The 57671-nt window shown below is 64.5% G+C and carries 45 protein-coding genes (1 of these 45 running past the window's edge); 23 read left to right on the forward strand and 22 right to left on the reverse strand.

Going from position 1 to position 57671, the window contains the following annotated elements; genetic code table 11:
• The first annotated feature begins 279 nt into the window (after window positions 1-279).
• From DFR51_RS17900 to DFR51_RS17920, 5 genes are all read left to right on the forward strand, one after another.
• Window positions 280-768 (forward strand): hypothetical protein, encoded by a 489-nt coding sequence (locus DFR51_RS17900; protein ID WP_147423404.1) that lies wholly within the window; start codon window positions 280-282, stop codon window positions 766-768.
• Between the two features lie 45 nt (window positions 769-813).
• Window positions 814-1392 (forward strand): helix-turn-helix domain-containing protein, encoded by a 579-nt coding sequence (locus DFR51_RS19455; RefSeq protein WP_121053624.1) that lies wholly within the window; start codon window positions 814-816, stop codon window positions 1390-1392.
• A gap of 186 nt (window positions 1393-1578) precedes the next feature.
• Window positions 1579-2463, forward strand: a complete 885-nt coding sequence (locus tag DFR51_RS17910) for a TonB-dependent receptor plug domain-containing protein (RefSeq protein ID WP_170151810.1) — start codon at window positions 1579-1581, stop codon at window positions 2461-2463.
• 26 nt (window positions 2464-2489) lie between these two features.
• Entirely contained in the window at window positions 2490-3764 is a 1275-nt protein-coding gene (locus DFR51_RS17915; RefSeq protein ID WP_170151811.1) for a TonB-dependent receptor, read from the forward strand.
• 12 nt (window positions 3765-3776) lie between these two features.
• Window positions 3777-4874, forward strand: coding sequence for an aminotransferase class I/II-fold pyridoxal phosphate-dependent enzyme (locus DFR51_RS17920; RefSeq protein ID WP_121053630.1), 1098 nt, complete (start codon window positions 3777-3779; stop codon window positions 4872-4874).
• Window positions 4875-4892: 18 nt separating this feature from the next.
• On the opposite strand, the gene DFR51_RS17925 is transcribed toward DFR51_RS17920, so the two are convergent.
• From DFR51_RS17925 to DFR51_RS17935, 3 genes are all read right to left on the reverse strand, one after another.
• Complete coding sequence (locus DFR51_RS17925) at window positions 4893-6452, reverse strand: amidohydrolase family protein (protein WP_121053632.1); 1560 nt, start codon at window positions 6450-6452, stop codon at window positions 4893-4895.
• A gap of 33 nt (window positions 6453-6485) precedes the next feature.
• On the reverse strand, window positions 6486-7781 hold the full coding sequence (locus tag DFR51_RS17930) for an amidohydrolase family protein (protein WP_170151812.1): 1296 nt from the start codon (window positions 7779-7781) through the stop codon (window positions 6486-6488).
• Between the two features lie 61 nt (window positions 7782-7842).
• The gene (locus tag DFR51_RS17935) at window positions 7843-9177 is read right to left on the reverse strand and encodes an acyl-CoA thioesterase/bile acid-CoA:amino acid N-acyltransferase family protein (protein WP_121053635.1); all 1335 of its coding nucleotides are present in this window, start codon (window positions 9175-9177) and stop codon (window positions 7843-7845) included.
• Window positions 9178-9506: 329 nt separating this feature from the next.
• Here DFR51_RS17935 and DFR51_RS17940 point away from each other — a divergent pair, with 329 nt between their 5' ends.
• The gene (locus DFR51_RS17940) at window positions 9507-10412 is read left to right on the forward strand and encodes a VOC family protein (RefSeq protein ID WP_121053637.1); all 906 of its coding nucleotides are present in this window, start codon (window positions 9507-9509) and stop codon (window positions 10410-10412) included.
• Between the two features lie 13 nt (window positions 10413-10425).
• Here DFR51_RS17940 and DFR51_RS17945 read toward each other — a convergent pair whose 3' ends face one another.
• Together DFR51_RS17945 and DFR51_RS19535 are read right to left on the reverse strand one after the other, a co-directional pair.
• Entirely contained in the window at window positions 10426-11712 is a 1287-nt protein-coding gene (locus tag DFR51_RS17945; RefSeq protein WP_121053639.1) for a cystathionine gamma-synthase family protein, read from the reverse strand.
• Window positions 11712-12086 (reverse strand): PaaI family thioesterase, encoded by a 375-nt coding sequence (locus DFR51_RS19535; protein WP_121053641.1) that lies wholly within the window; start codon window positions 12084-12086, stop codon window positions 11712-11714. The genes DFR51_RS17945 and DFR51_RS19535 overlap by 1 nt, the downstream gene beginning before the upstream one ends.
• Between DFR51_RS19535 and DFR51_RS17955 the strand changes: the two genes are divergently transcribed.
• Both DFR51_RS17955 and DFR51_RS17960 read left to right on the forward strand, forming a co-directional pair.
• Complete coding sequence (locus tag DFR51_RS17955; RefSeq protein WP_121053643.1) at window positions 12085-13149, forward strand: Glu/Leu/Phe/Val family dehydrogenase; 1065 nt, start codon at window positions 12085-12087, stop codon at window positions 13147-13149. The two genes, DFR51_RS19535 and DFR51_RS17955, sit on opposite strands and share 2 nt — an antisense overlap.
• A complete protein-coding gene (locus tag DFR51_RS17960; protein WP_121053645.1) occupies window positions 13146-13400 on the forward strand; it encodes a hypothetical protein in 255 nt (84 codons plus the stop codon). The genes DFR51_RS17955 and DFR51_RS17960 overlap by 4 nt, the downstream gene beginning before the upstream one ends.
• Before the next feature lie 26 nt (window positions 13401-13426).
• On the opposite strand, the gene DFR51_RS17965 is transcribed toward DFR51_RS17960, so the two are convergent.
• From DFR51_RS17965 to hutI, 6 genes are all read right to left on the reverse strand, one after another.
• Window positions 13427-14713, reverse strand: a complete 1287-nt coding sequence (locus DFR51_RS17965) for an MFS transporter (RefSeq protein WP_170151813.1) — start codon at window positions 14711-14713, stop codon at window positions 13427-13429.
• A gap of 429 nt (window positions 14714-15142) precedes the next feature.
• Entirely contained in the window at window positions 15143-16132 is a 990-nt protein-coding gene (locus DFR51_RS17970) for an isopenicillin N synthase family dioxygenase (protein ID WP_121053649.1), read from the reverse strand.
• A gap of 132 nt (window positions 16133-16264) precedes the next feature.
• Window positions 16265-17935 (reverse strand): urocanate hydratase, encoded by a 1671-nt coding sequence (gene hutU, locus DFR51_RS17975; protein ID WP_121053651.1) that lies wholly within the window; start codon window positions 17933-17935, stop codon window positions 16265-16267.
• Window positions 17932-18720, reverse strand: a complete 789-nt coding sequence (gene hutG, locus DFR51_RS17980; RefSeq protein ID WP_121053653.1) for an N-formylglutamate deformylase — start codon at window positions 18718-18720, stop codon at window positions 17932-17934. Before hutG ends, hutU begins: the two co-directional genes overlap by 4 nt.
• Window positions 18717-20234 (reverse strand): histidine ammonia-lyase, encoded by a 1518-nt coding sequence (gene hutH / locus DFR51_RS17985; RefSeq protein ID WP_207790693.1) that lies wholly within the window; start codon window positions 20232-20234, stop codon window positions 18717-18719. Before hutH ends, hutG begins: the two co-directional genes overlap by 4 nt.
• Window positions 20231-21448 carry an imidazolonepropionase gene (gene hutI, locus DFR51_RS17990; RefSeq protein ID WP_121053656.1) on the reverse strand — a complete coding sequence of 406 codons (1218 nt, stop codon included), beginning with the start codon at window positions 21446-21448 and terminating at the stop codon, window positions 20231-20233. Before hutI ends, hutH begins: the two co-directional genes overlap by 4 nt.
• 64 nt (window positions 21449-21512) lie before the next feature.
• On the opposite strand from hutI, the gene DFR51_RS17995 reads away from it, so the two are divergent.
• Together DFR51_RS17995 and DFR51_RS18000 are read left to right on the forward strand one after the other, a co-directional pair.
• Window positions 21513-22871 carry a formimidoylglutamate deiminase gene (locus DFR51_RS17995; RefSeq protein WP_121053658.1) on the forward strand — a complete coding sequence of 453 codons (1359 nt, stop codon included), beginning with the start codon at window positions 21513-21515 and terminating at the stop codon, window positions 22869-22871.
• 144 nt (window positions 22872-23015) lie between these two features.
• The gene (locus tag DFR51_RS18000; protein WP_121053659.1) at window positions 23016-23732 is read left to right on the forward strand and encodes a UTRA domain-containing protein; all 717 of its coding nucleotides are present in this window, start codon (window positions 23016-23018) and stop codon (window positions 23730-23732) included.
• Between the two features lie 490 nt (window positions 23733-24222).
• Here the strand turns inward: DFR51_RS18000 and DFR51_RS18005 are convergent, their stop codons facing one another.
• The 3 genes from DFR51_RS18005 to DFR51_RS18015 form a co-directional block, all read right to left on the reverse strand.
• Window positions 24223-24612 (reverse strand): PIN domain-containing protein, encoded by a 390-nt coding sequence (locus DFR51_RS18005; RefSeq protein WP_121053661.1) that lies wholly within the window; start codon window positions 24610-24612, stop codon window positions 24223-24225.
• Window positions 24609-24830, reverse strand: a complete 222-nt coding sequence (locus DFR51_RS18010; RefSeq protein WP_243446584.1) for an AbrB/MazE/SpoVT family DNA-binding domain-containing protein — start codon at window positions 24828-24830, stop codon at window positions 24609-24611. The genes DFR51_RS18005 and DFR51_RS18010 overlap by 4 nt, the downstream gene beginning before the upstream one ends.
• A gap of 446 nt (window positions 24831-25276) precedes the next feature.
• The gene (locus tag DFR51_RS18015) at window positions 25277-26512 is read right to left on the reverse strand and encodes a phage integrase (RefSeq protein ID WP_147423406.1); all 1236 of its coding nucleotides are present in this window, start codon (window positions 26510-26512) and stop codon (window positions 25277-25279) included.
• 433 nt (window positions 26513-26945) lie between these two features.
• Between DFR51_RS18015 and DFR51_RS18020 the strand changes: the two genes are divergently transcribed.
• Entirely contained in the window at window positions 26946-28178 is a 1233-nt protein-coding gene (locus DFR51_RS18020; RefSeq protein ID WP_121053667.1) for an FAD-dependent oxidoreductase, read from the forward strand.
• A 36-nt stretch (window positions 28179-28214) separates the two neighbouring features.
• Window positions 28215-29894, forward strand: a complete 1680-nt coding sequence (locus DFR51_RS18025; RefSeq protein WP_121053669.1) for a saccharopine dehydrogenase family protein — start codon at window positions 28215-28217, stop codon at window positions 29892-29894.
• Here the strand turns inward: DFR51_RS18025 and DFR51_RS18030 are convergent.
• On the reverse strand, window positions 29869-33261 hold the full coding sequence (locus DFR51_RS18030) for an acyl-[ACP]--phospholipid O-acyltransferase (protein WP_121053671.1): 3393 nt from the start codon (window positions 33259-33261) through the stop codon (window positions 29869-29871). The genes DFR51_RS18025 and DFR51_RS18030 overlap by 26 nt on opposite strands.
• Window positions 33262-33314: 53 nt before the next feature.
• Window positions 33315-36257 carry a DUF2339 domain-containing protein gene (locus DFR51_RS18035; RefSeq protein WP_121053673.1) on the reverse strand — a complete coding sequence of 981 codons (2943 nt, stop codon included), beginning with the start codon at window positions 36255-36257 and terminating at the stop codon, window positions 33315-33317.
• A 109-nt stretch (window positions 36258-36366) separates the two neighbouring features.
• Here DFR51_RS18035 and DFR51_RS18040 point away from each other — a divergent pair, with 109 nt between their 5' ends.
• From DFR51_RS18040 to DFR51_RS18070, 7 genes are all read left to right on the forward strand, one after another.
• Window positions 36367-36981: a TetR/AcrR family transcriptional regulator gene (locus tag DFR51_RS18040; RefSeq protein ID WP_121053675.1), complete on the forward strand. Its 615-nt coding sequence runs from the start codon at window positions 36367-36369 to the stop codon at window positions 36979-36981.
• A 26-nt stretch (window positions 36982-37007) separates the two neighbouring features.
• On the forward strand, window positions 37008-38168 hold the full coding sequence (locus DFR51_RS18045) for a sterol desaturase family protein (protein WP_121053677.1): 1161 nt from the start codon (window positions 37008-37010) through the stop codon (window positions 38166-38168).
• Window positions 38169-38186: 18 nt separating this feature from the next.
• Window positions 38187-38864, forward strand: coding sequence for an esterase/lipase family protein (locus DFR51_RS18050; RefSeq protein ID WP_160119070.1), 678 nt, complete (start codon window positions 38187-38189; stop codon window positions 38862-38864).
• A gap of 151 nt (window positions 38865-39015) precedes the next feature.
• The gene (locus tag DFR51_RS18055; protein ID WP_121053681.1) at window positions 39016-40572 is read left to right on the forward strand and encodes a DUF4153 domain-containing protein; all 1557 of its coding nucleotides are present in this window, start codon (window positions 39016-39018) and stop codon (window positions 40570-40572) included.
• A 10-nt stretch (window positions 40573-40582) separates the two neighbouring features.
• Window positions 40583-41284: a response regulator transcription factor gene (locus tag DFR51_RS18060; protein WP_121053683.1), complete on the forward strand. Its 702-nt coding sequence runs from the start codon at window positions 40583-40585 to the stop codon at window positions 41282-41284.
• 260 nt (window positions 41285-41544) lie between these two features.
• Window positions 41545-42852 carry a sensor histidine kinase gene (locus tag DFR51_RS18065; RefSeq protein ID WP_243446585.1) on the forward strand — a complete coding sequence of 436 codons (1308 nt, stop codon included), beginning with the start codon at window positions 41545-41547 and terminating at the stop codon, window positions 42850-42852.
• A 102-nt stretch (window positions 42853-42954) separates the two neighbouring features.
• Window positions 42955-43509, forward strand: a complete 555-nt coding sequence (locus DFR51_RS18070; protein ID WP_121053686.1) for a GNAT family N-acetyltransferase — start codon at window positions 42955-42957, stop codon at window positions 43507-43509.
• Between the two features lie 77 nt (window positions 43510-43586).
• On the opposite strand, the gene DFR51_RS18075 is transcribed toward DFR51_RS18070, so the two are convergent.
• Both DFR51_RS18075 and DFR51_RS18080 read right to left on the reverse strand, forming a co-directional pair.
• Window positions 43587-44267 (reverse strand): GNAT family N-acetyltransferase, encoded by a 681-nt coding sequence (locus DFR51_RS18075; RefSeq protein ID WP_121053688.1) that lies wholly within the window; start codon window positions 44265-44267, stop codon window positions 43587-43589.
• Window positions 44267-44764 carry a MarR family winged helix-turn-helix transcriptional regulator gene (locus DFR51_RS18080; protein WP_121053689.1) on the reverse strand — a complete coding sequence of 166 codons (498 nt, stop codon included), beginning with the start codon at window positions 44762-44764 and terminating at the stop codon, window positions 44267-44269. The genes DFR51_RS18075 and DFR51_RS18080 overlap by 1 nt, the downstream gene beginning before the upstream one ends.
• A gap of 243 nt (window positions 44765-45007) precedes the next feature.
• On the opposite strand from DFR51_RS18080, the gene DFR51_RS18085 reads away from it, so the two are divergent.
• The 3 genes from DFR51_RS18085 (at window position 45008) to DFR51_RS18095 (ending at window position 48435) form a co-directional block, all read left to right on the forward strand.
• Complete coding sequence (locus tag DFR51_RS18085; RefSeq protein ID WP_121053692.1) at window positions 45008-46387, forward strand: L-serine ammonia-lyase; 1380 nt, start codon at window positions 45008-45010, stop codon at window positions 46385-46387.
• A gap of 13 nt (window positions 46388-46400) precedes the next feature.
• Complete coding sequence (locus DFR51_RS18090) at window positions 46401-47567, forward strand: serine hydrolase domain-containing protein (RefSeq protein WP_121053694.1); 1167 nt, start codon at window positions 46401-46403, stop codon at window positions 47565-47567.
• An 82-nt stretch (window positions 47568-47649) separates the two neighbouring features.
• A complete protein-coding gene (locus DFR51_RS18095; protein WP_121053696.1) occupies window positions 47650-48435 on the forward strand; it encodes a GNAT family N-acetyltransferase in 786 nt (261 codons plus the stop codon).
• A 3-nt stretch (window positions 48436-48438) separates the two neighbouring features.
• Here the strand turns inward: DFR51_RS18095 and DFR51_RS18100 are convergent, their stop codons facing one another.
• The 3 genes from DFR51_RS18100 to DFR51_RS18110 are packed head-to-tail and all read right to left on the reverse strand — an operon-like array spanning window position 48439 to window position 53787.
• On the reverse strand, window positions 48439-51621 hold the full coding sequence (locus DFR51_RS18100; protein WP_121053698.1) for an error-prone DNA polymerase: 3183 nt from the start codon (window positions 51619-51621) through the stop codon (window positions 48439-48441).
• Complete coding sequence (locus DFR51_RS18105; protein WP_243445523.1) at window positions 51618-53126, reverse strand: Y-family DNA polymerase; 1509 nt, start codon at window positions 53124-53126, stop codon at window positions 51618-51620. The genes DFR51_RS18100 and DFR51_RS18105 overlap by 4 nt, the downstream gene beginning before the upstream one ends.
• Window positions 53026-53787, reverse strand: a complete 762-nt coding sequence (locus DFR51_RS18110) for an ImuA family protein (RefSeq protein ID WP_121053728.1) — start codon at window positions 53785-53787, stop codon at window positions 53026-53028. Before DFR51_RS18110 ends, DFR51_RS18105 begins: the two co-directional genes overlap by 101 nt.
• A 152-nt stretch (window positions 53788-53939) precedes the next feature.
• Here DFR51_RS18110 and DFR51_RS18115 point away from each other — a divergent pair, with 152 nt between their 5' ends.
• Window positions 53940-57152, forward strand: coding sequence for an autotransporter outer membrane beta-barrel domain-containing protein (locus tag DFR51_RS18115; RefSeq protein WP_121053700.1), 3213 nt, complete (start codon window positions 53940-53942; stop codon window positions 57150-57152).
• A 56-nt stretch (window positions 57153-57208) separates the two neighbouring features.
• Here the strand turns inward: DFR51_RS18115 and DFR51_RS18120 are convergent, their stop codons facing one another.
• On the reverse strand, window positions 57209-57671 hold the 3' portion of the coding sequence (locus DFR51_RS18120) for an SdpI family protein (protein WP_121053702.1). It continues 194 nt past the right edge of the window; only the last 463 of its 657 coding nucleotides appear in the window; the start codon falls outside the window, past its right edge; its stop codon occupies window positions 57209-57211.

Here is a 57671-nt window from a genome sequence, read left to right on the forward strand (position 1 = left end):
GAGCCGGATGCGGTGAAAGCCGCACGTCCGGTTCGGCGAGAGGGATGGTAAAACCAGCCTCTGCGAGGGGGTATGGCGTGCCATCCCTACTCTCCTTGTATAGCCCCGGTTCGCCGCAGTGGACGAAGACACGGTTTTTGGCCTTCGGTGCCGGTCTTGCATCATCTTGCGCTTTGCCCGACACTTGGCGCGCCCGATGCGGATTTCTATTGGGACCCGATTTCGAAAGGACGCAACAATTCGCAGCGTACGATTCCGATTGAAACAGTTTGCCTTCCGATGGGCGATGTTTTCGATGCGCTGCAAACAAGCGGTGCGCTGATGCCACGATCGCAACCTCAGATCGAAACCGATGGCTCGGGCGCGGAATGGCTGCTTTTGCCCTACGAGGCGCTGGACGGGTCGATGGCTGCGATGTCGTCCCAGTTCGATCTGGTCGATAAACTTGCGCTGTCCGGACGCCCATTACTCGGCGTGAGAATCCACATCCCCGGCGATGTAGGTGAAGGTTCATGGCAGATTACGCGCACTTCGCCGTTCATGTGCATCATGACGGCAAGTGGCCGCTACAAGGACACACGGGTCATGCGCGTTGCAGAGGACCGGCTGGCCAAGGCACGCATTCTTCTGAGTGGCCGATTGCACCAGCTCTCCGCGCAGATCACACTGGAGGGAACCGGAGCGTTCCTGGAATCTTACCCGGAAAACGTCAGCAGCGATTATGAGCTGGCAGGCGGCATACCATTCCGACTAGTGGTGCTGAATTGAGATCCGCGTTTCTTTACTGAACAGCTCGCCATCCCGCCTGAACGCGTGCCGCCGCCGGTCGATCACGTTTTTCGGGAAGCGGCATCGCGAACTAGGGGCAGCGTTACGACGCTCGGCCCGGATATCCTGCGCGGTGCGAACGATATTCTCAACGCCGGAAACAGATTCTCACGTGAGTTATACAGCGCCTATCTGGATAGCAAAGGGCGCGAGATCGCTTGCACCATCCTTGCCGATCTTGCGCTCCAGAAAAACAGCCCGATGCTGACGATGAAATCATCGGTACGCGATCTGCGGCGCATCGACGAAGCGCGCGACATCTTGATCGAGAACTATCGCAGTCCGCCTGCAATCCCTGCGCTCGCACGCCGTGTCGGGGTCAACCAGACCAAGCTGAAGGCGCTTTTCAAGACCGTTTATGGGATGACGGTCCACGAATTCACCAAGCGGCTGCGAATGGAAAGAGCGAGCGAATTGCTGGCCAAGGGCGACCTCACCATTGCCGAGATCGCCTATGCAGTGGGTTACGAGTTTCCAGCCAGCTTTACTCATGCTTTCCGCAAGTTCTATGGCCATTCTCCCAGGCAAGGACGCCGCGCCGCCGCTGCCAAGGGCGAGGATTGAGGGCATAAGGGCGAGCCGGTGTCGCCACAGGACGCCTGAATTGTGGAAAGCGACCGATCTGAGCCCGCCTGCTTTGTATTGTGACGCCTGCGTGAAATGCTTCGTGATCAGGGGAAAGTCGCTGGTTTGGCCATGGGAATGTGGCCATCGCCGGTGTCAGTCCGATCACGGCCAAAGGGGTTCACCATGCGAAACTACGCCCGCACGACGTCCACCGCGATCATCGCGATTGTTGCCAGCATCGGCGCACCGGCCTTGGCCGGAACCGAGGCGATCGCGGCAGAGGCCAGCGCCGCGATGCAACGTGATGAACAGCCTGATGGTCCGAACCAATCCGAAACGCCGCGCGGCAATGAAATCATCGTGACGGCGACCAAGCGGGCAGAAACCATTCTTGAAGTCCCCATTGCCGTGACCGTGATCGGGGCGGACGAACTCGCCCGTACCAACGCTGCCGGCTTCGGCGACTATTTGCCCGGCATTCCCGGTGTACAATTCAACCCCGCGGGCAACGTCTTCGGCAATTCGATCTCGATCCGGGGGGTGACCGATGGCACCAGCAGCTTCCTGACCCAGCAGCCGGTCGCGCTGATGCTCGACGACACGCTGCTCACGCTGTCACAGGGCGCGATCAACCTCGATTATTCTGTGTTCGGCGTCGAACAGATCAACGTGATCAAGGGGCCGAACAGCACGCTTTACGGCGCATCTTCGCTGGGCGGGACGATCAAGATTCAGACCCGCCGTCCCTCGCTCACCGAAACACGGGTGAGTGGCCGCTTCTCCGCCGCCGCGATCGAGAACGGAGGCATCAACTATCTCGCCAGCGCCTCGATTTCGACACCGCTGGTGGAGGATGTACTGGGTATGGAAGCAACCGGCTATTACAAGCGCGCCGGCGGCTATATCGATGATCCCTCGACCGGCGAGACAAACATCAACAGCGGCGATACCTATGGCGGGCGCCTCGCGTTCCGTTTCCGCCCGACCGACGCACTCACCATCGACCTTACGGGTTACTATCAGAAGCTGACTGCGGATGGGTTCGACACCTTTGCCCGACGACCGTAGGTGATCTGAAGACCCGCCCACTCGTCGTGGGCGGCGCGCAAAGTGACGAATTCCTGCTTGGCGCGCTGGTCATCGATTATGATTTCGGCGGCGCTAATCTGGTGAGTTCCACGTCCTATTTTGATCGCGAGACGTTCACCTCGCAGGACATCACCACCAGCTTCTTCAACCTTTCGGGGCCGCCGAACCCACTGACGTCCAACACCTTGGCCCCAGCCAAGGTCTTCGCTCAGGAGTTGCGCCTTGTCTCGAGCGGTAACGGGCCGTTCAAATGGCTGATAGGCGGATACTACTCCAAAGAAGACTATGCCGAGACCTTCGCGCTCGACGATGCCAATTTTGGCCCGCTGTTCAACGGCACATTGTCATACGAATACGAGACTTATGCCGTTTTTGGCGAGGTCGGCTATGATCTCACTGCCGATCTGAACCTGACTGTGGGCGGGCGCTACACCGACTACACCACCAATATCGATTTCAACACTTTCGGTTTCTTCACTAATCCTGCGACTAGCATCCTTGTCGTCGAAGCGCAGGAGGACGACTTCAGCCCGCGCGTCGCGCTCAATTACGAATACGGTGATGGCTCGGTTTATGTGCAGGCCAGTCGCGGTTTTCGGCTTGGCCAGGTCAATGTCCCGATCGTGACCACCCCGGCTGACATCGTGCCAGTGTTCTTCGGCTCGGACAACCTGTGGAACTACGAGATCGGCGCCAAGACGAGCTGGGCCGATGGCCGCTTCATCCTGAACGCCGCCGCCTATTATATCGACTGGTCGGACATCCAGCTGACACGAACCGCGAGCACGGGTTTCACTTTCATCGACAATGCCGGCGACGCCCGGATCATGGGTCTGGAACTCGAATCCACCGCCTACCTTACGCCGGACACGATCTTCCGCGCGAATTTCGGCTATATCAACGGCGAGCTCACCCGGAGCAATGCGGCGGTCGCTCCGGTCGGCACAAGGCTTCCCGGTTCGCCCGAATTCACCGTGAGCACCAGCCTCCAGCAAAACTTCACCATCGGCGACAATGACGGCTTCGTCAGCGTCGACTACCTTTACTATGGCCCATATGACGATCAGCTGGTGCCGTTTGGTGGCCAGCCGCTTGAGAACGGCGATTACAGCAAGCTCGACCTGCGCGCGGGGATCACGCTGGGCGCGGTGGATCTGGGCATATTCGCGACCAACCTGCTCGATGAACGCCCGATTCTGACCCGGGCGTTTTTTGCCGGGGAGGAAGTGACAACGATCCAGCCGCGCACCTTCGGCGTATCGGTCGCATTCTCTTACTGACCGGCGCGGTAAATGACCGCGCCGCATCGACTGGAGTCCCCCAGTGCCGCCCGGATGGTTATCGACGGGCGGCCGATCCTGAACTTCGGCGGGTCGTGCTATCTCGGCCTGTCGGCGCAGCCAGAACTGGTGACGGCGGGCGTCCGGGCGATCGAACAGATGGGTTCGACCGGGCAATTGCCGCGCCACTACAATTTCGTGCTCGCGGCGAACCTCGCAGCAGAGGACGCCGCCCGCGAATTCTTCGGCACTGAGGGCGCGATCTATTACGCCACCGGCTACCTGTTCGGTCCGATGGCGATGACCGCGCTGGCCGATGATTATGACGTCGCGGTGATCGACGAGAGCGGGCATTACAACCTCGTGGAGGGCGCGCGCATGGCGCAGCGCCCGATCGCCACCTTCGCCCACCGTGACGCTCAGGACCTCGCGCGGGTGCTGGACAGGCTCACGGCAGAAGGCAAGCGCCCGCTGGTCGCGACCGACGGGATGTTCGCCACCTTCGGCACCTCCCCGCCGCTTGCAGAATACCAGCGCCTGATCGATCCCCACGGCGGCTGGCTGCTGGTGGACGAGTCCCATTCATTCGGCGCACTCGGACCGACGGGGCAAGGCGCTTGCGAAGTGGCGGGCTTGTCGGGAGACAGGGTGCTCAGAGGCGGCTCGATGGCCAAGGCATTCTGCGCCTATGGCGGGATGACGGTGGGATCGGCCGCCGCGATCGCCCGCTTGTGGCAAACGCCGATCGCGCGCGGTGCGGTCTCGGGCATGTCGGCAGGGGCCGCGATGACGGCGGCCAGCCTCGCCTATGTCCGCGCCAATCCAGAAGTCCTGGAGCGGCTGCGTGCGAACAGTAATTGCTTGAGGGGCATGCTGCGATCATGCGGCCTCGCGGTCGAGGAGAACTCTTCGCCCGTCGCGGCCTTTGTTCACGGCGATGCCGCCGGGATGCGCGCGATCCAGCAGGCACTCTGGGCACAAGGGATCTTCGTGATCTATTCGACCTATGTCGGCGCCGGCGCGGAAGGTGCCCTGCGGATCGCGGCCTTCGCCGACCACGAGGCGGAGGATTTCGAGCGCCTGAAAGCGGCGCTCGAACCGCTGGTGTGATGTCCGGCTTGTGCTCTCTCAGTCGGGAACGGGCATGGCGTCATAGGTCGCCTTGAGCCGCGCCAGGCCTTTCTCGCGCGATTGCCGGTCGAGGATCGCATCGCCCAGAATGACGGTGTCGATGCTGCGGGTCGCGCCGATATCGTCGAGCGGATTTGTGTCGAGCAGCAGGAGATCGGCGCGCTTAGCCGCCTCGATAGTCCCCGCCACATCCGCTTCGCCCTGATAGCGCGCAGAATCGATCGTTGCGGCCCGCAACGTATCGAGCCGGGTCATCCCGACCTGTTCGACAAACATCCGCAGTTCATGATGGATCGAGTGCTCCCCGGTGATGCTGGACGGAACACAATCCGTCCCCGGCAGGATCGGCACTCCGACCGCCACTAGTTCCTGACAAGTCGCAACCGACAGGGCCAATGCGTCCCTGCCGCTCGGCTGGAGGAAGGGATCGCTGCGGAACCACTGGATGAAGGGCGAATCCTCGCGCATCACCTTGCGGATCAGGGGATCGTACATCTCGTCGAAGGACACCCCTTCGGTGTTCCAGCCGGTGTCGTATTCAAGCATCCGGGCCGCCACCAGAGTGGTCTGCACGCTCACGCCGTGCTCGGCGCTCGCACGGACGCGGCGGCCCCGGACCTGCGCGCTGCTGCGGTCAGGATCGCTTTCGTTCCAGAAATATTCGAACACATGGGCAACCCCGGTCTGGCCCATGGCAAAGGCATCGTCCGGGCCCACGGCCCGCGGGATATGCCCCATGATCTCCATCCCAAGCGCAAGGCCTTCCTCCACCAGCCCGGTGTAGGCTTCGCGGTTGAGGATCGTGTAGGGCTTGATGAAATCGTACCCGCTCTCGAAGATGTGGCGCGCGGCCATGCGGCCCCCTTCGCGGTCATTGATGATCAGGCTGAAGATCGGCGACTGCATCGGCGGCGATCCGTCGACCAGCATGCCCACGCGCATCGAAGGCCCGCGATAGCGGCCCGCCCGGATCGCCTGCCTCATCGCCAGTTCCTCGACCGTGCCGGCCATGACCTGAATGCGGGTGATGCCTGAGGCAAGATACTGGAACATCGCCAGATCATAGGGGAGCGTGAATTCATCCGGGTCACCACCGGGCGCCACGGCTCCGGCCAGATGCAGCATGATCGGTGCGACAGGCGGGTGCTGGTGGATGTCGGTCAGGCCGGGCATGAGATACTGGCCCGCCGCATCGATTGTGACGGCGCCTTCGGGCAAGGCCTGCCCTTTGGGCTGCACCGAGCGGATCACGCCGTCGACGATGATTACGTCATGATCGGGAAGGATTTCGGTGCCGGTCATCGGCAGGACGCTCGCGCCCGAGATAACCAGCGCCCGGCCGGCTTCCACCGTGCGGAACAGGTCACGCGTGCGGCTGTCATCGCCATCGGCATAGCGGCTCGGCTCGGTCGCGGTTTCGTTCGAATAGCTCGGCGGCGGAACGTTGGGGTCGGGCGCGGCCTGCTGGCCCGCCATCATCATGCCCAGGCGCAAGAAGGCGTGGGTCGGGCAAGGACAGGCGAGCGCCGGTGCCGGATGGTCGTGGTTGCAGCTCATGTCGTGTCTCCCCGCGATTTCATGAATGGTCGATCAGCTGGACAGCAGCCTTCGTTCGATTTCGCCCGAGGCGATCCATTGGCCGTTCGCGATGACGCCGGCCTGCCTGTGCAGCGCCGCGATGTCATCGAACGGGTTCCCATCGAGCAGCAGCATGTCTGCCCTGCACCCAGCCTTGATCTGGCCGGCGCCCGGCTCGCCGAGGAAGGTGGCCGCGTTGATCGTAGCCGTCCGCAAGGCGCGCCACGGGGACAGCCCCGCTTCCACCATCAACTCCAGCTCCCGGATCAGCGATCGACCGGGAACGAGGCGGCAGCCGGGGCAATCGGTGCCTGCCAGAAGGCCTGCGCCGACGCGGTCCAGCGCGGCAACCATCGCGCCGCGGGCCGCCCGACCCTCCGCCAGAACGGCACGCTGGACGGACGAGAACAGGCTTTCCAGCACACTCGCCTCCAACTCGGCCGCAAGCCAGTGCGGAAGTGCCGCAGGCAAGGGTTCGATCGGTTGTGCCACCTCCTCATCGGTCCGGATGCCGCGCTCGACCGCCATGGTCGGCGCGTTCCAGACACCGGCTGCGGCGGTCCTTTCGGCCAGTTCCTCGATGCGCCGGGGCGTCGTATGCAGCCAGCCGACGAAGCGGGCGCCATCGATCTCGCTCGGCGGCCGGGTGTCGGCGGCGAAGTCATACGAGCGCAGGTGTTCGATCGAAGCCTGCCGTGCTGCGAGCGCCCCTTCGAGCCCCTTTTGATAGGCGACATGGCCAACCACGGGAATGCCGACCTCGCGCGCGGCGGCGATGATCTCGTCATAGATGGCGGCGTCAATATCGTTGTAGACCTTGATGAAATCGAAGCCCGCACGCTTTTGTTCGGTCACCGCCCGGCGCGCGTCCTCGGGTGTTGTCACCAGCACCCCGAACTCCGCCATTTCGGGAAAGGTGAAGCGCGTCTCGAGAATCGGCCCGCAGGTCAGGATGCGTGGGCCTATCGTCCTGCCCTCAGCCACTTCCCGCCGCAGCGTCAGATGCAGGGGCGTGCCGGCCATGTTGCGGATCGTCGTCACGCCGCTCGCAAGAAACACCAGCACATATTCGCGCGCGCGCCGCATCGCTTCGGCTTCGTCGAAGTCGTGACCTGCCGCGTGCGGAGCGATGTGGACATGCATGTCGCACAGGCCCGGGATCACCGTGCGACCCGCTCCCTGAACGATCTGGGCACCCGGAGGCACGGACACCTCGTCAGCCGGGCCGACCGCGACAATCCGGTCGCCGCGAACAATCACGGTGCGGTTAGGCAAGGTCTCTCCGGTCTCGACATCGGCGATTCCCACGCCGACGAAGGCGACAGGCGCGATGTGCCGGTTCATGATGATCGGGCCCTCAGCATCGCCATCACCCCCCGAAAACGCGCTCGTAATGAGCCTGCATCGCGTTCCACATAATGAGTGCGCTGCGCCCGGCGCCTTCCGCTGTGCCGCCACAGGCGAGAAATACCTCAGCCAGCGTGTGGTAAAGCGCAGGCGCAAAGGTTGTGACCACGTTGGGCAGCGGCGTGATGTGCCCCGTTTCGCGCAGGGCGAGATGTTCGTAGTGATGCGCGTAGCCCTTGGCGCGGAGGCGGTTGACAATCAGATCCGACCCCCACGCACACGGCCACATCGCGTCATCCAGCCCTGAAATCATCAGCAACGGCCCGGCGGCGTTCTCGATCGGGATCGCGCAATCCCGGCGGACATAGTCCTGCTCCATGTCAATCTTATAGCCGGGGGCGGCCGGAAAGCCGTTTGGCAATTCCTCACCAATACGCTTCATCTCCTCCATCGACATGGTATCGAGCGTCTTGCCGTAGGGGATCTCGGCCCCCTTGTAGGTCCAACTCGGCCCGGTCTCGCCGGTCTTGTGGTTCCACCCGGCAGAAGCAGCATACATCGGCACGATCGGGATCGCACCGGATACATAGTGCGGCAAATAGGCGGCAAGGACGACGCTGAGTTCACCCCCGCGCGAGGCGCCCTGCACAGCCATCCTGGTGGCGCCGAATTCGCGCTTCATCCATTCGAAGCCTTCCTCGAAATATTCGAGCGGGATGGCGTAGAGAAATTCACTGAGGTCCTCATAGGCGAAATAGGCGAGGCTGAAGACATCGTAACCGATCGAAGCGAGCGCCGGGGCGTAGCCCATCTCGACCCCGCCGCCCGATCCCGTCAGGCTCATGATCGCGCCGCGCGATTTCGACCGGTCCTTCTGGCGGAAGGCCTTGCCGCGCAGGCGCCCGTCGCGGACTTCGATGACCTCGATGCCCTCGGCAAGCTTGTTGAGGGTCAGGCTGGCTTCGGCTACCGCATCGCCTTCAAGGCAGGCGCGCAAGGTGAAGGTCTGCGGGGCCAGCGGGTCGAACAAAGGCTGGCCGAGCATGTGATTTTTGTTGTCGGCGTCGATCATGAAGCGCCGGTCGGTCCCGCTTTCGGGTTGCAGCGACCAGAACAGGCCGGCCGGATTGATTCCCGTGAAGGTCCCCTCCTCCGAAGGCGCAGTGGCCAGATCGATCATGCCGTTCGCATCGGCCACGAAGTCGCCGTATGCGACCCATTTCACGCCCGCATCATCGACTAGTTCCGATGACAGGCGCACCGTCGCCCCGGGCGCGAAGCCGCCCGCGATGACGGCGATTGCATCGGTGAATTGCGCCTCGGCAGGGGTCGCCTTGATGAAGGTTGTGTTGGTCATGGTTGCTGCTCTCCAAGGGTGCGCACTGCATGCCGCAGCCGCGCCGCGCTCGTGCTTGCACGTTCTATCGATCAAGCTGCCTGTGGTCGGGAGGTGCTGTCCAGAGAAGCTAGCCCGTCCCACAGCCAATCCTTCGGAATCCGATAGTCAGGCTTCTGCTTCCCAAGCCACGGCCAGTTCAGCGACGATTTTCTGCTGAATGCCCGCGCCAATTTGGTCGCATTGCGCTTGTCCGGCGTCGGATCGCGAATGGTTTTCTCAGGAAAGGATGAAAGATTGCAGAGGGAACGCGCCCGCTACCGAGGCGCGCGCAGGATCGAGGACCATACATGACCGTCGACAGCCAACAGGCAGCAGCCGATGCCGGAAGCGCCCTCACCCGGCGCTCGCTCGATCATTTCGTCAGCGTGGTCGGCGATATCGAAACCGGCGCGGCAATGTACCAACGGCTGGGCTTCCGGGTGATGCCGACGATGGAGCATGTCGAGATCGGCACTTCGAACGCCATAGTCCAGTTCCAGCACACGTATCTCGAATTGATCGGTGACATCGCGTTCAGCCGCACCGAACAGATCAGCACGATGATGGGCCCATGGCAGGCGATTGGCGAGTACGTCTATTGGCAAACCTCGTTCACCTCCGCCCGGCTGGAGGATGATCGCGAGCGTCTGATCAAAATGGGCATGGCACCGGAGCAGATCCTCAACGCGTACCGCAAGGTGCGCCAGATCGGCGGCGGCTGGGACCAGACCGCCAGCCGCTCGATGTACTGCTTCAACCACGCGCATCTGACGGGGTCGCTATTCATTTCGGATCACGCCCGGCCCGAAACCATCTGGATGCCGGGCTATACCTGCCATCCCAATACCGCGCAGCGGGTGATCGGCATGAGTTACGTTGCGCAAGATCCGCAGGCCGATATCGCCTATTATGCGGCGATGCTGGGGGGAGAGCCCGCGCTGTCCTCGCCCGAGCGCGTCGCCTTCCACACCCCGCGCGGCGAGTTCTTCGAGCTGCTGTCTCCCGCCGCCGCTGCTGAAAAACTGCCCGGCGCGCAACCGCTGCAAGACGGCTGCAACGTGCGCGGGGCTGCCTACACAATCACCGTGGAATCGCAGGAGCGCTGCCGCCTCGCGCTACGCGATGGCGGTGTGCCGAGCACGCGTGCGGGCGAAACGATCCATGTCGCTGCGCCCTTCGCCGGTGGCATGGCGATCACCTTCGTGCCCGCCTGACCCCGGCGCGGTCTCACACCTGATCGAGCGCCTGGAGGCAATCGGCGATCAGGTCCTCGGGTTCCTCGACCCCGATCGAAAGCCGCACGAGATTGTCGGCGATACCATAGGCCTTCTGCATTTCGGGCGCGACGTCGACATGGGTCATGCCAGCCGGATAGGAGGCAAGGCTCTCCGTCCCGCCAAGGCTGACGGCCAGCTTGATCAGCTTCAAGGAATCGAGGAATCGGAACGCCTCGGCCTCGCCGCCGCACAGGATCACCGAGAAGGTCGAGCCTGCACCGGTGCATTGACGGGCGTAGATCCGGCCCTGTTCGCTGTCCGGATCGACAAAGCCGAGGAAGCCCACCTGCTCGACTTTCGGATGGTGGCGCAGTGCTTCTGCCACCTTCCACGCGCTTGCTTCGGACTGGCGCATCCGCAGCGACAGGGTTTCGAGACTGCGCATCAGCAGCCATGCGGTGTGCGGATCGGTCATGGTGCCAAGGATTGTGCGGAAGCCCGAAATGGCGGCGAGATCGGCGTCGCTGCCGACACACGACCCGGCGATCAGATCGCTATGGCCACCGACATATTTGGTCAGCGAATAGATCGCGATATCCGCGCCGTGCGCCAGCGGCTTCTGCCACAAGGGGCCGAGCATGGTGTTGTCCACCACCAGCCGCGGCCGCCCGCCGGGTTGAGCCTCCATCCCGCGTGCCAGGTCGGCCAGCATGGCGAGGTCGATCAGCCGGTTGGTCGGATTGGCAGGCGTCTCGGCATAGATCGCTGCGAGCCTGCCGTTCGTGCCAAGCCCTGCGCGCGCCGCCTCGACCGAGGCCTGCATGCTCGCCGCCGACAAATCGCCCGACACCGGGTAGCAGCGGATGCCGAACTGCGGCAGCAGCTTTTCGAACAGGAAATCGGTGCCGCCATAGACCGGCGCAGTGTAGACGATGGCGTCGCCGGGCCGCGCCATGCTGAGGATGGTGGTGGAGATCGCCGCCATGCCGCTGGCGAACACCAGCGCGCGTTCCGCACTATCCCACAGCGCCAGCCGATCTTCGAGGATTTCCAGCGCAGGATTGTTGATCCGCGAATAGATCAGCCCGGGATCCTCGGCGACACCGCGTTCGCGTAGGCCATAGGCGAGTTGCATCACGCTCTTGCCCGACGCCGCGCTTTCAAAGACGAAGGTCGAGCTCTGGAACACGGGACATTTGATCGCGCCTTCGGAAAGCTTGGGATCAAATCCGTAGCTCATCATCAGCGATGAAGGCGACAGGGCATGATCGCCGATATGGGTGATGGTGCGGCGCATCAATTATTCTCCTGAGCAGGCGTGGCGAGATCGGCTCGCCCTATGGCGACAAGCTTGCCCCCTGCAATAACATCGACATCGACTACACTAACCGTTCGCCCGGCGCGGCGGACGATCGCAGTCGCCATCATTTCCTCGCCGCCTGCCGGCCTCAGGTAATCGACCCGCAAGTTGATGGTCGGCACTGCCCTGCCCTGCATGATGCAGCAGGCATAAGTCGCGGTGGAATCGATCAGTGACATGGTTTGACCTCGATGACGTCTATATCCGGTCAATCTTGCCGACAAATGCGCAATCCTGACCCAAGTTAGGCAAGCACTTCCTCGTGGTTCGTGAGAAACATCCTCGCACCATACACCGGATACCACCCTCATGAACTTTTCGACTTCACCAGCCACACCCCAATCCGTCCATCGCCTTCATGACGAGGCCAGCGGGCTCGACGGTGTAATCGTGTTGCATTCGACCCGGCTTGGCCCGGCAGCGGGTGGCTGCCGGTTATGGCGCTATGATGAGGTTAGCGCGGCCACCCGCGACGCGATGCGCTTGGCTGAAGGCATGGCATACAAGAATGCCTTGGCTGACCTGCCGCTGGGCGGGGGCAAGGCGGTTTTGCGCCTCCCCGAAGGACAGTTCGACCGCCAGCGGCTCTTCGCGGCCTTCGGGCGCGCGGTCGCGAAGCTCGGCGGTGATTACGTGACGGCGGAAGATGTCGGCACGACGGTGGCCGACATGCACACGGTGAGCGAGCATTGCCCCTTTGTGGCGGGGCTGGAGCCGAAAGTTGGCATGCCGGGCGGTGATCCCTCACCATGGACGGCGCTCGGCACACTTCTGTCGATGCGCGAGGCAGCGCGGCGCCACGGATGCTCGTCGCTCAAAGGGTTGACGGTCGCCGTCCAAGGCCTTGGCAATGTCGGCTCGCACCTGTGCGCGCTGCTGCACGAAGAGGGCGCGCGGCTCGTTGTAGCCGATATGCGCGCGAATTTCGCCGATCATGTTGCCGCACGGTTCGGCGCCGCAGTGGTCGCCCCTGATGAAATCATCTCGGCCCGGTGCGACATTTTTGCGCCTTGCGCCCTTGGGGGGGTAATCGACGCGAAATCCGTAAAGCTTCTGCGCGCCCGGATCGTGTGCGGCGCTGCAAACAATATTCTGGCAACCGATGAGGACGGCGACCGGCTGGCTGATTGCGGCGTGCTCTATGCACCCGATTATGTCGTGAATGCTGGCGGCATCATCAATGTGGCTGCTGAATATCTCGGCTGGAGCGCACAGGAAGCGGAAAGCCGCGTACGCCAGACGGGCGCGAGGCTGGGAGAGGTGCTCGATCTCGCATGTGCGCTAGCCGTGCCTCCGCACCGGGCAGCGAATGCGCTTGCCCGCGAACGCATTGCCGGGCTCGCTACACTTCCACAGGCTGCAGGTGCCGCGTGACCGATACGACATGGCTTGTGGTCAATGGCGAGGCAAGCTCGGGCCTGCTGTGCCGCATTCTGGGCCTGTTGGCGCAGCTTGATCTCCCGGCTCCTCAGATGACCGTCACAATCCATCAGGAAACCATGGCAGTAGAAATGTGGATTGACCGCTTTGGGGATCATCCGGCGCAGATACTTGCAAACAAGGCGGCCCGGCTGATCGGCATCGAGCACGTCTGCCTGAACGGCCTGACAATCCCGGCAAGCTGATAAATGGTCCGAGGGTTCGGGGCGGATCAATCCGCGTTCTGCTGCGCGAGCCTCGAATAGCGTCCTGACAACAACGTCAGGATCACGACGCTCGCACCGAAGGACACGATCATCAGCACTGCAAGGATCGTCAGGAGCACATCGCCAGTTTCCCCGAAATAGGTCGACAGCCACCCGACCAGTGCGGGCTGGGCGATCCGCATCAGGCCAGCAAAAAGGGGGAACAGAGCGATTGTCCGGCTGCGGAACCGGTCGGGCGCGCAGGACTGCATGAGCCCGGGAGCGAGCATCATCGCAACGCTCATCCCGAATGCAATGGCCGAGGCCGCGATCAGAAACTGAGCGGCGGAAGTCACGACCAGAAACCCGAACGCCGGCACCAGCGCGATCATGCATCCGACAATCACCATGATCAGCGGGGCCGAATGGGTCCACCGGGCGGTAAACCGCGGGAGAACCGCAAATGTCAGTGCAATCGCTGCAATGCTGGCGAGGGTCAGATAAAGTCCCAGCGCGGAACTCGCCTCGCTCGCCGGCATGCCGAAGGCGCGTTCCAGCACCGCCGGCGCCCAGAACATGAAGACCGTGAAGGCGGTGAAGTACAATGAACTTCCCGCCATCAGCAGGAACAGAAACCCGCCGTTGCACCGGAGATAGGCAAGGAAGGTCTCAGCGTCGGCGACAGGCGCGCTCGTGCCGGGCGGAGGCGGCAATGGCGCGCGCCGGTCCGGCACCCATAGCAGCAGCGCAGCCGCAAGCGGGCCCGCCACCGCCACCGTCAGGCAGGTGAGCCTCCACGGCGCGAGTCCGAACAGCGGGTTGCGCGCGAAGAATTCCAGCATGCCTCCGCCCATGGCGTAGACCCCGAAGGAGCCCACCAGCAGCAGCGACACGAGCATGGCGTTCGCCGTATCGCGCTGCTTGCCATGATAGGTGGTGGCCAGAATGCCGTAGATCAGCGGCAAGAGGGCGGCATCCCCCAGGTTGAAGCCGACCGCACCGATCGCGAAGGTGAGGACCGATCCCGAAAACGCCATGACCCCCACGAAGACCGACCAGGTCAGGATCGACAGCGCCAGCACGCGCCGGCGCCCGAACCGGTCGGCCGCCCAGCCGATCGGAAAGGCGGCAACCGCAGCAACGATCGTGATGGCCAGCCCGTTGATCAGTCCGATCTCGGTATCGGTCATACCGAGATCGGCCTTGGTTGGCTGCAACAGGATGGAGGGAAGACTATACCCGATGGCGGCCAGGATCGCGATGGCGCCGAGGATCACGACGACGGTGAGGCGCGCTTGATCGCCGCCTCCCATCGTCTGTGCAGGTGAAGCTATCCGGTCGATCGCGCTACATCCTTGTCCGCTGCAAGACACACAGCGTCGCAGACGGACCCCCCAACGCAAAAGCGGCGATGCGACGCGATGATATTGCAATCGGTTGGCATTTCTAGCGACAGGCCAAGTGGGTCCGGGGGATAGCATTCCAAGCCTCCCGACAGTGCCCTTTGCCCGGAGGGAATGTCATTGCAAAACGCCATCGGCAGAGAGTGAAGCCACTTGCCTGTCGCGCCGCCGCGCTTTGCGCCGTAGCTGACCGCGCTGTTCTTTGGGGTCCTCGAACCTGTTCGGATCAGTCCTGTGGGACGGTGCTGCTTGGCGAACCGATTGGCATCATGATCGCCTTCGATCGGTCCAGAAGGCTTCGATCTCAAGCCAGCTCAAAATTGCAAGGCACACGGGCTGTCACACGTTCAGTTCCTGGCGATAGTCGAACGACTCGGCAATCCGCCCGAGAATGTGGCCGCCCGACGTCGTGGGCGCGTACTTGGGCACGAATGCGGGTTCGGTGAACAGATCGCGAGCGTCGATCGCGGCCTTGAAGTCCGGATCGAAGAACGTCGCGATCGACAAACGCTCGCCGTGATTGCGACTGATGACGCGATGCCAGGTCGAGCGGAACACGTCGTTGGTCCAGCGTTGAAGGAGATCGCCGACATTGATGACGAAGGTGCCCGGAATGGCCGGAACCCTGATCCAGTCGCCATCGAAAGTCTGGACTTCGAGGCCGCCGGTCGTGTCCTCCCCGGGGCGCAAGGGCTGCTGATACAGAAAGGTCAGGCAGCCGTAGTCCGTGTGCGGCGCAAGGCCGAATTCGTCCGCCGGGCCCCCGTCGCGCCGTTTGGGGTAGTAAAGCCCCTGTGTGCGCTGCAGCGGCTTCGTGTAGCGCGGCGCGAAGAAATCGCGGGGCAGATCGAACGCGAGCGCGACAGCCCCCAGCAACTGCCGGCCGCACGCGCCCACGGCGTCGAAGTACGCCGACATCGCCCGGCGAAAATCGGCAGGCTGGTCGGGCCACTGGTTGGGACCGCGCAAGGCTTCGCCTGCCAGAACGTCCGGATCGTCTTCGGCCAGCTCGAGCCCGATTTGGAAGAACTCCTTGTAATCGGCATGAGCCGCCCCCGGCATCACCGCGCCGCCGATGGCGTGGAACCCGCGATGGTTCCGATTCACCGCGTAACGCCGCTTGCAATCAAGCGGTTGGTGAAAGAATTCCGACATGACATCAAGCGCATCGTCGATGATGACCTGATCGATCCCATGACCCTTGACGTAGAAGAAGCCGACTTCGACGCAGGCACGATAGACCGCCTCGGCCACCGCCATGGCCTCTGCCGAGCGGCCGGGCACCTGAAGGCCAGACATGTCAATGATCGGTAGCGATTCTTTTGCCATTTCCGATATCCTCTCGATTGTACTGAAACGCCCAACGCTTAATTGATTATCATTCCGCCAACCACAGAACACGACGTTTGATCTCAACGAGGTCACGGAGCAAGGCGGACATAAGTCAGCCTCTGAACAACATCACAGCGGAAGTATGGCAGGCAGATCGAGCCCCTTTTCCCGTGCGCAGGCCAGCGCGATGTCATAGCCCGCGTCGGCATGGCGCATGACGCCGCTGGCGGGATCGTTCCACAGCACACGCGCCAGCCGCCGGGCCGCGGCCTCGGTGCCGTCCGCGACGATCACCATGCCCGCGTGCTGGGAGAAGCCCATGCCGACCCCGCCGCCATGGTGGAGCGACACCCAGGTCGCGCCCGAGGCGGTGTTAAGCAGGGCGTTGAGCAGTGGCCAGTCCGACACCGCGTCTGAGCCGTCGCGCATCGCCTCGGTCTCCCGGTTCGGGCTGGCGACCGAACCCGAATCCAGATGGTCGCGGCCGATGACGACAGGCGCCTTCAGTTCGCCGCTCCCCACCATCGCGTTGAAGGCGAGACCCAACCGGTGGCGGTCGCCCAGACCCACCCAGCAGATCCTCGAAGGCAGGCCCTGAAACCGGATGCGTTCGCGCGCCATATCGAGCCAGTTGTGGAGATGCTTGTCATCAGGCAGCAGCTCCTTCACCCTGGCGTCGGTCCGGTAGATGTCCTCCGGATCGCCGGAAAGCGCCGCCCAGCGGAACGGACCGATGCCGCGACAGAACAGCGGTCGAATGTAGGCAGGCACGAATCCGGGAAAGTCGAAGGCATCCGCCACGCCCTCGTCTTTCGCCACCTGGCGGATGTTGTTGCCATAATCGAGGGTCGGCACGCCCCTGCGCCACAGGGCGAGCATGGCGCGGACATGGCGCGCCATCGAAGCTCGCGCGGCAGCCTCGACCGCCTTGGGGTCGCTGGCCTTCTTCGCTTCCCATTGCTCCAGCGTCCAGCCGGAAGGAAGATAGCCGTTGACTGGATCGTGCGCGCTAGTCTGATCGGTGACGATGTCGGGGCGAATGTCCCGGACGACGATCTCCTCGTAGACATCGACGGCATTGCCGAGGAGCCCGACGGACAGGGCCTTCCCCTGCGCATGGGCGGCATCAATCATCGCCAGAGCTTCATCGAGGCTGCTGGCCTGCGCATCGACGTAACCGGTCTTGAGCCGCATCTCGATCCGGCTGGGCTGGCACTCGACGGCAAGGCACGATGCGCCCGCCATGGTCGCCGCGAGCGGCTGCGCACCGCCCATGCCACCAAGCCCGGCGGTGAGGATCCATCGGCCCCTGAGGCTGCCGCCATAGTGCTGGCGCCCTGCCTCGACGAAGGTTTCGTAGGTGCCCTGCACGATGCCCTGGCTACCGATGTAGATCCAGCTGCCGGCCGTCATCTGGCCATACATCATCAGGCCCGCCCTATCGAGCGCGTTGAAGTGGTCCCAAGTCGCCCAGCGCGGCACCAGATTCGAATTGGCGATCAGCACGCGCGGCGCATCGGCATGGGTGCGGAACACGCCCACCGGCTTGCCCGACTGGACGAGCAGTGTCTGGTCCTCCTCCAGCTTGCGGAGTGTCTCGACGATGCGGTCGAAACTGTTCCAGTCGCGCGCGGCCTTGCCGATACCCCCATAGACGACGAGATCTCCCGGCCTTTCGGCAACGCCCGGATCGAGATTGTTCATCAGCATCCGCATGGCGGCTTCGGTCGTCCAGTGCTTGGCGGTCATCTCGGTGCCGGTCGGCGCGCGGACGATGCGGTTGTTGGGAAGATCGGTCATGCTTGCTCCTGTGCCCAAGCGATCATCGCGGCGAGTAGTTGGTCGAGGGTTCGGGTGAGGGGCGCGGCGCGGACCGGATCGTAGGGCCCGCCGGGTTCGGCCATGTAGGCGCGCTGGGCGAGTTCCAGTTGCACGGCATGAACGCCGCTTTCCGGCCGTCCGTAGTGCCGCGTGATCCAGCCGCCCTTGAAGCGGCCATTGACGACATGGCTCAGCCCGGATGCGGCGCACAGCGCGGCGAGCCGCCGCTCGAGTTCGCGCGCGCAGCTGCGCCCATTATGGGTGCCGAGGTTGAGGATCGGCAGTTCGCCCTCGAACAGGCGCGGCACGTGGCTGCGGATCGAATGGCAATCGAGCAGCACGATGCGCTCGTGCATCCCGCGCAGCCGGGCGATCTCGGCCGCGAGCGCATCGTGGTAGGGCTTGTGCACCTCCCGCAGCCGGTCGCCGATCGAAGCGGGGCCGGGCTCCGCGCCGGGATGGTACAGCGGTACCCCGTCGAAGCTCTCGAGCGGCACCAGCCCGGTCGTCGCCTGCCCCGGGTAGAGCGAGGCACCGTCGGGCGGGCGGTTGAGGTCGATCACCACCCGCGGCAGCGCGGCCCTGACGATGGTGACGCCGAGCGACCGGGCGAAGGCATAGGCCTCGTCGATCCAGTAGTCGGCATCCGCTGTCGCGGCGGCCGGATCGATCAGCCCCGCCCGCCACCGCTCCGGCAGAGCAAGGCCTACATGCGGCATCGACAGGATCAGCGGCGCCTTGCCGGGAGTCAGGGCGAAGCTCATGCCGCGATCGCGGGGAGATCGACCCCGCTTGCCTGCACCAGCGCCCCGCTGCGCACGAGAGCGCAGGCTTCGGCGATGTCGGGGGCCATCAACCGGTCCTCGCCGAGCTTAGGTACTTTCCCGCGCAGCATCGCCTTCGCCCGCTCGAGCGCGACGCTCGAGGGCAGCGGGGCGTGGAAATCGCACGCCTGCGCGGCGGCCAGCAGCTCGATTGCCACGACGTTCATGGCGTTCTCGATCATCGGCAGCAGGCGCCGGGCGCCGTGTGCAGCCATCGAGACGTGGTCCTCCTGATTGGCCGAGGTCGGGATCGAGTCGACGCTGGCCGGATGGGCGCGCTGCTTGTTCTCGGATACCAGCGCGGCCGCCGTCACCTGCGGGATCATGAAGCCCGAATTCAGACCCGGCGCAGGCGTGAGGAAGGCGGGGAGGCCCGAAAGCGCGGGATCGACCAGCATCGCGATGCGGCGTTCGGACAGGCTGCCGACCTCGCAGACGGCCAGCGCGATCATGTCGGCAGCAAAAGCGACCGGCTCGGCATGGAAATTCCCGCCCGACAGCGCTTCGAGTGTGTCGGCGAAGACCAGCGGATTGTCCGAAACGCCGTTGGCCTCGACCAGCAGCGTGGTTGCCGCCTGCCGCAGAATATCGAGCACCGCACCCATCACCTGCGGCTGGCACCTCAGGCAATAGGGATCCTGGACCCGTGCATCGCCAAGCCGATGCGATTCGCGGATGGCGCTACCGCCGAGCAGCCGGCGCAAGTTGGCCGCAACCTCGATCTGGCCGCGGTGGCCCCGCACCGTGTGGATGCGCGGATCGAAGGGCGCGTCGGTGCCCTTGGCGCCATCGGTCGCAAGGGCACCGGTGACGATCGCCGCCTGGAACAGCCGCTCGGCCGCGAACAGTCCGGCCAGCGCGCAGGCGTTCGAGAACTGGGTGCCGTTGAGCAGTGCCAGACCCTCCTTCGGCCCGAGCACGAGCGGGGTCAGCCCTGCCTCGGCGAGGGCTTGGGCTGCGCATTTCCCGCCGTGGACCTCGCCCACCCCGATCATCGCGCAGGCCATGTGCGCCAGCGGCGCCAGATCGCCCGAGGCGCCGACCGATCCCTTGGCAGGCACGACCGGCACGATGTCATGCGCGAGCATCGCCTCGATCATCGCGATCGTGTCCAGGCGGACGCCCGACACGCCATGGCCGAGGCTGGCGAGCTTCAGCGCCATCATCAGCCGCGTGATATCCTTTGGTAGCGCCGCGCCGACGCCCGCCGCATGGCTGACCACGATCTTGAATTGCAAGGCGGCGAGTTCGTCCGGGGCGATGCCGATGCTGGCGAGTTTGCCGAAGCCGGTGTTAATCCCGTAAACCGGCTCGCCCCGCGCGAGAATGGCCGCGACCGCATCGGCAGACGCCTTGACTGGGCCTCTCGCGCTGTCGTCGAGCCTGGCTGCGGCCCCTTCATAAATAGCCCGCCAATCGGCAAAGCCGGTCTTGCCGGGTGACAATACGATCATGTGTCCTGACCTCTCCATATGCGTGCATGGAGCGGGTTGCCGCTCATGGCGTAGACCAGCTCCGCCGGACGCTCGACGTCCCAGATCGCAAGGTCGCACCACTTGCCCGGCTCGAGCGTGCCGATCCTGTCCAGCATTCCGAGCGCGCGGGCGGCTTCACGAGTGACCCCCGCAAGACATTCCGCCACGGTCAGCCGGAACAGGGTCGCGGCCATATTCATGGCCAGCAACAGCGAGGTGAGCGGCGAGGTGCCAGGATTGCAATCGGTGGCGATCGCCATCGGCACGCCCGCACGGCGCAAGGCGGCGATCGGCGGGACCTGCGTCTCGCGGGTGAAGTAGAACGCGCCCGGAAGCAGCACCGCGACCGTTTCCGCCGCCGCCATAGCGGCGATCCCAGCAGCGTCGAGGTATTCGAGATGATCGGCCGAAAGCGCGCCCTGCCGGGCGGCAAGGGCTGCGCCGTGGCTGTTGCTCAACTGTTCGGCGTGAAGCTTGACGGGCAGGCCAAGCCGCCGCGCGGCAGCGAAGACCCGCTCGATCTGCGCCGGGGAAAAGGCGATCGTATCGCAGAAGCCGTCGACCGCATCGACCAGACCTTCCTGCGCCAGAACGGGCAGCATGGTGTCGCAAAGATGGTCGATATAGGCGTCCTTGTCGGCATGCTCGGGCGGCAGGGCGTGCGCGCCGAGGAAGGTCCGGGTCACGCTTACGGCCCGCTGGACGCCCAGAGCGGTCGCCGTGCGCAGCAGCTTGCGCTCGGTCCCGAGGTCGAGCCCGTAGCCCGACTTGATCTCGACCGTGGTCACGCCCTCGGCAAGAAGCGCATCGAGTCGGACGAGCGCCTGCGCCTCGAGCTCGACCTCGCTCGCGGCGCGGGTTGCCGCGACCGTCGAAGCGATGCCGCCGCCCGCCCGCGCGATCTCCTCGTAAGAAGCACCCGCCAGCCGCGCCTCGAATTCGTGCGCACGATTGCCGCAGTGAACGAGATGGGTGTGGCAATCGATCAATCCCGGCGTGATCCACCGACCGCCGCAGTCCACGAATCGGGCAGAGCCGAGATCGGGCGCGGCATCGGCAGGACCAGCATAGACGATCCGGCCTTGATGACAGGCGATCATCCCATCGGCGATGACGGCCCCGTGCCCGGCGCCCTGCATCATCGTCAGAAGGCGCGCGTTCATCCAGATCGTGTCAACGTTCCTGCCCCTCATGGCATGTTTGTTGCGCAGCTCACCAATAATGTCTAGACATAAAAATGATTGAGGGAGACATGAGATGCGGCTTTGGTTCGAGACGGCGCTCTTGCCGGGTGGCTGGGCGGATCATGTCGCGATCCGGCTCGCGCCTGACGGAACGATCGCTGCGATCGACATCGGCGCGCCGCCCGCGGGCTCGGCAAACCTGGGTGCCGCCATCCCCGGCCTTGCCAACGTGCACAGTCATGCATTCCAGCGCGGGATGGCAGGCCTTGCCGAATTTCGCGGCAATCCGGATGACGATTTCTGGAGCTGGCGGGAGATCATGTACCGGTTTCTCGACCGGCTTGACCCCAACGATGTCGAGGCCATCGCGGCGCTAGCCTATATCGAGATGCTGGAGAGCGGCTTCACCCGGGTGGGCGAGTTCCACTATCTCCATCACCAGCCCGATGGCACGCCCTATGCGAACCTTGCCGAACTCGCCGAAAGGATCGCGGCCGCGGCCGAACAGACGGGCATCGGCCTCACGCTTCTGCCGGTAGCGTACCGCCATGCCGGGTTCGGGCGCCGCCCGCCCGAAAGGGGCCACATCCGCTTCCTGAATGACCCCGCGCGGTTCGCGAGATTGTTCGAGGCCAGCCGGCACGCGATCGCCGCGCTGCCCGACGCGAACATCGGTGTCGCGCCGCACAGCCTGCGCGCGGTCGATCATGTCGAACTGGGCGACATTCTGACGCTCGCCCCGGCTGGCCCAATCCACATCCACGCTGCCGAGCAGATCCGGGAGGTCGAGGATTGCATCGCCGCGCTAGGTGCCCGGCCGGTGGCATGGCTGATCGACAACCTGCCGGTCGACGAGCGGTGGTGCCTGATCCATGCGACGCATCTCGATCCCCGTGAAATCGCGCGGCTCGCCGCGAGCGGTGCCGTCGCCGGCCTGTGCCCGCTCACCGAAGCTAATCTCGGTGACGGCATTTTCCCAATGCCGGCCTATCTTGAAGCTGGGGGTCGCTTCGGTATCGGAACCGATTCGAACATCGCAATCGATGCCGCGCGCGAACTCGAGATGATCGAATATGCCCAGCGGCTGACCCATCGCCGCCGCAACCTGCTGGCAACACCGGACCAACCATCGACCGGCACGAGGCTCTTCGCCGCAGCGCTGGCCGGGAGTGCGAGGGCGCTCGGTCAGCCTCATCCGGCGCTGGAGGTCGGCGCGCCGGCCGATATCGTGGCGCTCGACATGGGCTCGGCATCGCTGCTGGGCCGCCGGACAGACCAGTTGCTCGACAGCTGGATCTTCTCGGGTTCGCGCGATGCGGTGCATCACGTCTGGCGGCGCGGTCGGCATGTGGTGGTGGCAAGGCGGCACGTCGCGCGCGGCAGCGCAGAGGCACGATACCGCAAGACGATGGAAAAGCTGCTGGGCCGCTGACCCGCCTCCGCTCACACCGTCGATCGCTGGATGGCTTTGGATCCCGCTCTACGCGTGGTCGCGGAAATCGGGCTATCCGGGGCGGGCACGGCGTGCGACATGGGCCTGCAAGCATAGTATGCGGGAACTCGAGAACTGGCCATCGTGAAGAAGAAGCCTCTGCACACCCTGATCCGTCAGGAGATCGAACAGCGGATCATGACCGGGGAATGGAAACCGGGTCATCGCATACCCTTCGAGCACGAGCTCATGGTGCACTACGATTGTGCGCGCATGACGGTGAACCGCGCATTGGCAGCGCTCTCCGCCGAAGGTCTGATCGTGCGGCGGCGCAAGGCAGGATCCTTCGTGGCCGCGCCGCCCTTTGCCATGACCTTCATGGCCATTCAGGACTTCGGCAGCGAGGCCGAAAGGCGCGGCAAGGAGTATCGCTACGAACTCCTGCTGCGGGAAAAGGTGGTCCTGACACCGCAGGAGGCTGCCCGGATCGAAGCCTCCGCCGGCGGGTACGCCATAAGGCTCAGGTGCCGACATCTCGTCGACGGGAGCGTGATTGCGGTGGAAAATCGAACGATCGCCTTGGATGCGGTACCCGAAGCCGGGAGCGAAAGCTTCGACGACAAGCCCCCTAGCTCATGGCTGTTGACGCATGTGCCTTGGACGGAAGCAGAACACACTATCAGCGCTACGATAGCGACCCCCGAAATGGCCAAGCTTCTGGGTGTAGAGCCCGGCAGCGCGTGCCTAGTACTGGAACGAAGAACTTGGGCCAATGACCGGTTGGTGACTGACGTGATATTTCACTACCCAGCCAACCAGTATACACTGAAAGGTCGTTTCCAGCCACAGCTGACGGAGTGACCTAAACTGGGCTGGGCTGGGCTGGGCTGGGCTGGGTTGGGACGGCATGGCGAGGCCGCAGCGTTGAACGCCCAGTTCGCCGGCAGCTTGCGGGCAGCAGCGCGCATGGCCGCGGCGATCTAGTGGGGTCGCAAGGCCGAGGAATGGACAAGGCGCGCCGACGATAAAATTGCCGCAATCGACCGGCGGACTGGGACGAAGCGCGCGCTCGGCTCTGCGATCGCCATAGGGGCCAGCTACGTTTACCTCGACTTCATTCGGTTCGACCCAACAAGGTTACAGAATGAAGCTACCGCGTTGGTGATTGTAGCTCTCGCTACCGGTGTTCCAGCCTTAGGCCACATGATCATGGCTTGGGTAACACTAAATGCGCCGCGGACCTCGGCCTGAAGTTTAGAGCCGAAGGAAGCGGAGGCCGCCGCAAAACCAGCTTTGCGGCCCCCTCTCGACAGCTTCCGGACATCGCGATTGTATCGCCGGAGGCTGACGCTCACCCGACGAGCTTCACTTCAACCCCGATGTCAGGCGGCAGCCCTCCCCATGCCCGATCGCATGTCAATGCTGGAAGCCCAAGGCAGCGGGCCAGTGCAAGGCAGCACCTGTCGCCGAGCGACAACCCCTTATCCGAAGTAGGCGGCCGAAGCGCACTCGCCTGGTAAGCCTGATCTTCATCGAGCGGCACAATGCGAATTGGCAGCTCGCGTAATGCAAGCTCAACCTCGTCAGCGGGCATGCCGCCATGAATGAACGTCGTCGCAACCTCCGCCAGATTGATGGCAGACATTACGGACGTCGGCAGCAGCTGCCTGACAGCGCTGCCGCCGGGCTCATCCTTGAGAAATGCGAGGAGCGCGGACGCGTCGAGCACAACCGTGCTCATTCGCCGCTATCCGCACGCCTGTTCGCCAGAAAGTCATCGACGGACGTGCCCGGCAGATCGGCATAATTGGCAAAGGTCGCCTTCACCTTGTCGAGCACCTGCTCAACGGATCGAAGGGTTACTTCCTCGTCGCCTACCTCCACGATCACGGTCCCGCCCTTTTCAAGGCCGAGCCGTTTCCGGATGGCCGCCGGAAGAACCATACGGCCATATTCCATTACTCTGACCTCGACACCCATAAATGTCACTCCAAAGTCTTTGTGGCATAATCTGCTCGATAGCAGGTTGCCCCACGAGTGCCGATGAATGTCAGTTATGACCGTTCCTTGCTGATGAGGCACTGTGGAGTCACTTTCCACATAGTCCGAAAGGGATCGCTTACCGGACACTTTGCGGTTCAACGACAGGCACGGAGTTGAGCATCCTCTCGCCTTCGCCACTCCGGCCTGTGGGATTTCTCATTGAGGTGGTACGCTTCATTTTCTCAAGCGGGGGCCTCATTCGTTACAAGTTTCCAGCCCGCTGATGGCATAGGCCGCAAGATTGCTCCCCTTAGGCGCGGCTAGCCCGCAACCTGGCGCTTGAGCTGGAAAACTGTTCATGAGTGCGTCCGTAACCTGGCGACCTTGGGCTCAGATCGCAGCGGAGATCGCACTGAAGCAAACTACTTCGTCGCCACAATCTTGAGGTGCGGCCTCGGCTTGTCGAGAACCTCTACCGCTTCGCGCCGATGCTCAGGCGCAAGGTGGGCGTAGCGCAACGTCATCCCATAATCGCTGTGACCCAGCAGCTCTCGGATGGTGTTGAGATCAACGGCCCCCATCGCGAGGCGTGAGGCGAAATGGTGGCGCATATCGTGCCAGCGGAAGTCGGCGATCTTCGCATCTTCGAGCAGCTTCTTCCACGACGAGTTGACGTTGTCGAAGCGCGCGCCGTCCTCGCTCTCGAACACGCGGCTGTTGCCCAGATCGCATTGCGATCGCCACGCCTTGAGAGTCTCGAAGGCCTCGGCATTGAGCGGAATGTGCCGCGTCCTTCGCGACTTTGCCGTCTGCGCCGACACCGTCACGATCCGCCGGTCGAAGTTCACATGGGACCATTTAAGATCGAACAGCTCGCCACGGCGCATGCCGGTGTTGATCGAAAGAAGCACCATCGGCATCAGGTGATCGGTGAAGGGAAAGGCATGGAGGCTTGGCAGCGGCTCCATCTTGCGATCCCGACGCCACTGGTTGGTCCGCTCCCGTGCCTCTCTTGCCTCCTGCTCGCGCTTCTTGAGCTGCGAGCGCAAGCGATGCTCTTCTGCCTCATCGAGATACCGGACCCGGACTTCCTTGTCCTCTCGCGCCTTTTTCACCTTGGCGATCGGGTTGACCGCGATGAGCTCCCACTCGACCGCGCGGTTGAGGGCTGCCTTGATGGCGGTGATGTCGCGATTGACCGTATTGGTCTTCACGCCGTCCTTCATTCGCTGGGCGCGCCAGCGCTCCATGTCGAGCGGCGAAATCGTCGCCATTGGCATGTTCAGAAACTTACTGAAGGAGACCTTCAGGCGCTTGATCGTAGCGGTAGCCGTTTTCTGATGCGCAGCAGCCCAATCCGCATAATGCTCGTCGATGAAGTCGCCGAAGGTCGACACCTGCTTACGCTTCTGGCGCTCGATGCGCGGGTCCGTCCCCGCCCAATATGGGCCCAGTGCATTCTTGGCGGCCTCAACAGCTTCGCTGTGACCCATACTACTCAGCCGCCCGAGCCGGATGCGCTTGCCGCGTTCGAACTCAAGGTACCATGTCTTGACGCCCGAAGGCTGTACCCGCAGCAGAAGGCCATTCAGCTTGGCATCGCGCAGCTCATAGGGCTTCGCCTTTGGTGGCGCCTGCTGAGCGATCTTGTTGTTCATCGTCTGGACCTGCGGCACGGGGGTTGCATTCGGACTCTATGCCGATCCGTAAGTGAAATGTAAGTGCAAAGTGACCAAACGCGGTGCAACAAATGCGAACGATTTGCAAAATCGAGAACGTATTTTCTCGTTTTAGATCATTAGATTATTTTTGCACGTCGTTCTATTGCGGTGCAGAAAGTGCCGCCATTTTTGTGCCTCCGAAGGCAGAGGCCAGAGGTTCGAATCCTCTCGGGTGCGCCATTTTTCAATGACTTAGCGACAGCCTCCGGACGGTTTGTCCAATAAATGTCCAATATACACTGGCGGACACCGGCGTCCGTAAGGGGGCAAAATGCCGGTTGGCGCGATCAGGATTCGTGCAAAAAATCCAGGGCGCGCAGAGATCGTTGTCAGGATTGGAACGGCCGCGTCCGTCGGCTAGACAGAGCTCATGCGGGGGCTGGACATTGCGATAGCGGGCTGCGGGCCGTGCGGTTTGTCCGCGGCACTTATGCTCCACCGTGCGGGACATCAGGTCACGCTGTTCGAGCGCTTCGAAGCACCGCGGCCGATCGGTTCAGGGTTGATGTTGCAGCCGACGGGAATGGCGGTGCTTTCCGAACTTGGCCTGTTACCGCCGGTTCTGGGCATGGTTTCGCGTATCGACAGGCTGTTCGGCAAGGCCGGCAGCCGCGTCGTGCTCGATGTTCACTACGCCGCCCTTCCCCGCCCGGGAAAATTCGGGATCGGCATCCACCGCGCGAGTCTGTTCGCGGTGCTTTACGATGCAGTCGTGCGCTCAGGCATTCCCATCCATACCGGGCGCGAACTATCCGGCAGCCGCCAGATCGGCAATCGGCGCGTGCTTCAATTCACTGGCGGCGAGACAAGCCCAGCGTTCGACCTTGTCGTGGATGCCCTCGGCACGCGAACGCCGCTTGCGCCCGCAACGGGCAGGGAACTTGCCTATGGCGCGCTCTGGGCCAGCCTCGACTGGCCGGAGCGCGCGAACCTCGATGCGCATACGCTGGAACAGCGCTACGAGCGTGCGAGTATCATGGTGGGTGTTCTGCCGTTCGGCACGCCTCCGGGCGCTGGGACCGCCAAGGCAGCGTTTTTCTGGTCGCTGCGCGGGGACAGGCTGCAGGAATGGCGCGATGCCGGGCTTGCGCCGTGGAAAGCACAGGTCGCTGCGCTCTGGCCGGCGTGCATGCCCCTTCTCGACCAGATAACCGATGCCGAGCAATTGATCTTCGCGCGCTATGCCCACCGGACGCTGGCAATGCCCGCGGAACCGGGACTGATCCATATCGGCGACGCCTGGCACTCCGCCAGCCCGCAGCTGGGCCAGGGCGCGAACATGGCGTTGCTTGACGCGTGGGCACTCGCGAAAGCTCTGGCCGCGGCAGAAAGCGTTGACGAAGGTATAGCGCAGGCCATCGCGCTGCGGCGTCGGCATGTGCGCCTTTATCAATGGCTGACGGCGCTGTTCACGCCGGCCTATCAATCCGACAGCCGCTTGCTGCCATTCGTCCGCGACCGGTTTGTGGGGCCTCTTTCAAAGCTGTGGCCTGCCACCTGGATACAGGCTGCGATGGTGAGCGGATTGATTGCGGACCCGCTCGGGCCGCTCGGTCTCAGCGATGACCTGCCGAGCGAAGCGCCGTTGGCGGAAGCGGCATGATGTCTCGCCGCTCTTCAACGGCAACCCGATAATTTCATGAGCCGCATCCTGCTGCTTGGGGGCTATGGCGGTTTCGGCGGCCGCATTGCGCATCGCCTGGCGGCTGCCGGCCACGAGGTTCTGGTCGCGGGCCGATCCATCGCAAGGGCTCGTGCTTTCTGTGCACAATCCCCACGCCTCGTCCCGCTGGCGGTTGATCGGCGCGCGATTGCCCGCGCGCTCGAAGACCATCGCCCCGACATCGTCGTTGACGCGTCCGGCCCCTTTCAGGCGATGGCCCATGACATTCCTGCCGCCTGCATCGCGGCGCGTGTTCATTATGTCGATATCGCCGACGCCCGCGATTTCCTGTGCGGCATCGGCGCGCTGAACGCGGCGGCCAGGGCGGCCGGTGTCGTCGTTCTGTCGGGCGCCTCCAGCGTGCCTGCTCTGTCGGGCGCGGCGGTCCGACACCTTGCATCGGGCGTGGAGCGGGTCCGCGCCGTGGAGATAGCGATCAGCGCCTCCAACAAGGCAACGGCGGGTCCGTCGGTCGCGGCCGCCATTCTCGGGCAGGTCGGCCAACCTATCCGGCTCTGGCGCGGCCGGCGCTGGACGAAGGCCTTCGGGTGGCAAGAGCCCCGTTCGCAATCCTTCGATTGCGCTGGCACCTTACCGATCCGGGGCCGGATGGTCGGTCTCGTCGACGTGCCCGATCTGGCACTGCTACCCGAACGCCTGCGAGGCCATCCTGCCGTCAGCTTCCGTGCCGGAACCGAACTCGGATTTCAGAACCGTGCGCTCTGGCTTGCCAGCTGGTTCGTCCGGTGGCGCGTGCTTCGCACACTTACGCCCTTTGCGCGCTGGCTCCGCCCACTCCAGTCCCTGACCCGGAAGTTGGGCAGCGATCGATCCGCGATGATCGTGCGCCTCTTTGGCGACAGAAATGGGTGCAGGGTGGAACGGCGATGGACGCTGATCGCCGACCATGGCGACGGCCCGGAAATCCCGACACTCGCCGTGGCGCCGATTGTGGCGCGCATCCTTGCCGGCAAGGAGCCAGCAGGGGCCCGGGATGCCGGCGAGACGCTGACGCTGGGCGACTTCGCCGTACCGTTCAGCGAACTCGCGATCCATCATCAAACCGAAGAGCTTCCCATGCCGCCGCCACTGTACGCGCAGGTGATGGGCGCGCATTTCGCAGCGCTTCCCGGCGCTGTCCGGGCCATGCACGATGTTCTGCGGGACGGCGGCGCCATCGGCGAGGCCGAGGTTGCCGGCGCATCCAACCCAATCGCGAGGCTCGTCGCACGCATCGTGGGTTTTCCGAAGCCCGGACGTCACCGCCTCCACGTGCATTTTGAGGAAAACGGTGGCCGCGAGACATGGACACGCGATTTCAGTGGCCAGCGCTTTCGCAGTCATCTCAGCCGGCACGGCCCGTGGCTCGTGGAACGATTCGGGCCTTTGCGTTTCGCGTTCGCACTGCCGGGAACTAACGAAGGTCTCATGATGGTCATGCAGCGATGGTGGTTCGGTCCGCTGCCGCTCCCTAAATGGCTTGCGCCGCGGTCAACGGCCAGTGAGTGGATGGAAAACGGCCGCTTTCATTTCGATGTGCCGATCGACCATCCCCTTCTGGGCCGCCTTGTTCACTATCGCGGGTGGCTCCATGCGCCCACGGATGAAGCGCACCCGGGAAGCGTGCCTTCTACTGAACCATCGCAGCCAGGCTGACATAGTCGAGCTTGCCGGTGCCGAGGACGGGCAGGGTTTCAAGCACGCGAATGTCGCGCGGGATCGACAGTTCGGTGACGCCGTTCGCCTTGCCCCATTCCTGCAGCGCAGAGGCCTTAGCGTCTGCCTGCGTCGTGAACAGCACGAGCTGTTCGCCCTTGCGCGGATCGGGCCGCGTGACGACGGCATGCATCGCACCTGGCCAGACAGCCGCCGCATAACCTTCCACGGCGGGCAGCGAGACCATCTCGCCGCCGATCTTGGCAAAGCGCTTGGCGCGGCCCTTGATGGTGACGAAGCCCTGATCGTCGATGATGACGATGTCGCCCGTGTCATGCCAGCCACCCTCCGGCGGTTGCAGCACGCCGGGGGCATCAGACTTCATGTAGCCCGCCATGATGTTGGGGCCGTGGATGGAGAGTCTGCCGCCTTCATCAATGCCGGGCACGGCGTCCAGCTTCGCTTCGATACCGGGGAGCAGCCGGCCCACCGAACCGGCGCGGAAGTGCATCGGCGTGTTGACCGCGATCACCGGGCCCGCCTCGGTCGCGCCGTAGCCTTCGAGGATGCGCAGACCGAATTTCTCGGCGTAGGTCTTGCGGGTCTCGTCGCGAACGCGCTCGGCGCCTGCGAAGATGTAGCGCAGCGAATAGAAATCGTAGCCATGCGCCATACGCGCGTAGCCGGACAGGAACGTATCGGTGCCGAAGAGGATCGTTGCATTCGCATCATAGGCGAGCGCCGGCACGATCCGGTAGTGGAGCGGGCTTGGGTAGAGGAGCGTGCGCACGCCGTGGAAGATCGGCAGCAACGTACCGCCGGTGAGGCCGAAGCTGTGGAATACCGGTAGCGCGTTCAGCACCGTGTCTGCCGAATTGAAGTCGATACGCGCCGCAAGCTGGCGGCAGTTCGACAGCAGATTGCGGTGCGTGAGCACGACGCCCTTCGGCAAGCCCTCGGAGCCGCTGGTGAACAGGATCACCGCCGGATCATCTGCGGAAATCCGGTGGCGCCGATGGATATGCCCCGCAAATCGTGCGGCGATCATGGCGCGCAGCTTCGCCGCGAGGCCGATCTCCGCACCGATATCCTCGAGCCAGAGCACGCGGATACCTTCCGCCTCCAGCCCGGCGATCAGATCGCCGAGCTTGGCCTGCGTGACGAAGGCGCGCGCCGTCACCACGGTGCTGATTTCCGCGGCTGCGCATGCGGCTTTGAGGTTCGCGAGGCCGACCGTGTAGTTGAGCATGGCGGGCACGCGGCCCGTGGCCTGAAGCGCGAAGATCGTCGCGACGACGCCCGAGACGTTCGGCAGCAAGACGCCGACCGCCTCGCCCTGCCGCGCGGCGCGCGCTAAGGGACGCCCGAGCGCAAGACTGCCGACGATGAGGCGACTGTAGCTCATCGGCTCGCGCTTCACGTCTTCGAGAACCAGCGCCTTGCCGCCATGGATATGGCGCGCTTCAAGCAGCGCTTCGAACAATGTCGTGTCGGTTGTCGAGGTCGCGAAAATCATGTCGCTCATCTCGTCATAGAGACGGCGCCCCGCGATGGCGCGGCGTTCGCGCGCGCTCATCTTGCCCTCGATGCTGAAGCGGCGCGGCGGCAGCACGGTGAGACGGATTTTCGGGAATGTACGCAGGCGGATCTTGCCGCGCAGGCGCGAGAACGGCGTAAACTGCGCACCGTCGATACGGACGGGGACGATCGGCGCGTCGGCGCGGTCGGCGACCATGCCGGGGCCGTCGAAGATCTTCATCAGCGCGCCGGTGACGGTGATGCGGCCTTCGGGGAAGATCACCAGCGTGCGGCCTTCGCGCACGGCCTTCACCATCGCCTTCGCCGAAAGCGGATTGGTCGGGTCGACAGGGAAGGCATCGAAGAGTGGCAGGAGCGGCTTTACCCACCATGCTTTCGCGATGCGCGTGTGCACCGCGAACGTCGGCTTGCCGGGAAGGAACGCGGCAAGCAGCAGCCCGTCGAGGAACGAGACGTGGTTCACCACGACGACGGCGGGCTGGCCGGGTTGGGGCATGTTTTCAGTGCCGCTCACCTCCACACGGTAGAGGAGTTGCAGCACGCCCCGAATGAGGGCCTTGAACACGGTTTCGGGCAGAAGCCAGCAGGAAATGAGCGCGACGGCGAGCGTCGCGAAACCCATCGTGCCGACAACGCCCGGGATGCTGGCACCCCCGGCGAGCATCAGCGTCACCACCACGACCACCGCCACCGTAATCGCGGCGTTGACGATATTGTTCGCGGCGATCGTGCGGGAGCGTTCCTCAGGCGCGGCGTGCGTCTGGAGGATCGCGAACAGGGGCACGACGAACATGCCGCCCGCAAATGCGATGCCGACGAGATCGGCCATGATCCGCCAGCTGCCCGCGCTTTCGATGAAGGTGGACAGGCCGGCCTCAGTGCCAGCCGGCACGTAGCCGCGCGCAGAGAGCCACAGGTCGACCATGAATGCCGACAGTGCGAGCACCGATATCGGCACGTAGCGGGCCGAGACCTCGCCGCGAAGCAGCTTGTTCACGAGCAGCGAGCCGAGCGCCACGCTGATCGAGAAGATCAGCAGGAACAGCGTCGCGACCTCCTGCGTCGCATTCAGCACGCCGGCGACAAGTGGTGCGAAGATGGAGAGCAGCACGGCGCCCACCGCGAAGAACCAGCTGATACCAAGGATCGACAGCCAGATGCCGCGTCCGCGCTTCGCCGCGCCGAGGATGTGCCATGTGCTTCGGAAGACGTTGAGCTCGATCTTCAGGCCCGGCGCCGTCGCCGGCGCGGAGGGCACGGCGAGGCCCGCGAGGAAGCCGAGGACGGCGAGGCCCGTTGCGACGATCCCCGCCTCCCACGGCGGAATGACCCCGGCGAGCAACTGTCCGCCGAGGATGGCGAGAAACGTGCCCGCCTCCACAAGCCCAGTGCCGCCGACGATCTCGTTGGTTTTGAGATGCTGCGGCAGGATCGAATATTTGACCGGGCCGAAGATCGCCGAATGCAGCCCCATGAGAAACAGGGCGAGCAGAAGCAAGGGGACCAGTTGCCACCAGAAGCCGGCGAGCGCCATCGCCATGATGACGATTTCGGCCGCTTTCACGATACGGACGAGCTTCGCCTTGTCCCAGGCGTCGGCAATCTGCCCGGCAATCGCCGAGAACAGGAAGTAGGGAAGAATGAACAGGCCCGTGGCGATCGTCGCGAGCAGTTCCGCCTTGTCGGGCTCCGCCGCGTAGATGCCGAAGTTCGCGAGGAACAGAAGGGCGAATTTCAGGAGATTGTCGTTGAATGCGCCCAGAAACTGGACCGCGAACAACGGCCCGAAGCGGCGCTTTCCAAGTAACGACAGATTGGGTGCGGACATGATTCTTCCCTTGGTCAAGGAAATCCAAGTATTTGGCAAACAATGAGAGCGCGTTAACGTGGGTCAGCATTCAGCTGCCGGCTGTAAAGCCAGCCGATGCCGATCAGACTGAAACCGAGCGCGATGAACGATGCGATGCGGAGCAGCCCATCGAGACCCGAGGCGTCGAACAGGAACACCTTGCCCACGGCAGCCACCATCAACACCAGCGAAGCGATCCGCCAGTCGCGATTCTGACGGCGGATGCCCCAGAGCAGGAAACCGCCTGCGAGCCCGATCGCGAGGACGGAGCGGAGGATATCCTCCATCGGCGTCAGCCCGCCCTCGGTCAACAGCGTGCCGTGGAACAGCTGGCGCAGCGTGGCGAACGCGAAGATCGCGACGAGCAGCATCCGCATGATTTCCACCGGTCGGGCCAGGCGCGCCATGATCTCGGGCTCCATCCGCGTGAGCAGCCATAGCGCGGCGGCAGGCAGGCCGAAGGTGGGCACGACGAGGTTCACAAGCGGCCAGTCGCCAACCGCCTGCTCGGCCCACAGCGGATTGAGCAGCACGGCGTTGTAGAGCAGCGCATGCCCGAGCCCGGCGGCCACAAGTGCGCTGGCCGCGCGCGGCCAGCGGCCAAACCGCCACAGCGCGGCGCCAGACCCGATCAGCAGCGCCTGCCATACGCAGCGTTCCGCAAGCGCCAAGGCTTCGACATCGGACGCCGTGCGAAGGTCGAAAATCTGTTTGAAGAGGATGTGCGCCGCGATACCGGCCATCACGCCGATGCCGATCACGGCACCGCGCCGCACGATGGCGGGGAGGCCTTCGAGACGCCAGAGCGCGAAGCCGAGAAGCGCAGCCGGAAGCAGGAGCTGCCGGATCGCTTCGCCCAGGTCCGGGAGCGCGCGGGCCCGCACTGCCGTGCCGGCGAGCGAAAGCATAGCCTGCATCAGCCATTCCAGTGCCGGCAGTGCCGCCCAGAGAAGCACGACCGCGGTCGCAGCGGCAGCCGCGACCGGAAACGTTCGGCGGACGCGCAGGCCAAGCTCGACAGCAAGGACCACGATGACCGCTGCCGTCAATGCCAGCCAGTCCGCAGGGACGACCTGCGCGAGCGTACCGTAGGCGAGAAGCGCGGTCGCAGCCTCGGCCGCGACCCGGCCAGCCCGGAGTTCCCCGCGCCACACATAGAAGCCCGCTGCAAGCGCGACCGAAGCCCAGCGCACGACGGCGTTGATACCGATCAGCTGTGTGTGTTCCACCAGACGCGCAAGTTCGCGCCCGCTGTGTTCGCCAAGGGCGAGAATGACGATGGCGAGGAGCAGGAAAGCCCAGCCACTGCGTTCGACATGGGGATCGCGCGCCGCGATCGACAACATGAGCAGCCCGGCGCTGATCGCGGCGATCGTCACCGGGAGCAGCCATTCGGGGAAAGCAAGGCCGCCGGCGAGCATCAACAGCACGGCTGCGGCCGTAGCGAGCAGTGGGAAGCGCGCATCGCCCTGGCGCGCCGGACTGTTCCAGCCGGTGACAAGACCGGCGGCAGGAAGGCCCGCTGCAACGAGCGCCAGCAGTGCGAAACCACCATCCAGGCCTTCGTCGACGCGGTAGAACTGCAGCATCACCACGGCCATGCCGCCGAGCCCCAGCATGGCGATCTGCGCAGCTTCGATCAGACCGCCGTTTTGCCGCCACAACCGCCAGAGCGCGGGCGCGCCGTAGATGATCGCCGCGGCACCCAGCACGAGAGCGAACGAAATCGCTTCGGGATTGGGCCATGCGCCGGCCAGCAACAACGCGACGAGCAGGCCGACCGCCGGCAGACGGCCGAAGGACGGCTCGCGTACCGCGAGCCAGACGAGCGCAACCGAAAGCAGGCCGAAGAGCCCCCAATGCAGCATCGTGAAACCGCCCATGGCGACGAGCGCCGCCATTTGCGCGGCGGCACCGACGGCGGCGAGGACCCGTATGACAGCGCCGCCCGCCGCACCGAAGGCCAGCAACGGCAAGCCGATACCCATCGCCAGCACGAGCAGGCCGATGGATAGCGAGGACGCGAAATCGAGGACACCGCCCAGGATGAGGATCGCCCCCCAGCCCATTCCGCCGACAAGCGCCGACACGCCAAGCCACATCCAGCGCTGCCGACGCGACAGCGCGCAGAGCCCGCCCACCGCGAGCGCAAGATAGCAGCTGAGCAGCGGCACGTGGGGGTCGCCGGTGCCGACGAGCGCGGGCGTCGCGAGACCGCCAACCAGACCGAGCACAGCACTCGGCGCGCCGAAGCGCACGGACAGCGCCATGGCGAGCGCCGTGACAGCGGCAAGGCCGACGAAGGCCGTTACGGGACCGATCAGCGCGTAGAGGTTCGCGGCAATCAGGATACTCGCGTAAAGCGTTGCGAGGCCTGCGCCCGAAAGCGCCTGACGCACGCGGGGATCGCGCACCGTGTCCTCGCGCCGGAGCGCGAACTCCGCCCCACCGATGAGGCCGCCGCCGAACAACAGTCCGAGCAGAACGCGCACCAACGGCGACAGCAGGCCGGCGTCGATCGAGTATTTGACGATGAGCACACCGGCGACGGCAAGCGTGATGCCGCCCGCCCAGATCGGTAGGCGCCGACCGAACAGATCCTCGAAGCTGAAGGTGCGCGCGGGCTCAGCATCGTCCTGTGCATCGACAGCGATCTCGGGCGCAGCCTCGAACGGGCGGCCCACGCGAAGAACCATGGGTTTGGCGGCAGGTTCAGGCACAGGCGCCGGTTCCATCACCGCTACTTGCTCAGGCTCAGGCTCAGGCTCAGGCTCGGGTTTGGGTTCGGGCTCAGACGCCGCCGCATACTGTTCTGCGACAGGCGGCGCAAAGGCCGGGGCGACATCGACCGCGGAAGGCGTCGCGCGTTGCGGCATGTCTTCAAGCTGCTCAACGCGGGCTTCAAGCCGGGTCATCCGGCGCCGCATGTCGATGACGACCGCTGCCATCACGAGCAGCACAAGCGTGAAGACCATTGTCCGAATTCCCCCTCAGACCATTTCGAGAATCGCCTTTACGTCAAAATTGATCGGTGTTCAATAAAAGAATTAGACAGCGATCAATTCTTTGCGTATCGACCCCGACATGGCCCGCCGCTCCGACCATACACGTGCCGAACTCGAACGGATGATCGTTGTCGAGGGGCACAAGCACATGGGGGAAGTCGGCTTCGCCCGGTTCTCCGCGCGCGAGGTGGCAAAGCGCATCGGCTACTCGATCGGCACGATCTACAACGTATTCGGCAACTACGACCGCCTGATCCTTGCCATCAACACGCGCACGTTCAAGCTGTGGGCGGAATATATGCGGACCGAACTGGCGAACAGACCCGGCGACCGCATTCGCGTTCTCGTCGAGGGCTATTTCGGATTCGCCGAGGCCAACACCAACATCTGGATGGCGATCTACGATCACCGCCTTCCTCCCGACGAAACGATGCCCGAGGCGTATGCCGAACAGCGTTCCGAGCTGACCGAGATCGTTGTGCAGGAGGTTGCCGCCGTCCTGCCAGAAGCCGCGCGCCACCGCGCGCCGCGGCTGGCGCGCTCGCTCGTCGCCACGGTGCACGGTCACTGCACCTTCGCGCTCAACGGCAGCTTCGCACTGCTCGGCGAAACCGAGCCCATGGAAACAGCGCTGGCGCGCGTACGCGAATCACTCGCGGCGGCTGCCGCCGAGACTGGAAAACCGATACCTTAAGTGAGGCGGGAGTGGGGGAGGCACGCATGAAAAGCTGGTTCGACAGGCTGGAGCACGATCTGCAATCGCCGCTGGCGGTCCGCAGGTTCGGTAGCGGCTGGTTTTCCGGTTTCTTCGCGCTGGTGTTCGCGATCGCGGGACTCTGTCTCGTTGCCGCGCTGCGCTGGCCGGATTGGTTCGCGACACCGGAACTGGCGGTCGTTCGCGATTGGCCTGGATTTCGGGGCGCTGTCCACGCGCTTCTCATCGGCGGCTATGCCCTTGCGCTGCTCAGCCTGCTCCTGCGCCCACGCAAGGCCCTTGGGGCGACGGCGCTCGTCATTGCCCTTTGCGCGTCGCTGCTCGGCGGGGCGAACGTCGACGCGCGCGACACGGGCAATGGCGGCATTTTCTTCGGGCTGGACTTCTTCGCGGTCAACATGGTCGCAACCGGCCTGATGTTCGCACCCATCGAAAGACTGTTTCCGCACCGCGCCGATCAGCGCCTGTTCCGGACCGAATGGCGGGAGGACCTGTTTTATTATCTCGTCAGCTCCATGCTCGTTCAGATCATCACCTTCCTTGCGCTTGCGCCGTCATCGTGGGTGATGACAGCAACGGGCGGGCTCGCAGACTTCAGGGCGGCCGTGGCGAGCCAGCCTTGGCCGCTCCAGTTCCTTGAAGTGATGCTGCTGACCGATCTTGCGCAATACTGGTTCCACCGCACGTTCCACCGCGTGCCCTTCCTTTGGGGTTTTCACGCCATCCATCATTCGGCGAAATCCATGGACTGGCTCGCCGGCGCGCGCATGCATTTCGTCGAGATTATCGCGCTACGCGGCGTCACCTCGCTGCCACTGCTCACGGTCGGTTTCAGCCCGTCGGTCATGCAGGCCTACATCGCGTTCGTGTATATCTATTCCTCGCTCGTGCACGCGAACCTGCGCGGTGATTTCAATGCGCTTGGCCAGTTCCTCGTCACGCCTCGTTTCCATCACTGGCATCACGCGATCGAGACCGAAGCGATCGACAAGAATTTCGCGATCCACTTTCCATTCCTTGACCGCCTGTTCGGTACTCACCACCTGCCCCCGAGCGCATGGCCTACGGGCTACGGCGTGCCGGAACGCGTCCCGAACGGCTACCGCGCCCAATTCCTCTACCCGTTTCGGCGATCGCGTCTGATCGCGGCAAAGACGCCCGATTAGGCTCGCGAAATGCTCCCGATGTCCGCTGAAAACACGCGAGGAAGTGTGGTCTTGCTGCACGGCCACGGGCGTACACGCCACTCCATGCGGAAACTCGAACAGGCCTGCCGCCGCGCAGGCTACCGTTCCTTCGCGCTCGGCTACAATGGCCACGGCAAGATGGAGACCATCCTTGCAGGGCTCCACGGTCCAATCACGGCGATTGAACGGGATACCGACGGCCCGATCCATTTCATCACGCATTCGCTCGGCGGCCTCGTGGCCCGCGCCTATATCGCCAAGCATCGCCCGGAGAGACTTGGCAGGGTGGTCATGCTGGCCCCGCCCAACAAGGGCAGCGAACTTGCCGATCTGCTTTCAAGGCTACGGCTGGATCATATTGTCCTTGGCCATTCCAGGCGCTTTTTGACTTTGGGCCGCACACCAGAGCACGAACGTGTGCTCGGCGTGGTCGACTATGACCTGGGGATTGTCGCCGGAACCAGGGCGATCGCCCCTCTCTTCTCAAGGCTTATCCTGCCCACACCCAATGACGGAAAGGTGAGCGTCGCCGCAACCCGGGTCTGGGGCATGAAAGACTTCGCGGTGCTGCCTGTCCCTCACATGCTGATGCCGTGGGAAGGGCGCGTCATCGCGCATTGCTTGCAGTTTCTCGAGCGTGGAGATTTCGGCAAGGGAGAGCCGCAAGCAGCGTAGCGTTGAAAGCCCTGGTGACAGCGCGGGTGGCGGCGGGCTCGGCGCGTCTGCACTGAATCTGCACAGCCGCTCGACAGAATGAGCATCGGTCCTCCCGTCCTGTCTCGACATCGTTGCTGCACAACGCCCTCCCGTCAGCAGGGAGAGCCGAATGTTTGGAATCCGCGCTGTTTATCATAGCTTCTGGATCAAGTTCGGCGCGGCCCTGGCCCTCGTCGCACTCGGCGATGCGCTTTTTTATCAAATGGACCGCGGAGGAAGCACGATCGGCGTGTTTGCAGGCGCGTGGCTGGTGGCTGCATTGGCGGCTGGTCGGGCCATGCGCCACGATAGGCGGGCGCTCATTTGCCTCGGCGCTGCCGGAATATTCGCCGCCGCGCTGGTCCTCAACCCAAGCCCTTTGGCGTGGGTGCTGTTCTGGACCACACTCAGCATGGCCGCCCTGCTTCCGGGAACCGCCGCCTTTGATGATGCATGGCGCTGGCTGCAACGCCTGGTGGTGCACGGGTGCCTCAACATGATCGGACCGGCCATCGACAGCTTCAAGCTTCGCCGACTGCACAGCTTTCCGTCCTGGCAACATGGTATGCGCGGCCTGTTACCCATACTTGTGCTGCCGCTCATCGGTAGCGCTGTCATCCTTACCCTGTTCTCGGCTGCAAACCCCGTGATCGGCGATATGTTCAGCAGACTTTCGCTTCCTGCGCTGTCGGCGTCACAGGTTTTTCGGGCGATCTTCTGGGCGATGCTGTTCACAGTGGTTTGGGGTGCGTTTCGGCCCCGCCGTACCAACAGGCTGCTCTCAACGTTCGACGGCACGGGCGACATGGACCTGCCTGGCGTCAACGTCCTCTCGATCCTGCTCTCGCTCGCGCTCTTCAACATGCTGTTCCTGCTGCAGAATGCTTTGGATATCGCCTACCTCTGGGGCGGCGTTCCACTTCCGGACGGGATGACGCTTGCGGAGTATGCCCATAGAGGCGCCTATCCGCTGATCGGCACGGCGCTGCTCGCCGGCGGCTTTGTCATCGTGACGCTGCGCCCCGGATCGCGGACTGCCTCGCACCCGCACATTCGCACACTGCTTGTGCTTTGGATCGGACAGAACATCTTTCTGGTCGCGTCCACCATGCTGCGCACCCTCGATTATGTGGAAGCCTATTCGCTGACCCGCATGCGCATTGCCGCGCTTGCCTGGATGGCGCTCGTGGCGATCGGCCTCGCGCTCATCTGCTGGCGAATGCTGCGCAGCAAAAGCACGTCCTGGCTGATCAATACCAACTGCGCAGTTGCGGCCTTTGTCCTCGCCGCCTTCTGCTTCGTCGACACAGGGGCAATGGCCGCCGCCTGGAACGTGCGCCACGCGCGGGAGGTCGGCGGGAAAGGTGCCGCGCTTGACCTCTGCTATCTGAACAGCCTCGGTGGCTCCGCGCTGCTTTCGCTCGTGTACCTCGAACAGCAGCGCCTTGCGCCGCGTTTTGCAGCCCGCGTGCAACGCGTGCGCCACGACGTGCTGGGGGACGTGGCCCGGGAGCAGCAGAACGGTTCCTGGACGGTCCGCAACGCCCTGCGGCTGCAGAATGCAAAGCGGCAGCTCGGCAACCCCGTCCCGTTGCCGTACGATAACTGGGATTGCGCAGGCCGGCTCATCCGCCCCGCGCCTTCTCCCGCACCGCCAGCGCCGTTGACAGCGCCGGCTACGCAATGATCATGCAGACATGCCGCGCAAGATCTTGATCGTCGACGACGATGCCCATATCCGCCAACTGCTGGCGTTCGCGCTTGAGAAAGCGGGGCTTCAGACGGCGGACGCTGCGGACGGACAAGCCGGACTGGAGGCCGCCGCGACGGGCAAGCCCGACCTTGTGATCCTCGATATCAACATGCCGAAGATGGACGGGCTTGAGGTGTGCCGCCGCCTGCGGCGCCTGGGCGACACGCCGATCCTCTTTCTCTCGTCCCGTGACGAGGAGATCGACCGGGTCGTGGGTATCGAGCTTGGCGCCGACGACTATGTCGTGAAGCCTTTCAGCCCTCGAGAGGTTGTCGCGCGAGTTCTCACGATCCTGCGGCGGACCAGACCGAAGGCGGACTTGCCTGAACAGAGCCGCATGCGCCATGGCAGACTGTCGCTCGACCTCGATGGCTGGCAGGCACGATGGCAGGATCGAGACGTGGCGCTGACCGTCACCGAGTTCAGCATATTGCGGACGCTCGCATCGGCGCCGGGGCGCATCTTCAGCCGGGACGCCATCATCGACCATTTGCATGGGCCGGGATTTGCCATCACCGACCGCACGATCGACAGTCACGTCCGCAACCTTCGCCAGAAGTTCGAAGCAGCCGGCTGCCTTGATCTCATCGAGACGCGTCCGGGCATCGGTTATCGCCTCGGGAGCTGCGACGGCCCGGCGGTATGATCGGCCGCGCAAAGGCTTTTGTGAAGCGGCACTGGCCGGCACTCAGGCTCCGCACGCTCATCTTCGCCATCCTCCTTTTTGTGGCGGCGCTACCGGGCTTCGGCGCGCTGTTTCTGCGCGTTTACGAGAACACGCTCGTCAGGCAGACCGAAGCGGAACTCGTCGCGCAGGCCGTCGCACTTGCCGCGACGGCGGAAAGCCTTTGGCCTCGCGCGAGCACGCCAGTGAACTCACGGCAAGGCGTGCCGGAGCTGCGGACCATGCGCACGGCGATCGATCTGCGCACGTCGGAGGTCCTGCCGGAACGACCACGCGCAGTTCGCATGCAAACGCCCGCAAGTCCTGAAGCTGTAAAGGCCGCGAAAATATTGGCGCCGATTCTGGAGGCGACCGAGCGAAAGACGCTTGCGTCGATTCAGCTGATCGATCGGCACGGACGGATCATCGCCGGTTATGAAACGGGTGGGCGCTATGCAGGTGTGCCTGAAGTCGAGGCTGCCCTGCGCGGGGAACAGCGAACGGTGTTTCGCCGCAATGGCGGTTACCAGCCGCGGTATTCGTTTGAATGGTTGAGCCGGGCCTCCGCGCTGCGGCTGCACCATGCCCACCCCATTGTCGTGAACGGTCAGGTCGAAGGCGTGCTGCTGCTTTCGCGTTCGCCGCGCGCACTCTTCCGAGGGCTCTACGAGGACCGGGGCAAAATTCTTGTCGGGGTAGCGGTGATCTTCTTCCTGCTTGTCCTTTTGTCAGGTGTTCTCGCTCGAGCGATCGTTCGTCCAGTCGAGGCGCTCAGCCGCGCCACTCGAGATGTCGCCGAAGGGCGCGGCAGGGTTCCGCCGGAACCGGAGCTTTCGGTCGTGGAAATTCGGCAGTTGTATGCGGATTTCAGAACAATGGCCGAAAGCCTCGAACGCCGATCGAGCTACATCAGGGACTTCGCCGCTTCCGTCAGCCATGAGTTCAAGACGCCACTGGCAGGCATCCGCGGCGCGATCGAACTGATCGAGGACCACGGGGACGCGATGAGCCCAAAGGACCGGCACACGTTCCTCGCCAACATGTCGGCAGATGCCGATCGCCTCTCCGTTCTGGTCGGCAGGCTGATGGAACTCGCCAAGGCCGACATGCGCGTTCCGGACTCCGCCTCGTGTACGGACCTTGCTGCCGCGCTTGGCCATGTTGCCGACAGCTTCCGGAGTACCGCATTCAGCATAGAGATTGTCTGTCCGCACGACTTGCCGAGCGCCCGCATTGAAGGGACAGCGTTCGAAGCGATCGCGACCGCGCTCATCGAGAACAGCCGGCAAGCGGGCGCGACCTCGATGAGGATCGCCGCGGGGCAGGATGCGGACACAATTCGCGTCGACTTCGTCGACAACGGCCCCGGAATAGCTGAAGGGGACCGCGACCGGGTCTTCTCGCCGTTTTTTACGAGCAAACGAGATCAGGGAGGCAGCGGTTTGGGGCTGTCCATTGCACGCGCATTGGCGTTGGCGAACGATGCGGACCTGCGCCTGGATCCGTCGGAAGCCGGCGCTACGTTCAGACTGGCCATGCGGCTAGCTTGAAACGCGGGGGCGGAATCAAAAAGACAAAAATCTATCTTAATTTTCAATCACCCCCGTGCGCGTCATTGACAGGCTTTGACAGGCTTTTTCAGAGTATCGGACATGCAGATCATTGAAACCGAGCGCCTGATCCTCAGGCCCTTCCGGGAGGGCGATGCAGCGGATCTTTTCGCTTATCTGCGCGCGCCAACCGCCCCTTGTTTCCTCTCGCTTAAACTCTCGGACCTCGCCCAGGCGGAGGCCGAGGTCAGGAAGCGCGCGGTTGACGAGGGCAGCGTGGCAATATGCCTGAAGGAGACCGGTCAGGTCATCGGTGATCTGTTCGGCGGAGCCGGAGACGAGGAGGAGGACGGGACCGCCTCAGTCGGCTGGCACCTCAATCCGCAGTTCGGTGGTCGGGGATATGCGTTTGAAGCCGCGAAAGCCCTGTTCGACCATCTTTTCCGCGTAATGGGCTTTCGCCGACTTTATGCCTATGTCGAGGACCACAACACGCCCTCGCAGCGCCTGTGCGAAAAGCTGGGCATGCGCCGGGAAGGCGTTTTCATCGAGTTCGTATCGTTCACCAACGACGATGCGGGCAATCCGATCTACGAAAACACCATGCAATACGCCATCCTGCGCCGCGAGTGGATGTCTGGCGCGTCAGCCGTTTGACGGCCGCTTGGCGGGACCGGCCGCGTTGAATGCGGGCGATAACGTGGACGTCGTTTTCCTCGTCTCCCGGCGAACGCTCAGTCCGGGCGGCGGAGGAAGGCGACGTTCATGGGGCGGCGCAGGGTGAAGCCGATTGACTCGTAAAGCGTGATCGCGGGCGTGTTTGATGCGAAGGCGTGGAGGAAGGGCTGCGCGCCGCTTTCGAAGATCGCCTGCATGGCATGGAGCGAGAGCCGCTTGCCGAGGCCCTCGCCGCGATGATCGGGATGCGTGCAGACGCCGCTCAGCTCCGTGTAGCCGGGCTGGCGCATCCGTTCCCCCGCCATGGCGATGAGCGCGCCGTTATGGCGCACGCCCCAGAACCGGCCGAGCGCCAACGCTTCGAGCGAGAAGGGGCCGGGTTTCGTCAGTTCCGCGAGGGCGAGCATCGCCTCTGCATCGTCCCAGTCGAGGGGCACGATCTCCGGATCGGGAAGCGGGTGGGGCGGCTGCACTGCGAGCATCTGGACGGCATCCGCGGTCGATACGGTTCCAAAGCCCGGCGGCGGCACGATGGGATCGGCCATCAGCAGGACCATAGTTTCCCCCGGAGCCGCAAGCGCACCAAGCGCGGCGAGCGCGGCCGGGCTGTTGTCGATGCTTGCTGCCATTGGGCCGATGGACGTGCGGTAGCGGCGCGCGAGGGCACTGCCCTCCGCAACATCGGCATGTAGTGTGCTGAGTGCGTGCCAGATCGGCCGGTCGAGAACAGGCGCCATCACAGCGACGGTTCCTCTTTCAGCGCGGCGATGCGCTCGGGCAGGGGGATAGCGTGAAGTGCTGCCTCCAGCGCATCGAGCTGATCGAGCAGCGGCCCCGCGAGCGGTGCACACAGATGGGCGACCGCGCGATCGATCTGCGGCCACATTTCGGCCCGCAGACGTGCCACGAGCGCCTTTCCGGCTCGCGAGAGCGCGACGAGGCGGACACGCGCATCGCCTTCGGATTTCAGGACTTCAAGAGAGCCCGCCTCGACAAGAAGCCCCACCGCGCGCGTGGCCCCTGGCTGCGTAATGCCGAGCGCAAGCGCGAGATCGCCGACGGTGACCGGGCCGAGCCGCTCAACGGCCACAAGCACCGGGCACTGGCTTGCCTGAACGGATAGTCCTCCCGCATCGAGAACGCGCTGCGTTTCCGATTGCAGCTGTTCCCCGATCCTTCGCAGCCTGGTGCCAAGAGACAAGTGACCGAGCGCGCGCACGACATCTTCGACCATGATTCATTCAATCCATAAGTAGATATATAACTGATTATATAAATGCATATCGCAGGAGACAAGGGGCAAGACCAAGAAGTCGGCACGACAACATCAGCGGGGCTGGCAAAGGGCACTACGATCGCGACGGCCTGAACGGCGCAGGTGGCGAGGCGCGGGCTTTGCGCTTAAAAGACCCTCGAAGTTGGACGAGGGACCGGAACGCGCATGACTTTGGAGCAGGCAGTGACAAGCACGGCGACGATGAGCGCCGCGCGCAAGGCAATGGCCGAGCGGCCGATCAGCGTGACCGAGGTCTTCACGATCGGCATCGGGCCATCGAGTTCGCACACGGTGGGGCCGATGCGCGCCGCGCTCGCCTTCGCGGAGGCCGCGGTGAAGCGCGGCAAGGTGCGTGCGGTCGCCTGCGACGTTTACGGTTCGCTCGCGCTTACCGGACGGGGGCACGCCACGGACACGGCGATCATCCTGGGCCTTGCCGGAAACACGCCGGAGAGCCTTGATCCCGATGCTGCCCCGGCAATGCTCGCGCAAATCCGCGGCGAAGACAAATTGCCGCTCGCCGGCGGGCGCAAGGTGACATTCCGCGAGGCCGATCACCTGCGCTTCCGCATGGGCGAGTTCCTGCCCGGCCACCCGAACGCCGTGCGCTTCGAGGCGCATTACGAGGGCGGTGAGACGTGGATGGCGACCTATTTCTCGATCGGCGGGGGCGCGATCCTGCGCGAGGGCGAAACCGCGCAGCGCGTCAACATCCGCCTGCCGCATCCGTTCGAATCCGCCGCCGATCTGCTGCGGCTCGGCGAGGCGACGGGCCTTTCGATCGGCGACATGCTGCTTGAGAATGAACTCGCGTGGCGGAGTCGCGAGGAGACGGAGAGCTTCCTCGATAGCGTGCGCGCAGCGATGCTCGGTTGCATCGAGCGCGGCTGTCAGTCGGTAGGCGTACTCCCCGGCGGGCTGAAGGTGAAACGACGAGCAAGCGATATCCAGCGGTCGCTGACGGCGCGCGGACCGCGCATCGACCCGTCGGCCGTGTTTGAGTGGGTGAGCCTGTGGGCGCTCGCGGTGAACGAGGAGAACGCCGCCGGAAGCCGCGTGGTGACGGCGCCCACGAACGGCGCCGCGGGCGTGCTCCCGGCCGTGCTTAAATACTACGAGGTGTTCACGAGCGCGCCGACGCCCGCCGGAAGCCGGCTGCTGCTCGCGACCGCTTCGGCGATCGGCATCCTCTACAAGAAGCGCGCGTCAATCTCGGCCGCCGAGATGGGTTGCCAGGGCGAGGTGGGCGTCGCCTGCTCGATGGCGGCGGGCGGGCTCGTCGCGGCGCTCGGCGGCAGCAACCGACAGATCGAGAACGCCGCCGAGATCGGCATGGAGCACAACCTCGGCCTCACCTGCGATCCCATTGGGGGCCTCGTGCAGATTCCCTGCATCGAGCGCAACACGATGGGCGCAATCAAGGCGATCAATGCCGCGTACCTCGCGCTCCACGGCGACGGGCAGCATGTGGTGAGCCTCGACGCGGTGATCGAGACGATGCGGCAGACGGGCGAGGACATGCGCTCGCAGTACAAGGAAACCAGCCTCGGCGGGCTCGCTGTCAACGTTGTCGAGTGCTGATCCAGCGCGCCTGATGCTGCCGCCGCCGATCGACTGGCGCGAGGCCGGGCTCGGCATCGGCGAGACCGTGCCCGAGGATCGTCGCGTGACGGGCGCGAACTGGCGGACGTGGCCGTTCAATCGCTGGGCATTCCAGCACACGCGGATGCTGGTGCCGTCCGTGCCGCTCGCGGGCGCGGATACACCTGCGCCGCTTCCCGAAAGCCCCGCCGATCTTTCCGGGCTGCGCTTCGCAGGCGAAGACGGCGAGACGATCGACTGGGAAACCTATGTCGCCTCCACCTACACGGACGCGATGATCGTGCTGCACCGGGGCGCGGTGATCTACGAAACCTATCGCAACGGCATGACCGCGGGGACGCCGCATCACCTGTTCTCCGTGACCAAGTCGGTTGTCGGCCTGGTCGCGGAACAGCTGATCGCGGACGGTGCAATTACGGCGGACCTGCCAACCGCGGCGGCGGTGCCGGAACTTGGAACAAGCGCGTTCGCGGGAACGACGCTGCGGCAGCTTCTCGACATGACGGACGGCATCGCCTTCGACGAGGACTACGCCAATCTCAATTCCGACGTGCATCGCTATTCGGCGAGCTATTGGACGCCGGAAGTGGCGCCGGGCGGGACTTTGCCCGCACTCGCAACACTCGACCGCCGCGAGGCCGCGCCGGGAACCGCGTTCCGCTACCGCACGCCGGTCGCCGATGCCGCCGCATGGGTGCTGCGCCGTGCCACAGGACGCTCGCTGGCGAGCCTCGTTTCCGAACATGTCTGGCGGCCGGCGAGATGCGGCGACGCAGCGCATTTCCTGCTCGATACGGGCGGCCACGAGATCGCCGGATCGGGGCTGAACGCCACCGCCCGCGATCTGGCGCGGCTGGCGCGTTTCCTGATGGCCGGCGGCCCGGTGGCGGACGCGCTGATCGCGGGCGGCGACCGCGGGCTGTTCGCAGTGGGCGCGGCAAACATGCGCCCCGACCATAGTTATCGCGGCTTCTGGTGGGTGAACCACGCGCCGCCGGCCGCATTGATAGCGATGGGCGTGTATGGCCAGCGATTGCATATCGAGCCGGAAAACGACCTTGCGATCATCCGACTCGCTTCGACACCGCTTCCTTCCAATATCGCCAGCGACCCCCTGCACGGCCGCGCTTTCGCAGCCCTGCGCACGCACCTTCGCTGACGCATTTCCGTCACCAGAGCGACGCTTGGCCGAAACACGCGCGTGCGAAATCCGCCATGGTCACACATCCGGGGGATACGCCATGCGTCTCATTGAAAACACGGCCCGCGACACACGTCTCAGCATCCGCCTTGCAGACAGCGAGGCCGACGTTCGCGCCGCGCAGGCGCTGCGCTATCAGGTCTTTTTCCGCGACATGGGGGCTGCACCGGGCAGCGGCGCGAGCGGTCTCGACATCGATCCCTACGACCGGTTCTGCGATCACCTGCTGGTTGAAGAGACGGGGGCGGACGGCGCGCGTGTCGTCGGCACGTACCGGCTGCTCCGCCAAAGTGTCGCGCATCATCACGGCGGCTTCTACAGCGCCTCCGAATACGACCTCGCCCCGCTCGAGGCGCACGCCGCACGGCACGGCGGCGAGCTTCTGGAACTCGGGCGCTCCTGCGTGGCGCCGGAATATCGCGACACGGCGACGATCCAGCTGCTGTGGCGCGGCATCGGCGATTATCTGGCGCAGCGGAGCATCGGCCACATGTTCGGGTGCGCAAGCTTCCCCGGCACCGATCCCGATGTTCACGCCGCCGCGCTCGCCTATCTCCACCACAATCACCTCGCGCCGCAGGATCGCCGCGTGAGCGCGCACGCCAGGCACTTCACCGACATGGCAAGGCTTTCCATCGGCGGATACGATCCCAAGGCAGCCTGGCGCGCGCTGCCGCCGCTCATCAAGGGCTACCTGCGTGTCGGCGCAATGGTCGGTAGCGGCGCCTTCATCGACCGGCAGTTCAACACGATCGACGTGTTCATGATGATGCCGGTGGATGCCATCGCAGCACGCTACGCGAAGCGCTTCGGCGCAGCCGCCTAGGCCTTAGTGGAAATCCCGCGAGCCGGGGAGAATCCGCACGTTTCGTGGATGCCCCCGGCTGCGCGCACGCACGGGCATGGCGGCGGCTTCGGAGAGGCGGGCGAGCTCGTCGCTGCGATCGATGATCTTTGAGGCCATCAGGTGGACGACACCCTCGCAGCTTTTCTGCACCTCGCCTTCCACCGCCATGAGCCGCGCTGACATGACGGCGCGGCGATAGGGCTCGAACAGGCGCGCCCACAGAAGCGCGTTGGTGATACCGGTTTCATCCTCAAGCGTGATGAAGATGGCATTGCCCTTGCCCGGACGCTGGCGGATCAGCACCACGCCTGCCGTACGCACGCGCGCGCCGTTTCGCGCTGCCGCGGTTTCGGCGCAGGTGAGAATACCCTCGGCGCGGAACACATCGCGCAGGAACTGCATCGGGTGCGCTTTCAGCGACAGGCGCGTCACCTGATAATCGGTGGCGACATGTTCGGAGAGCGGCATCGCGGGGAGCGCCGGATCGGGCTCGTCGCCGAGTTCGCGCGCGCCGGCGGCGGCGAACAGCGGTAATTCATCCTGCGGCATTCGCCGCGCTTCCCATAGAGCAGCGCGGCGATCGATACCGATGGAGCGGAACGCATCGGCATCGGCGAGCAGCCGCAAGGCGCGCTGCGGCAATGCGGCGCGACGGGCGAGGCTTTCCACCGAGACGAAGGCGCCGCCTGCGCGCGCGGACATCATGCCGGTCGCCCAATCCTGTCGGAAACCGTCGATCTGGCGAAGACCCAGGCGGAGCGCGAGGCTGCCGTCGGCGCGGGTTTCAAGGCTGCTATCCCAATCGCTTGCGTTGATATCCGCGGCGCGCACCTCGACACCATGCTCCCGCGCATCGCGCACGAGTTGTGCGGGCGCATAAAACCCCATCGGCTGCGAATTGAGGAGCGCGCAGGTGAATACCGCCGGGTGATGGCATTTGATCCACGCCGAGACGTAGACGAGCTTCGCGAAGGACTGCGCATGGCTTTCCGGAAAGCCATAGCTGCCAAACCCCTCGATCTGCTTGAAACAGCGCTCGGCGAAATCATGCGTGTAGCCGCGCGCCGTCATACCCCCGATCAGCTTCTCACCGAAATGATGGATGGTGCCGACATTGCGGAACGTCGCCATCGCGCGGCGCAGGCCGTTCGCCTCGTCAGGCGTGAAATCAGCGGCAACGATGGCAAGCTTCATCGCCTGCTCCTGAAACAGCGGTACGCCGCAGGTCTTCTGGAGGACATCTTTCAGTTCGTCGGGATCATGCGGGGGCGCTGGAGACGGGAAGGTGACCGGCTCCTCGCCGTTCCGCCGCCGCAGATAGGGATGCACCATGTCGCCCTCGATCGGGCCAGGGCGGACGATCGCGACCTGGATGACAAGGTCGTAGAATTCGCGCGGTTTCAGCCGCGGCAGCATGTTGATCTGCGCCCGGCTTTCCACCTGGAACACGCCGATGCTGTCGCCCTTGCACAGCATCTCGTAGGTGGCGGGATCTTCACCCGGAATCGTATCGAGCTGCCAATCGCCAAGGCCGTGCGCACGCATCTGATCGAAGCTCTTCCGAATGCAGGTGAGCATCCCCAGCGCGAGCACATCGACCTTCATGAGGCCGAGCGCGTCGATATCGTCCTTGTCCCATTCGATGAAGGTGCGGTCTTCCATCGCGGCATTGTGAATGGGCACGATCTCGTCGAGGCGCCCTTCGGTGAGCACATAGCCGCCCACATGCTGCGAGAGGTGGCGCGGGAATTCGAGGAGCTGGCCGACGAGATCGCGGAGCCGCGCGATCTCCGGATTGTCGCCGTCGAACCCGGCCTCTTCGTAGCGCCGGTCTTCCATACCGCCGTAGCTGCCCCAGACCGATGAGGAGAGGCGTGCTGTCACATCCTCGCTGATGCCGAGCGCCTTGCCGACCTCGCGCAGCGTGCTGCGGGCGCGGTAATGGATGACGGTGGCGGCAATGCCCGCACGTTCGCGCCCGTAGCGTTCGTAGACGTACTGCATCACCTCCTCGCGGCGCTCGTGCTCGAAATCGACATCGATATCGGGCGGCTCCCGGCGTTCTTCCGAAAGGAAGCGCGAGAAGAGCAGGTTCTCCTTCACGGGATCGACGGCGGTAACACCGAGCAAATAGCAGACGAGCGAGTTCGCCGCCGAACCGCGGCCCTGACAGAGAATGTCCTTGCTGCGTGCGTAGCGGACAATGTCGTGAACGGTGAGGAAGTAATAGGCATAGTTGCACTTGGCGATGAGGCCGAATTCCTCGTCGAGCGTCGCCTGCATCTTCGGCGGGATGCCATCCGGATGCTTCTCTCGCGCCGCTGTCATCACCAGATGTTCAAGCCAGGCCTGCGGCGTCCAGCCTTCGGGAACGGGCTCGTGCGGGTATTCGTATTTCAGTTCTTCGAGCGAAAACTGGATGCGCTCTAGAAGGCGGACGCTCTCCGCCACCGCTTCCGGGCAATCGCGGAACAGACGCGCCATTTCGGCGGGCGGCTTCAGGTGGCGTTCGGCGTTGGCGGTGAGGTGTCGGCCGGCGGCGTGAATGGTCGTCTTCTCGCGGATGCAGGTGAGGATGTCGTGCAGTGGGCGCGCGGCGGGGGTGGCGTAGAGTACGTCGTTGGTGGCGAGAAGCGGCACGCCGACGCGCCGGGCGAGCGCCATCCGCTGCGCGAGCTGGCGGCGGTCGGCACCCGCGCGCGGCATTGCAGCGCCGAGCCAGACATTGCCGGGAGACGCCTTCGCCAGCTGCCGGAGCGCAAGCTCGTGCGCATCGTCCGCCATCGCGATGAGCAGCAGGTCCTCGCGGTGATCGAGGAGGTCGCGCAGCATGAGGATGCAATCGCCCTTCGCGGCGCGGCGATTGCCAAGCGTCAGCAGGCGTGTGAGCCGCCCCCAACCGTGGCGCGTTTCGGGATAAGCGACGATGTCGGGTGTGCCATCCGCGAAGACGAGGCGGGCGCCGACGGCCAGTTTGAAGGCCCGAGTCTCGCCTTTCAGTGCAGCCCACGCGCGGACCACACCAGCGACGCTGTTGCGGTCTGCGATGCCGATGCCGGCATGGCCGAGCGACAGCGCCGCCGCCACCATCTCCGCCGGATGCGAGGCGCCGCGCAGGAAGGAGTAATTGGTCGCCGCGACCATCTCGGCGAAGGCTCCGGTCATGCGAAGAGGCCGTGCAGATACCAGCGCGGGCTCGTCTCCTCGCGGCCGTAGAGGCCATGGCGGAATATCCAGAGGCGGCGGCCGCTCTCGTCCTCGACACGGTAATAGTCCCGCGTGAGACCGGGGCGGCGCCACCATTCGGCGGCAATGCGCTCCGGCCCTTCGGCACGGACGATGTGGACGAAGTGGAGGCCAAGGCGAAAGCGGCGGGGCGGGCCGTCGGGTACGTCTGCGACGACATGCGAAAGTAGACGCGGCGGACGCAGGAGCGCAAGCGGACGCAAAGGCGGTTCATCCGGGGGCGGAACCGGCCACGAACCGGAGGGGCTTCCGGGACGAAGCCGGGAGGCGCGCTCCGGGACGTGACTTTCGCGCGCGTGAAAGCGCAGCAGACGATCCGGCCCGAGCCGGGCTACCAGGCGATCGACAAGCGCATGAAGCGCAGGCCCGGGAGGCGGGGCGCGATCGAGATCGGGCTGGCCGGGGGCAAGCGGCTCGGTGACCGGCACGGCGAGACGCACGGCATCGAAACCGAAGCCGGGATCGAGCGGATCTTCAAGGCGCGCGAGACTGTGCGCGAAGAGCGTGACGACGGGGGCAGCGTGGCGGACGGGCGCACTGGTTTCGACGGCGACCTCCTGTTCCTTGCCATCGCTGCGGAAGAACGCGACCTCGAAACGGCGACCGCCCTCCCCGCGCGCCTCCAGCATCCGGCACGCGTCGGCAAGCAGATCGGCGAGCACGCCGAGCACATAATCGGTGCGGGCAACCGGCTCCGGGAAGCGGCGCTCGACTTCGACCGGCGGCAACACACGGCGCGGCGCGATGGGGCTTTCGGCATCGCCGACCATGCGGCGCACCGCCGTCGCCGCCTCCGCCCCGAAGCGCGCGGCGAGACCCGACAAAGGCCTGTAGACGATGTCGCCGACGGTGTAGAGCCCAGCGCGGTGCAGCGCGGTTTCCCGCGCCTCGCCGAGGCGCAGCGCGGCGACGGGCAGCGCGGCGACGGAGGATGCGCCGAAGCGGGCAAGCGCCCACGCCGCATCGGGCGTATCCGCAAAGGCCGTGCGCACGGTGAAGCCGTGACGCCGTAGCCGCGCGCGGGCATCGCGCACGAGCCCGTCCTCGCCGCCGAAGAGATGCGCGGTGCCCGTGATGTCGAGAATGAGCGTATCGGGCGGCTCCGGCATCACCATCGGCGTGTAGCGAATAGAGAGATCGGCGAGGCGTTCGAGCAGATGCCGGTCCGCCTCCGCATCATGATCCGCGACGCGGAGACCCGTGACACGCGCGCGCGCATCGGCCAGCGGCAGGCCGGGCAGCAGCCCGAGCGCTTCGGCATGACGATCCGTGGCGGCGAGACGCAGCGCACCCTTCACCGACTCCGCGAGGACGAGCGGGTGTTCAGGCGACCCCGTGCGCCCGGCGCGCGCCAGCCGCTCCGCCGGGAGCCACGGAAACCATAGCGCCAGATAGCGGCGCTTCACGAAAGACACGTGCGTCACGATCCCACTCCACGCGCCAGCGCATACCGGCGGGGCCGGCACGACGGCGCAGCAATTCCACATCGAACGCCGGGTGGCCCGGCGCATCCGCGGCGAGCGCCTGCGAAGGCGCCGCCGCAATGTGCCAGCGCGTTTCCGCCGCGCTCGGCGCTGCCTCCGCATCCAGCCGCAGCAGAAACAGCGGCACGCCCGAGGCTTCGGCGGCCAGCGTCAGCTTTCGCGTGCCGGTGAGCCCGAACACGCGCGTGCGGCCCACGCTTTCCGCGATGATCGCACCAAGCGCGGCAACACGCAGCGCATCCGCCGCCGCGGCAATGAGCGCCGCCTCGTCCGGCGCCTGCGCGACGATGCACGCCGCCGGATCGAGGCCGAGCGCGGCAAGCCCCGGCCCATACAGCGGCGCCCGGCGCGCGGCCGCATCCGTCCTCAACCACACGACAGGCGCATCTTCCGCTGCGCAGAGCGCCATCAACGCCGCGAACCCCGCAGCCGCGCCGCTGCCCCCGTCGCCGAACAGTTCATGCACCCGCCCGCGCACCACGCCTGCCGCATCGAGGCCGCGATGCCCTGTAGAGACCCCCTTCCCGCGCCCCTGCACACGGCCTTCCATTTCAGCAACGAGGCCGCGCAGATCGGCAAGAGATGCAGGCGAATCGATCATTTTGTTCACTATTTGTTCTAAGATCATTTCCACGCACAAAAGAGTCAAGGCCGAACCGAAAACCGTTCAACTCATCGTAAATACCTTTTTAATCATCGAGACTTACCGCTGCTGGACGACACTTCCCCCGTCCAACACAGGAGTCCTTACTCGTGAAACTGCTGAAATCCGCGTCCCTTTCGCGGAAGGCCGCACTTTATTCCGGCGCGGCGATCGCCCTTCTGGCTGCTTCTCCCGCCCTCGCCGCCTCGCTCGTGCTGAGCGGCGATTACATGAAGATCGGCCTGAACGACGGCGGCACGCTCGGTTATTCCGGCAACACTTCACCCGGCATTCTTTATGACGGCACGGGCACGGGAACCTTTAATCCCGCCTATGATTATCTGACGCCGGGCACGCCGTTCGAAGGCTTCGTCGTTGCAGGCAACGGCGGTTCGGCCTTCATGCTCGCCAACAATAATGACGGCACACTCAACATCACCGGCGGTACGCTAACCGATTACAGCGGCGTCGCCTTCAACGGTGCGACCTACGATCAGCGCGCCGTGTGGACGGGAACGGCCGCCGGCCTGTTCACGATCACAAACGATTATTATTTCGATGAGGGCGATCAGCGGCTGAAAATCCGCACCACGATCACCGCGCTCAGCGACCTTACCGACATCACCTTCTCGCGTCAGCTCGATCCCGATGCGGTCGCGGCGTCGGGCGATTCGAGCGTCACCAACAATTTCCGGGGCAACGGATCGGTTTCCGCGAGCGACCTCGTCTATGCCGAGGCGCTGGTTTCGAAGTACGTGATCGGCCTCTACACCGACACCAGCTACACGCACAATTCGGCAGTTACCTTCTGGACAAAGGACACCGCATCCTATCTCAGCGGCACGGATATCGGCAACGGCGACAATACGATCGGCCTTGGCTTCGACCTTGGCGATCTGCTGACCGGCGCCACCATCACGTTCGATTATTCCTATATCTTCGGCACCGACATCAGCGCTGCGATCGGGCAGAACAACATCACCGGCACCAGCACGACGAGCGACCTCACCAACGGCTCCGTCCAGCCCGTACTCGATGGTGGAACGCTGCTGGTGGATGCGCCGGGGAGCTACGGCGTCGATATCAGCATCACCGACAATGACGGCACGATCGATACGGACGGCAACAACGCCGCCTTCACGGGCGTGATTTCCGGTTCGGGTGGGCTCACCAAGGATGGCGCGGGCACGCTCGTGCTGACGGGCGCCAATACTTACTCGGGCGGGACCACGATCACGGGCGGCACGCTCGTGGGGAACACGACCAGCCTGCAGGGCGACATCGTGAACAACGCGGCGCTCATCTTCGACCAGGCTGTGGACGGCACCTTCGCCGATGACATCTCAGGTTCGGGCAGCCTCACCAAGGACGGCACGGGTACGCTCATTCTTACGGGCACAAACACCTATACCGGTGGCACTACGGTTAATCAGGGAACCCTTCAAGCCGACACCAATAGCCTGCAGGGAGACATCTTGAACAATGCCGAGATCGTTTTCGATCAATTGGTAGACGGCACCTTCTCAGGTATCATTTCAGGTTCGGGTCATCTCACCCATTATGCTGGGGGTACTCTCACACTTACCGGCGCGAATACCTATTCGGGCGGCACAACCATTTCGGGCGGTATAATTGCTGGCAACGCAACCAGCCTGCAGGGCGAAATCATAAACGATGGGGCGCTCATCTTCGAACAGAACACAGACGAGACTTTCTCCGGCGCCATCAGCGGGAACGGCTCGGTTTCTAAACGTGGCACAGGCACGTTGCAGTTGATCGGTACACACGACTTCAGTGGTGGTATGCTCGTCGAGCATGGCCGCCTCGTGGTCAACGGCTCGCTCGCTGCGTCCGACGTCGAAGTGCAGAGCGGGGCCAGCATCGGTGGCAACGGTACTGTCGGCGGGCTCATCGTGTTCGACGGTGGGACCGCAGCGCCGGGCAATTCGATCGGTGAGCTGACGTCGGCGACGTTCGTGATCTTCGAAGCCGGATCGACCTATGAAGTGGAAGTCGACGCGGCGGGCAATAACGACCTGATCGTGGCCACGACCACGGCGACGATTGAGGGCGGCACCGTGTCGGTGCTGGCGGAAGACGGCGACTATCTGCCGCAAACCTCCTATCAGATCGTGACGGCAGGCGACGGCGTGACCGGCACATTCACGGACGTGACCAGCAACCTCGCCTTCCTGACGCCGACGCTGAGCTACGGCCCCAATGCCGTGACGCTGACGATGACGCGCAACGACATCACGTTTGCGGGCGCGGGCACGACGCCGAACCAGATCGCCACCGGCAACGCCATCGACAGCGCGTTCAGCCCCGCAAGCGCAGTCTATACAGCACTTGTCGGCGCCTCGACGGCCGAAGCCGGTCGCGGCCTCGATGCCTTCTCGGGCGAAATCCACGCATCGAGCCTTTCGATCGCGTCCGAAGGCGCGGCGCAGCTTCGCCGCTCGCTGATCGGTCGCTCGCAGGTGTCGGCAGCCGCCGACGGGCGCAATATCGTGCTGTGGTCCGAAGCGGGCGGCAACTGGATCGACCGCGACGGCAACGGCAATGCCGCCGACGTCAGCAGCTCCGGCTATTCGCTGCTGCTCGGCATCGAGGCCAATGTCGGCGACACCGTGAAGATCGGCATCGCGGGCGGCACGACCGAAGCGGACGTGAAGCTGAACGCACGCGGATCGAAGGCGGACACGCAGAGCGTGTACGGCGCAGTCTACGGCAGCGCCGCCTTTGGGGCGCTGACGCTGCGTGCCGGGGCGAGCTATGCCGACCTCGACACCGACACGACGCGCAATGTCGACTTCCGCAGCTTCGGCGAGGAGCTGACGGCGAGCTACGGCGGATCAGCCGTGCAGGTGTTCGGCGAGATCGGCTACACGCTGCCGCTTGGCAAGGGCTCGGTCGAGCCATTCGCCGGGGTGAACGGCCTGTGGCTGAAGGACAAGGACTTCGCCGAAACGGGCGGCATCGCCGCGCTTGAAGGCGATGGCCGCCGTCGCAGCTACAGCTGGTCCTCGCTCGGCCTGCGGGCGACGATCGGCGACGCGGGCGCACCCGTTGTCGGCCGCGTTCAGATGGGCTGGGAACACGCGCTCGGCAACGTGGACGTGACTTCGGATCTGCGCTTCGCCGCGGGCGGCTCCGCCTTCCGCATCGAAGGCACGCCGCTTTCGAAGAACAGCGTACACACCGAGGCCGGGCTCGACTGGCGCGCCACGCCGCGCCTGACGCTCAGCACGCGCTACACCGGCAACCTTGGCGACCACGGCCAGGACCACGGCGTTCGCGCGACGGTTGCCTTCAAGCTCTGACGACGAAGGGAGGCCGGACGCAAGCGCCGGCCTCCCCCCGTTTTCGTCGGCTTTGCTCAGCGCGCCCTGCGGCGGTGCCAGAGAAACCAGGAGTAGAAAACGGGCGGAAGCGTGCTGACCAGCAGCGCACCCACGACGAGCGCGCCGCGCTGCGCAGGGGTGAGCGGGAGCAGCCCGGCAAGAAGCAGCGCCAGACCGCCCGCCATTGTCGTCCACGCGCCAAGGCGGTGCGTGGCGATCCAGTTGTCCGTATCGAGCAGCGCCCACGGCGTGCGGATGCCGACAAAAAAGCCCGGGCGCGATTTCGGCAGGACGTTGCCAACGTAAATGAGCAGCAGGCCCACGCCCACCAGGGGCATCATGATCGGTATAGTCCAGCCGAAGGCGGGAGCGGCGACCAGAAGCTCCACCATGATCATCATGCCGAGGAGGCCGATCCAGGCCGCGCGATACAGCGCGGCGCTGCCTTCCATGCGGTTCTGCAGCGGTTCGAGGCGCGGCAGAACGGCGAGGACCAGC

Origin of the sequence: Sphingosinicella microcystinivorans (assembly GCF_003634215.1) — a bacterium.
Taxonomy (GTDB): Bacteria; Pseudomonadota; Alphaproteobacteria; order Sphingomonadales; family Sphingomonadaceae; genus Sphingosinicella; species Sphingosinicella microcystinivorans.

Bases quoted from the DNA above. Each gene is read 5' to 3' on its own strand.
- hutG (WP_121053653.1), bottom strand. From the start codon at position 18,720: ATGAGCTTCGCCCTGACTCCCGGCAAGGCGCCGCTGATCCTGTCGATG.
- DFR51_RS17935 (WP_121053635.1), bottom strand. From the start codon at position 9,177: ATGACCAACACAACCTTCATCAAGGCGACCCCTGCCGAGGCGCAATTC.
- DFR51_RS18060 (WP_121053683.1), top strand. From the start codon at position 40,583: ATGCCGCGCAAGATCTTGATCGTCGACGACGATGCCCATATCCGCCAA.
- DFR51_RS18080 (WP_121053689.1), bottom strand. From the start codon at position 44,764: ATGGTCGAAGATGTCGTGCGCGCGCTCGGTCACTTGTCTCTTGGCACC.
- DFR51_RS18050 (WP_160119070.1), top strand. From the start codon at position 38,187: ATGTCCGCTGAAAACACGCGAGGAAGTGTGGTCTTGCTGCACGGCCAC.
- DFR51_RS18085 (WP_121053692.1), top strand. From the start codon at position 45,008: ATGAGCGCCGCGCGCAAGGCAATGGCCGAGCGGCCGATCAGCGTGACC.
- DFR51_RS18055 (WP_121053681.1), top strand. From the start codon at position 39,016: ATGTTTGGAATCCGCGCTGTTTATCATAGCTTCTGGATCAAGTTCGGC.
- DFR51_RS18090 (WP_121053694.1), top strand. From the start codon at position 46,401: ATGCTGCCGCCGCCGATCGACTGGCGCGAGGCCGGGCTCGGCATCGGC.
- DFR51_RS19535 (WP_121053641.1), bottom strand. From the start codon at position 12,086: ATGAGGGTGGTATCCGGTGTATGGTGCGAGGATGTTTCTCACGAACCA.
- DFR51_RS18075 (WP_121053688.1), bottom strand. From the start codon at position 44,267: ATGGCGCCTGTTCTCGACCGGCCGATCTGGCACGCACTCAGCACACTA.
- DFR51_RS17995 (WP_121053658.1), top strand. From the start codon at position 21,513: ATGCGGCTTTGGTTCGAGACGGCGCTCTTGCCGGGTGGCTGGGCGGAT.
- DFR51_RS18005 (WP_121053661.1), bottom strand. From the start codon at position 24,612: ATGAGCACGGTTGTGCTCGACGCGTCCGCGCTCCTCGCATTTCTCAAG.
- DFR51_RS17945 (WP_121053639.1), bottom strand. From the start codon at position 11,712: ATGCGCCGCACCATCACCCATATCGGCGATCATGCCCTGTCGCCTTCA.
- DFR51_RS18045 (WP_121053677.1), top strand. From the start codon at position 37,008: ATGAAAAGCTGGTTCGACAGGCTGGAGCACGATCTGCAATCGCCGCTG.
- DFR51_RS18070 (WP_121053686.1), top strand. From the start codon at position 42,955: ATGCAGATCATTGAAACCGAGCGCCTGATCCTCAGGCCCTTCCGGGAG.
- DFR51_RS18035 (WP_121053673.1), bottom strand. From the start codon at position 36,257: ATGGTCTTCACGCTTGTGCTGCTCGTGATGGCAGCGGTCGTCATCGAC.
- hutU (WP_121053651.1), bottom strand. From the start codon at position 17,935: ATGACCGATCTTCCCAACAACCGCATCGTCCGCGCGCCGACCGGCACC.
- DFR51_RS17900 (WP_147423404.1), top strand. From the start codon at position 280: ATGGGCGATGTTTTCGATGCGCTGCAAACAAGCGGTGCGCTGATGCCA.
- DFR51_RS18110 (WP_121053728.1), bottom strand. From the start codon at position 53,787: ATGATCGATTCGCCTGCATCTCTTGCCGATCTGCGCGGCCTCGTTGCT.
- DFR51_RS17940 (WP_121053637.1), top strand. From the start codon at position 9,507: ATGACCGTCGACAGCCAACAGGCAGCAGCCGATGCCGGAAGCGCCCTC.
- DFR51_RS18015 (WP_147423406.1), bottom strand. From the start codon at position 26,512: ATGAACAACAAGATCGCTCAGCAGGCGCCACCAAAGGCGAAGCCCTAT.
- DFR51_RS18095 (WP_121053696.1), top strand. From the start codon at position 47,650: ATGCGTCTCATTGAAAACACGGCCCGCGACACACGTCTCAGCATCCGC.
- DFR51_RS17925 (WP_121053632.1), bottom strand. From the start codon at position 6,452: ATGAGCTGCAACCACGACCATCCGGCACCGGCGCTCGCCTGTCCTTGC.
- DFR51_RS18100 (WP_121053698.1), bottom strand. From the start codon at position 51,621: ATGACCGGAGCCTTCGCCGAGATGGTCGCGGCGACCAATTACTCCTTC.
- DFR51_RS18020 (WP_121053667.1), top strand. From the start codon at position 26,946: ATGCGGGGGCTGGACATTGCGATAGCGGGCTGCGGGCCGTGCGGTTTG.
- DFR51_RS17965 (WP_170151813.1), bottom strand. From the start codon at position 14,713: ATGGGAGGCGGCGATCAAGCGCGCCTCACCGTCGTCGTGATCCTCGGC.
- DFR51_RS18065 (WP_243446585.1), top strand. From the start codon at position 41,545: ATGCGCACGGCGATCGATCTGCGCACGTCGGAGGTCCTGCCGGAACGA.
- DFR51_RS18030 (WP_121053671.1), bottom strand. From the start codon at position 33,261: ATGTCCGCACCCAATCTGTCGTTACTTGGAAAGCGCCGCTTCGGGCCG.
- DFR51_RS17920 (WP_121053630.1), top strand. From the start codon at position 3,777: ATGACCGCGCCGCATCGACTGGAGTCCCCCAGTGCCGCCCGGATGGTT.
- DFR51_RS18040 (WP_121053675.1), top strand. From the start codon at position 36,367: ATGGCCCGCCGCTCCGACCATACACGTGCCGAACTCGAACGGATGATC.
- DFR51_RS18010 (WP_243446584.1), bottom strand. From the start codon at position 24,830: ATGGAATATGGCCGTATGGTTCTTCCGGCGGCCATCCGGAAACGGCTC.
- DFR51_RS17970 (WP_121053649.1), bottom strand. From the start codon at position 16,132: ATGGCAAAAGAATCGCTACCGATCATTGACATGTCTGGCCTTCAGGTG.
- DFR51_RS18025 (WP_121053669.1), top strand. From the start codon at position 28,215: ATGAGCCGCATCCTGCTGCTTGGGGGCTATGGCGGTTTCGGCGGCCGC.
- hutI (WP_121053656.1), bottom strand. From the start codon at position 21,448: ATGAGGGGCAGGAACGTTGACACGATCTGGATGAACGCGCGCCTTCTG.
- DFR51_RS17955 (WP_121053643.1), top strand. From the start codon at position 12,085: ATGAACTTTTCGACTTCACCAGCCACACCCCAATCCGTCCATCGCCTT.
- DFR51_RS17910 (WP_170151810.1), top strand. From the start codon at position 1,579: ATGCGAAACTACGCCCGCACGACGTCCACCGCGATCATCGCGATTGTT.
- hutH (WP_207790693.1), bottom strand. From the start codon at position 20,234: ATGATCGTATTGTCACCCGGCAAGACCGGCTTTGCCGATTGGCGGGCT.